Origin of the sequence: Novosphingobium colocasiae (assembly GCF_014652555.1) — a bacterium.
GTDB classification, from domain to species: Bacteria; Pseudomonadota; Alphaproteobacteria; order Sphingomonadales; family Sphingomonadaceae; genus Novosphingobium; species Novosphingobium colocasiae.
In genome coordinates, this window is the sequence record NZ_BMZA01000015.1 from 1 (window position 1) to 57,671 (window position 57,671).

General features: G+C 65.2%; 48 protein-coding genes, 2 tRNA genes and 1 pseudogene (1 of these 51 running past the window's edge). 29 read left to right on the forward strand and 22 right to left on the reverse strand.

Going from position 1 to position 57,671, the window contains the following annotated elements; all coding sequences use genetic code 11:
• The 3 genes and pseudogenes from IE122_RS15180 to IE122_RS15190 form a co-directional block, all read right to left on the reverse strand.
• Positions 1 to 638, reverse strand: a pseudogene (locus IE122_RS15180) (hypothetical protein); the annotation flags it as partial.
• Between the two features lie 347 nt (positions 639 to 985).
• The gene (lepA, locus tag IE122_RS15185) at positions 986 to 2,803 is read right to left on the reverse strand and encodes a translation elongation factor 4 (protein ID WP_189622101.1); all 1,818 of its coding nucleotides are present in this window, start codon (positions 2,801 to 2,803) and stop codon (positions 986 to 988) included.
• A gap of 70 nt (positions 2,804 to 2,873) precedes the next feature.
• Positions 2,874 to 5,585, reverse strand: a complete 2,712-nt coding sequence (locus IE122_RS15190; protein ID WP_189622102.1) for an EAL domain-containing protein — start codon at positions 5,583 to 5,585, stop codon at positions 2,874 to 2,876.
• Positions 5,586 to 5,793: 208 nt separating this feature from the next.
• On the opposite strand from IE122_RS15190, the gene IE122_RS15195 reads away from it, so the two are divergent.
• A complete protein-coding gene (locus tag IE122_RS15195) occupies positions 5,794 to 7,110 on the forward strand; it encodes an FAD-dependent oxidoreductase (RefSeq protein WP_189622103.1) in 1,317 nt (438 codons plus the stop codon).
• 86 nt (positions 7,111 to 7,196) lie between these two features.
• Positions 7,197 to 8,618 carry a glycosyltransferase family protein gene (locus tag IE122_RS15200; protein ID WP_189622104.1) on the forward strand — a complete coding sequence of 474 codons (1,422 nt, stop codon included), beginning with the start codon at positions 7,197 to 7,199 and terminating at the stop codon, positions 8,616 to 8,618.
• Between the two features lie 167 nt (positions 8,619 to 8,785).
• On the opposite strand, the gene dnaN is transcribed toward IE122_RS15200, so the two are convergent.
• The 5 genes from dnaN to IE122_RS15225 all read right to left on the reverse strand — a co-directional run bounded on the left by dnaN (position 8,786) and on the right by IE122_RS15225 (position 13,291).
• A complete protein-coding gene (dnaN, locus tag IE122_RS15205) occupies positions 8,786 to 9,904 on the reverse strand; it encodes a DNA polymerase III subunit beta (RefSeq protein WP_189622105.1) in 1,119 nt (372 codons plus the stop codon).
• Positions 9,905 to 10,147: 243 nt separating this feature from the next.
• Positions 10,148 to 10,912, reverse strand: a complete 765-nt coding sequence (gene fabG, locus IE122_RS15210) for a 3-oxoacyl-[acyl-carrier-protein] reductase (protein ID WP_189622106.1) — start codon at positions 10,910 to 10,912, stop codon at positions 10,148 to 10,150.
• 63 nt (positions 10,913 to 10,975) lie between these two features.
• Positions 10,976 to 11,368: a GxxExxY protein gene (locus IE122_RS15215; protein ID WP_189622107.1), complete on the reverse strand. Its 393-nt coding sequence runs from the start codon at positions 11,366 to 11,368 to the stop codon at positions 10,976 to 10,978.
• Between the two features lie 81 nt (positions 11,369 to 11,449).
• The gene (fabD, locus tag IE122_RS15220; RefSeq protein ID WP_189622108.1) at positions 11,450 to 12,385 is read right to left on the reverse strand and encodes an ACP S-malonyltransferase; all 936 of its coding nucleotides are present in this window, start codon (positions 12,383 to 12,385) and stop codon (positions 11,450 to 11,452) included.
• Between the two features lie 69 nt (positions 12,386 to 12,454).
• A complete protein-coding gene (locus IE122_RS15225) occupies positions 12,455 to 13,291 on the reverse strand; it encodes an LD-carboxypeptidase (protein ID WP_189622109.1) in 837 nt (278 codons plus the stop codon).
• Positions 13,292 to 13,626: 335 nt separating this feature from the next.
• On the opposite strand from IE122_RS15225, the gene IE122_RS15230 reads away from it, so the two are divergent.
• Together IE122_RS15230 and IE122_RS15235 are read left to right on the forward strand one after the other, a co-directional pair.
• Positions 13,627 to 15,039, forward strand: a complete 1,413-nt coding sequence (locus tag IE122_RS15230) for a glutamate ligase domain-containing protein (protein ID WP_189622110.1) — start codon at positions 13,627 to 13,629, stop codon at positions 15,037 to 15,039.
• A gap of 236 nt (positions 15,040 to 15,275) precedes the next feature.
• The gene (locus IE122_RS15235) at positions 15,276 to 16,832 is read left to right on the forward strand and encodes a globin-coupled sensor protein (protein ID WP_189622111.1); all 1,557 of its coding nucleotides are present in this window, start codon (positions 15,276 to 15,278) and stop codon (positions 16,830 to 16,832) included.
• A 161-nt stretch (positions 16,833 to 16,993) separates the two neighbouring features.
• On the opposite strand, the gene IE122_RS15240 is transcribed toward IE122_RS15235, so the two are convergent.
• Positions 16,994 to 17,935: a DUF808 domain-containing protein gene (locus tag IE122_RS15240; RefSeq protein WP_189622112.1), complete on the reverse strand. Its 942-nt coding sequence runs from the start codon at positions 17,933 to 17,935 to the stop codon at positions 16,994 to 16,996.
• 200 nt (positions 17,936 to 18,135) lie between these two features.
• Between IE122_RS15240 and IE122_RS15245 the strand changes: the two genes are divergently transcribed.
• Positions 18,136 to 18,963, forward strand: a complete 828-nt coding sequence (locus IE122_RS15245) for a flagellin N-terminal helical domain-containing protein (RefSeq protein ID WP_189622113.1) — start codon at positions 18,136 to 18,138, stop codon at positions 18,961 to 18,963.
• A gap of 299 nt (positions 18,964 to 19,262) precedes the next feature.
• Here IE122_RS15245 and IE122_RS15250 read toward each other — a convergent pair whose 3' ends face one another.
• Positions 19,263 to 19,931: a glutathione S-transferase gene (locus IE122_RS15250; RefSeq protein ID WP_189622114.1), complete on the reverse strand. Its 669-nt coding sequence runs from the start codon at positions 19,929 to 19,931 to the stop codon at positions 19,263 to 19,265.
• A 125-nt stretch (positions 19,932 to 20,056) separates the two neighbouring features.
• On the opposite strand from IE122_RS15250, the gene IE122_RS15255 reads away from it, so the two are divergent.
• The 6 genes from IE122_RS15255 to IE122_RS15280 all read left to right on the forward strand — a co-directional run bounded on the left by IE122_RS15255 (position 20,057) and on the right by IE122_RS15280 (position 26,764).
• Positions 20,057 to 21,295 (forward strand): polyhydroxyalkanoate depolymerase, encoded by a 1,239-nt coding sequence (locus IE122_RS15255; protein ID WP_189622115.1) that lies wholly within the window; start codon positions 20,057 to 20,059, stop codon positions 21,293 to 21,295.
• Between the two features lie 276 nt (positions 21,296 to 21,571).
• Positions 21,572 to 24,028: a PhoX family protein gene (locus IE122_RS15260; protein ID WP_189622116.1), complete on the forward strand. Its 2,457-nt coding sequence runs from the start codon at positions 21,572 to 21,574 to the stop codon at positions 24,026 to 24,028.
• A gap of 952 nt (positions 24,029 to 24,980) precedes the next feature.
• The gene (gene rpsF, locus IE122_RS15265; RefSeq protein ID WP_189622117.1) at positions 24,981 to 25,343 is read left to right on the forward strand and encodes a 30S ribosomal protein S6; all 363 of its coding nucleotides are present in this window, start codon (positions 24,981 to 24,983) and stop codon (positions 25,341 to 25,343) included.
• Positions 25,344 to 25,348: 5 nt separating this feature from the next.
• The gene (rpsR, locus tag IE122_RS15270) at positions 25,349 to 25,573 is read left to right on the forward strand and encodes a 30S ribosomal protein S18 (RefSeq protein ID WP_189622118.1); all 225 of its coding nucleotides are present in this window, start codon (positions 25,349 to 25,351) and stop codon (positions 25,571 to 25,573) included.
• A 14-nt stretch (positions 25,574 to 25,587) separates the two neighbouring features.
• Complete coding sequence (gene rplI, locus IE122_RS15275; protein ID WP_189622119.1) at positions 25,588 to 26,175, forward strand: 50S ribosomal protein L9; 588 nt, start codon at positions 25,588 to 25,590, stop codon at positions 26,173 to 26,175.
• Positions 26,176 to 26,272: 97 nt separating this feature from the next.
• On the forward strand, positions 26,273 to 26,764 hold the full coding sequence (locus IE122_RS15280; RefSeq protein WP_229814242.1) for a GNAT family N-acetyltransferase: 492 nt from the start codon (positions 26,273 to 26,275) through the stop codon (positions 26,762 to 26,764).
• Between the two features lie 17 nt (positions 26,765 to 26,781).
• Here IE122_RS15280 and IE122_RS15285 read toward each other — a convergent pair whose 3' ends face one another.
• The 7 genes from IE122_RS15285 to exbB form a co-directional block, all read right to left on the reverse strand.
• Positions 26,782 to 27,105 carry a PepSY domain-containing protein gene (locus tag IE122_RS15285; RefSeq protein WP_189622120.1) on the reverse strand — a complete coding sequence of 108 codons (324 nt, stop codon included), beginning with the start codon at positions 27,103 to 27,105 and terminating at the stop codon, positions 26,782 to 26,784.
• A gap of 11 nt (positions 27,106 to 27,116) precedes the next feature.
• A complete protein-coding gene (locus IE122_RS15290) occupies positions 27,117 to 27,740 on the reverse strand; it encodes a ferric reductase-like transmembrane domain-containing protein (RefSeq protein ID WP_189622121.1) in 624 nt (207 codons plus the stop codon).
• The gene (locus tag IE122_RS15295) at positions 27,740 to 28,423 is read right to left on the reverse strand and encodes a Fe2+-dependent dioxygenase (protein ID WP_189622122.1); all 684 of its coding nucleotides are present in this window, start codon (positions 28,421 to 28,423) and stop codon (positions 27,740 to 27,742) included. The genes IE122_RS15290 and IE122_RS15295 overlap by 1 nt, the downstream gene beginning before the upstream one ends.
• Positions 28,424 to 28,480: 57 nt before the next feature.
• On the reverse strand, positions 28,481 to 30,835 hold the full coding sequence (locus IE122_RS15300; protein WP_189622123.1) for a TonB-dependent receptor: 2,355 nt from the start codon (positions 30,833 to 30,835) through the stop codon (positions 28,481 to 28,483).
• 61 nt (positions 30,836 to 30,896) lie between these two features.
• A complete protein-coding gene (locus tag IE122_RS15305) occupies positions 30,897 to 31,715 on the reverse strand; it encodes an energy transducer TonB (protein WP_189622124.1) in 819 nt (272 codons plus the stop codon).
• Positions 31,712 to 32,137 carry a TonB system transport protein ExbD gene (exbD, locus tag IE122_RS15310; RefSeq protein ID WP_189622125.1) on the reverse strand — a complete coding sequence of 142 codons (426 nt, stop codon included), beginning with the start codon at positions 32,135 to 32,137 and terminating at the stop codon, positions 31,712 to 31,714. The genes IE122_RS15305 and exbD overlap by 4 nt, the downstream gene beginning before the upstream one ends.
• A gap of 16 nt (positions 32,138 to 32,153) precedes the next feature.
• The gene (gene exbB, locus IE122_RS15315; RefSeq protein WP_229814244.1) at positions 32,154 to 32,918 is read right to left on the reverse strand and encodes a tonB-system energizer ExbB; all 765 of its coding nucleotides are present in this window, start codon (positions 32,916 to 32,918) and stop codon (positions 32,154 to 32,156) included.
• A gap of 280 nt (positions 32,919 to 33,198) precedes the next feature.
• Between exbB and IE122_RS15320 the strand changes: the two genes are divergently transcribed.
• From IE122_RS15320 to aroQ, 3 genes are all read left to right on the forward strand, one after another.
• On the forward strand, positions 33,199 to 33,612 hold the full coding sequence (locus IE122_RS15320; RefSeq protein WP_189622126.1) for a holin family protein: 414 nt from the start codon (positions 33,199 to 33,201) through the stop codon (positions 33,610 to 33,612).
• A gap of 91 nt (positions 33,613 to 33,703) precedes the next feature.
• A complete protein-coding gene (locus tag IE122_RS15325) occupies positions 33,704 to 34,045 on the forward strand; it encodes a hypothetical protein (protein WP_189622127.1) in 342 nt (113 codons plus the stop codon).
• An 84-nt stretch (positions 34,046 to 34,129) separates the two neighbouring features.
• The gene (gene aroQ / locus IE122_RS15330; protein WP_189622128.1) at positions 34,130 to 34,567 is read left to right on the forward strand and encodes a type II 3-dehydroquinate dehydratase; all 438 of its coding nucleotides are present in this window, start codon (positions 34,130 to 34,132) and stop codon (positions 34,565 to 34,567) included.
• A 3-nt stretch (positions 34,568 to 34,570) separates the two neighbouring features.
• On the opposite strand, the gene IE122_RS15335 is transcribed toward aroQ, so the two are convergent.
• Entirely contained in the window at positions 34,571 to 35,038 is a 468-nt protein-coding gene (locus tag IE122_RS15335; RefSeq protein WP_189622129.1) for an Lrp/AsnC family transcriptional regulator, read from the reverse strand.
• 345 nt (positions 35,039 to 35,383) lie between these two features.
• Between IE122_RS15335 and IE122_RS15340 the strand changes: the two genes are divergently transcribed.
• From IE122_RS15340 to IE122_RS15355, 4 genes are all read left to right on the forward strand, one after another.
• Positions 35,384 to 37,219, forward strand: a complete 1,836-nt coding sequence (locus tag IE122_RS15340) for an ATP-binding protein (RefSeq protein ID WP_189622130.1) — start codon at positions 35,384 to 35,386, stop codon at positions 37,217 to 37,219.
• A 49-nt stretch (positions 37,220 to 37,268) separates the two neighbouring features.
• On the forward strand, positions 37,269 to 38,273 hold the full coding sequence (locus tag IE122_RS15345; RefSeq protein ID WP_189622131.1) for a polysaccharide deacetylase family protein: 1,005 nt from the start codon (positions 37,269 to 37,271) through the stop codon (positions 38,271 to 38,273).
• 63 nt (positions 38,274 to 38,336) lie between these two features.
• Positions 38,337 to 38,412 (forward strand) — tRNA-Ile (locus tag IE122_RS15350).
• Between the two features lie 59 nt (positions 38,413 to 38,471).
• Positions 38,472 to 38,548, forward strand: a tRNA-Pro gene (locus IE122_RS15355).
• Positions 38,549 to 38,613: 65 nt separating this feature from the next.
• Here the strand turns inward: IE122_RS15355 and fghA are convergent.
• Both fghA and IE122_RS15365 read right to left on the reverse strand, forming a co-directional pair.
• The gene (gene fghA, locus IE122_RS15360) at positions 38,614 to 39,447 is read right to left on the reverse strand and encodes an S-formylglutathione hydrolase (RefSeq protein WP_189622132.1); all 834 of its coding nucleotides are present in this window, start codon (positions 39,445 to 39,447) and stop codon (positions 38,614 to 38,616) included.
• Positions 39,448 to 39,455: 8 nt separating this feature from the next.
• Positions 39,456 to 40,568 carry an S-(hydroxymethyl)glutathione dehydrogenase/class III alcohol dehydrogenase gene (locus IE122_RS15365; protein WP_189622133.1) on the reverse strand — a complete coding sequence of 371 codons (1,113 nt, stop codon included), beginning with the start codon at positions 40,566 to 40,568 and terminating at the stop codon, positions 39,456 to 39,458.
• A 107-nt stretch (positions 40,569 to 40,675) separates the two neighbouring features.
• On the opposite strand from IE122_RS15365, the gene IE122_RS15370 reads away from it, so the two are divergent.
• The 3 genes from IE122_RS15370 to IE122_RS15380 all read left to right on the forward strand — a co-directional run bounded on the left by IE122_RS15370 (position 40,676) and on the right by IE122_RS15380 (position 44,776).
• Complete coding sequence (locus IE122_RS15370; protein ID WP_189622134.1) at positions 40,676 to 41,560, forward strand: LysR family transcriptional regulator; 885 nt, start codon at positions 40,676 to 40,678, stop codon at positions 41,558 to 41,560.
• 308 nt (positions 41,561 to 41,868) lie between these two features.
• Complete coding sequence (locus IE122_RS15375; RefSeq protein ID WP_229814246.1) at positions 41,869 to 43,992, forward strand: PQQ-dependent dehydrogenase, methanol/ethanol family; 2,124 nt, start codon at positions 41,869 to 41,871, stop codon at positions 43,990 to 43,992.
• A 79-nt stretch (positions 43,993 to 44,071) separates the two neighbouring features.
• The gene (locus IE122_RS15380) at positions 44,072 to 44,776 is read left to right on the forward strand and encodes a TetR/AcrR family transcriptional regulator (RefSeq protein WP_189622135.1); all 705 of its coding nucleotides are present in this window, start codon (positions 44,072 to 44,074) and stop codon (positions 44,774 to 44,776) included.
• A gap of 208 nt (positions 44,777 to 44,984) precedes the next feature.
• Here the strand turns inward: IE122_RS15380 and IE122_RS15385 are convergent, their stop codons facing one another.
• Entirely contained in the window at positions 44,985 to 46,337 is a 1,353-nt protein-coding gene (locus IE122_RS15385) for a 2-hydroxyacyl-CoA dehydratase subunit D (RefSeq protein ID WP_189622136.1), read from the reverse strand.
• On the reverse strand, positions 46,315 to 47,523 hold the full coding sequence (locus tag IE122_RS15390) for a 2-hydroxyacyl-CoA dehydratase subunit D (RefSeq protein WP_189622137.1): 1,209 nt from the start codon (positions 47,521 to 47,523) through the stop codon (positions 46,315 to 46,317). The genes IE122_RS15385 and IE122_RS15390 overlap by 23 nt, the downstream gene beginning before the upstream one ends.
• A gap of 417 nt (positions 47,524 to 47,940) precedes the next feature.
• Between IE122_RS15390 and IE122_RS15395 the strand changes: the two genes are divergently transcribed.
• The 8 genes from IE122_RS15395 to IE122_RS15430 form a co-directional block, all read left to right on the forward strand.
• On the forward strand, positions 47,941 to 48,735 hold the full coding sequence (locus IE122_RS15395) for an SDR family NAD(P)-dependent oxidoreductase (protein WP_189622138.1): 795 nt from the start codon (positions 47,941 to 47,943) through the stop codon (positions 48,733 to 48,735).
• Complete coding sequence (locus tag IE122_RS15400) at positions 48,732 to 49,541, forward strand: SDR family NAD(P)-dependent oxidoreductase (RefSeq protein WP_189622139.1); 810 nt, start codon at positions 48,732 to 48,734, stop codon at positions 49,539 to 49,541. The genes IE122_RS15395 and IE122_RS15400 overlap by 4 nt, the downstream gene beginning before the upstream one ends.
• A gap of 39 nt (positions 49,542 to 49,580) precedes the next feature.
• Positions 49,581 to 50,837 carry an acyl-CoA dehydrogenase family protein gene (locus IE122_RS15405; protein WP_189622140.1) on the forward strand — a complete coding sequence of 419 codons (1,257 nt, stop codon included), beginning with the start codon at positions 49,581 to 49,583 and terminating at the stop codon, positions 50,835 to 50,837.
• A complete protein-coding gene (locus IE122_RS15410) occupies positions 50,830 to 51,894 on the forward strand; it encodes a phosphotransferase family protein (protein ID WP_229814248.1) in 1,065 nt (354 codons plus the stop codon). The genes IE122_RS15405 and IE122_RS15410 overlap by 8 nt, the downstream gene beginning before the upstream one ends.
• A gap of 3 nt (positions 51,895 to 51,897) precedes the next feature.
• Positions 51,898 to 52,776, forward strand: a complete 879-nt coding sequence (locus IE122_RS15415) for an SDR family oxidoreductase (RefSeq protein ID WP_189622141.1) — start codon at positions 51,898 to 51,900, stop codon at positions 52,774 to 52,776.
• Positions 52,776 to 54,437, forward strand: a complete 1,662-nt coding sequence (locus tag IE122_RS15420) for a class I adenylate-forming enzyme family protein (RefSeq protein ID WP_229814249.1) — start codon at positions 52,776 to 52,778, stop codon at positions 54,435 to 54,437. The genes IE122_RS15415 and IE122_RS15420 overlap by 1 nt, the downstream gene beginning before the upstream one ends.
• A 66-nt stretch (positions 54,438 to 54,503) precedes the next feature.
• Positions 54,504 to 56,735: a TonB-dependent receptor gene (locus IE122_RS15425; RefSeq protein WP_189622142.1), complete on the forward strand. Its 2,232-nt coding sequence runs from the start codon at positions 54,504 to 54,506 to the stop codon at positions 56,733 to 56,735.
• A 71-nt stretch (positions 56,736 to 56,806) separates the two neighbouring features.
• Positions 56,807 to 57,671, forward strand: partial view of an aldehyde dehydrogenase gene (locus tag IE122_RS15430; RefSeq protein ID WP_189622143.1) — the 5' portion only. The gene runs 608 nt beyond the window's last position; the window shows 865 of its 1,473 coding nt (coding positions 1–865); its start codon is at positions 56,807 to 56,809; its stop codon lies beyond the right edge, outside the window.

Here is a 57,671-nt window from a genome sequence, read left to right on the forward strand (position 1 = left end):
GCAGCGAAGCGCCGGTTGGGCCTGGCCAGCTTCATGGTGGCGAAGCGCACCCCCAGCCTGGCCGTCCGGGCCCGCCGGCCCGGTCCCGCAGGCAGGTCGAGATCGGCCTGTCCCGCCGGTGCCAGCGCATCGAGCGCGGCGAAGAGTTTGCCGCCATCCTCGAGACTACGGTCCTGTGCCGCGCGGATCAGCAGATCGGTCCCCCGAGGGCGTAGCGCGAAGGCCTCGTAAATGTCTCCCTCGCGGTCGGCGACGATCGTGATCCGCCCCGCACCGGCGCACACCGAGGCCGCCTGTTCGGCAGCCTCAAGCCAGCGAAAGCTCTCCTTCTCCTCGATCGGAAGCGCCCGGCGCTCCCCCTTGCGACCCGACGAACGCTTCAGGAAACAGCCATCGACCAGACCCAGTATCGCACCGTCCTCCTCGTCCAGCGCGAGCGCCGCGTGAAGATAGTCGCCTCCGCCGCCCGACGAGCGAACCACCGTCGTATCCTGCAGCACCAGAACATCGCGACCCCGGCAGCGCCCCGAAGTGCGCTGTGCCGCTTGCCACAGCATCTCCTCGATCGTCACCGCCCGGTTGCGCAGAAATCGCGTAATCCGGATTTCCCCAGCCCGGTCGCCGCCAAGCCGACGCACCCGGAGCGAACTGCTCCCAAGCAGGCGACCCAGAAGAAAGGCCCCCCTTTTTCCAGCCGCCGATCACCAAAACCGCCCAGCCTCGCGTCCATCATGCCCTCCTGCCTCAACCACACGGAATCACACCTGCTCCCTCCTTTCAATCACGATGTGTGCATGCAGTAGCCCCTGAAGGGGAGAGGGTTGGGAGAGGGGGATGGTACCGCTTCGCCCCCTCTCTACTCCGGCTAGGCGGGCAAGCCGCCAAGCCTGCGTATCTCTCCCCTGAAGGGGAGAGAGCGACATGAGGCAAAGTTATCGAGAATCGGTATGTTTGTGGTTACTTTTGACCATCCGAGGCAGACCGCCTACTCCTCGCCCATCCGCAGGGCGGCGATGAACGCTTCCTGCGGAATCGAGACATTGCCGTATTCGCGCATGCGCGCCTTGCCCTTCTTCTGCTTTTCGAGCAGCTTTTTCTTGCGGGTGATGTCGCCGCCGTAGCACTTGGCGGTCACGTCCTTGCGCAGCGCGGCGATGGTCTCTCGCGCGATGACCTTGCCGCCGATCGCTGCCTGGATCGGGATCTTGAACAAGTGCCGGGGGATCAGGTCTTTCAGCCGCTCGCACATGCCGCGCCCGCGCTCCTCCGCGACTGAACGGTGAACGATCATCGACAAGGCATCGACCGGCTCGTTGTTGACGAGGAGGTTCATCTTTACCAGATCGCCTTCGCGCAGGCCGATCTGCTCGTAATCGAAGCTCGCATAGCCCCGGCTGATCGACTTTAGCCTGTCGTAGAAATCGAACACCACCTCGTTCAACGGCAGTTCGTAGCTGACCTGCGCGCGCCCGCCGACATAGGTGAGGTCGGTCTGGATGCCGCGGCGGTCCTGGCAGAGCTTGAGGATCGCGCCCAAATATTCGTCCGGCGTATAGATCGTCGCCTTGATCCAGGGTTCCTCGATCATTTCGATCCGGTTGGGATCGGGATAGTCGGCCGGGTTGTGCAGTTCGATCGTTGCCGCATCCTCGTTCTTCGAATGTGAAAGCTGGATGCGATAGACCACCGAAGGCGCGGTGGTGATAAGGTCCAGATCGTATTCGCGGCTCAGCCGTTCCTGGATGATCTCCAGGTGCAGCAGCCCCAGGAACCCGCAGCGAAACCCGAAGCCGAGCGCGGCGCTCGTTTCCATCTCGAAGCTGAAAGAGGCATCGTTGAGCCGCAGTTTGCCGATAGAATCGCGCAGCTTCTCGAAGTCCGCCGCATCGACCGGAAACAGCCCGCAGAACACCACCGGCTGCACTTCCTTGTAGCCGGGCAGCGCCTGGGTGGCACCGTTCTTCACGGTGGTGATGGTATCGCCGACCTTGGCCTGTTCCACTTCCTTGATCTGCGCGGTGATGAAACCGATCTCGCCGGGGCCCAGTTCGGGCAGGTCGATGCGCTTGGGGGTAAAGCAGCCGACGCGATCGATCAGGTGTTCGGTCCCGCCCTGCATGAACTTGACCGACAGACCCTTACGGATGACCCCGTCCATCACCCGCACCAGAATGACGACGCCGAGATAGGGATCGTACCACGAATCGACCAGCATCGCCTTGAGTGGTGCTTCGCGATCCCCCTTGGGCGGCGGGATCTTGGCGACCACCGCCTCCAGCACTTCGGCGATGCCGATGCCCGACTTGGCGCTGGCCAGCACCGCCTCTGACGCATCGATGCCGATGATGTCCTCGATCTCGGCCCGCACTTTTTCCGGCTCGGCGGCGGGCAGGTCGATCTTGTTGATGACAGGCACGATCTCGTGGTCGTGCTCGATCGACTGGTAGACGTTGGCAAGCGTCTGCGCTTCGACGCCCTGCGCCGCGTCCACCACCAGCAGCGCGCCCTCGCAGGCGGCAAGGCTGCGGCTCACCTCATAGGCGAAGTCCACGTGCCCCGGCGTGTCCATGAGGTTGAGCTCATACGTCAGGCCATCGGAAGCGGTATAGTTCAGGCGCACGGTCTGCGCCTTGATGGTGATGCCGCGCTCCTTCTCGATGTCCATGTTGTCGAGCACTTGCGCGCTCATCTCGCGGTCGGTCAGGCCGCCGGTGCGCTGGATCAGGCGGTCGGCAAGGGTGGACTTGCCGTGATCGATATGGGCGATGATCGAGAAATTGCGGATCTGGGCGAGTTCGGTCATGGCAGCGCCGTTAGCAGTGCTTGAACGCCGTGTCAGCCTGCGCCGTTACAGTTGGCGTTTGCGCGGGGGTTCAGCCGGCGCGGCGCAGCAGCGGGCCGTCGCTGCGGTCCCGCCGGGCACGCGGCGGGGTGAACTGTACCGCGCCGGTTGCGTCCAGTTCCAGCGGCCGCGCGAACTGCACCCCCATGCGGTCTTCCTTGCACCAGCGCGATTCGGCTTCGACGCGGTAGTCTTCGGCCAGATGGACGGCGAACGGCGTGCCCACCGGCACGTTCCACAGGCCTTCGATCATCGCCCCGGTCTGCGAGATGTTGCGGATCGTGCCTTCATAGACGTGGCCGCTGTGTTCCAGCACCACCTTGCGCAGCATCGTCTGGCGCGGCGCACGGGCCGAGCGAGGGCCGTTCGCCACCGCCTGCAGACCCTGGGCCAGCCGTTCCAGTGCGGCTTCGGCGCTGAGCGGGCGGGCATAGATATAGCCCTGGATGTGACTGCATCCCAGCACCCGCACGAGGTCCAGCTCGTCCAGCGTCTCCACCCCTTCGGCGGTCGTTTCCATGCCCAGCGCTTCGGCCAGGCTGACGATGGAGGAGATGATCGCGCCGTTGCGGCTTTCCGGAATGGTCGCACCGCGCACGAAGCTCTGGTCGATCTTGATCTTGTCGAACGGCGCTTTCTTAAGATAGCCGAGCGAGGAATAACCGGTGCCGAAATCGTCAAGCGCAAGCCGAACGCCCACGCCCTTGAGCGCGGCGAACATGGCTTCGGTGTTCCTGTCATCACCCAGGAACACGCTTTCGGTGATCTCCAGCTCCAGCCGCGCCGGATTGACCCCGGCCGAAGCGATGGCGTTAGTGACGATGGCCGGCAGCGCCGGGTTGGCGAATTGCAACGGCGATACGTTGACCGCCACGCGCACCGATTCCGGCCAGGTCGCCAGATCGCGGCAGGCGGTGCGCAGCGCCCATTCGCCCATCTGCGCCACCAGCCCGGCCTCTTCGGCGATCGGCACGAACTTGGCGGGTGAAAGATACCCGTGGACCGGGTGCTTCCAGCGGATCAGCGCCTCGAAGCCGGTGATCGTCTCGGTCGTGGTGCGCACTTGCGGCTGATAGTGCAGTTCGAAACCGCCGCTGGAGATCGCATCGCGCATGTCCTGCTCAAGCTGCTGGCGCTCCTTGGCGTCGCTGTGCAGGTCCTCGTCATAGAAATGATGGCGACCACGCCCGCCGCCCTTGGCCGCGTAAAGCGCGAGATCGGCGTTGCGGATCAGCGCTTCGGATGTGGTGCCGTCATCCGGGCAGATCGATATGCCGACCGAGGCCCCGATCGTCACCCGTGCCCCGTCGAGCGAGTATGGCTGCGAGAGGTTCTCGATAATCCGGCGCGCCAACTGGCCCAGCCCTTCGCGCTGGTGATGACCGGGCAGGATAACCTGGAACTCGTCGCCACCCAGCCGCCCGACCCGTCCCATTGCCCCCACGGTGCTGGTCAGCCGCTCGGCCACCTGCTTGAGCAGAGCGTCGCCCGCGGGATGGCCCATGGTGTCGTTGACCTGCTTGAAGCGGTCGAGATCGAGCAGGAACACGGCACAGGCGCGGTTTTCCACGCGCGGCGCGGCGAGGATCTTTTCCAGCCATTCGGACATCTGGAACCGGTTGGCGAGCTTGGTCAGCGAATCGAAGCGCGCCAGTTGCGTAACGTGCTGCTGCGATTTGCGGGTTTCGGTGAGATCGGTGCCCGATCCGCGGAAGCCCATGAAGTTGTTGAACTGGTCCATCACCGGCCGCCCGGTGATGGACCACCAGCGCTGCTCGGCCTCGCCGGTGGCGGCGCGGACGGGCAGTTCCTGGAACGAGGAGCGCGTGGTCAAGTGGAACACCAGCGAACGCTCGCTCTCGCGCTCGTGCGCTTCCAGCATGAACAGGCTGGTGAACGCCCTGCCCTCGATCTCTTCGGGACTGCCGCCCAGCAGGCGAGCGATATGGGGCGAAACGTAAGTCACCTGACCGCGACGGTCGGTTTCCCAGAACCAGCCGAGGCCGTTCTGTTCGTATTCGCTCAGCAGTTCATGGCCGCGCCGCTGCCGGCGTTCGGTGGTTTCGCGCACATCCGCTTCGGCCGCCGCGCCACGTGCCTGGCGCAGCGCGACATAGACGCCGATCGCGCTGCCCAGCCCGAGCATCGCGGTAGTCGCCAGCGAACCGCTATGGATCGAAGCGCCGAGCCACAGCGCCATCGACGCGAAGATGATCGCGGTCAGCCGGTTGGCCAGCAGCGCGGTCGCCACCAGCACGATCACCGCGTTGCAGGCCACCGCAAGATCCCAGCCCAGCCCCCGCGATCCGACCCAGCGCGCTTCGGCCAGTCCGAACAGCATCATCGGCAGCGCCACGGCGAAGGCCATCAGCGGATAGCGTTCCCAGCCGTGGCGATCGAGCCCCTGCTCGAACCGGCCGAGGATCGGCGCGGCCAGGCAGATCGCCATGGCCGCCAGCAGCATCACATCCGACAGGGCATCAGGCAGGCTGCGTGAAATGGCCGCCAGCAGTAACAGCACGCCCAGCAGGAACGGTGCCATCAGCCCCCACTGGGCGACGATAAAGAAGTGCAGCGGATCGCTCTGCTCGGCTGCGATCCTGAACCGCGCGACATTGGGCGGCGCTGCGCGCGGAGCGGTCCGCTGCCGGCGATCGACGGTGGCGCGATTCGTCAGGACAGGGCTTTGCCCTGCTGCGGGATCACGTCCTTGCCTGTTGCCGATAGACTGCTGCTGCGTCATCCTCCTTCCTTGCCCCACCGGCCATTGCGAAACGGTTAAGTCCGCCCGCGATTGTCCGCCGTTGCGGCAGGCCGAACAGCCGTGTGCCCCCTGCCGCGCGAGTTATGCGACGAAAATGTGCCGGACCACGGGCGAAAACCCTTGCCCGACCGGTCATCGGCATGCTTGCATCCGTTATCGAGAGGGAAAAAGAGCCAGGAAGCCAAGCATGCGTCACATCGCCATCGTCGGGTCCGGCCCGGCGGGATATTATACCGCCGAAGCTGCGATCAAGCAGTGGGGCGATCAGGTTCACATCGACGTGTTCGACCGTTTGCCCGTCCCTTTCGGCCTGATCCGCACCGGCGTCGCCCCCGATCACCAGTCGATCAAGGGCGTCTCCAAGCGTTACGAAGCGACCGCCGGGACTGACAATGTCCGCTTCGTCGGCAATGTCACCATCGGCAAGGACGTGACGATCGCCGAATTGCAGGACCTTTACGACGCCGTGATCCTGGCGACCGGCGCACCGAACGATCGTCCGCTGGGGCTGCCGGGTGAACAGCTCGCCAACGTCTTCGGCAGCGCCGCCTTCGTCGGGTGGTACAATGGCCATCCGATGTTCGCCGATCTCGATCCGGCGCTGTCGCACGATACCGCCGTGATCATCGGCAACGGCAACGTGGCGCTCGACGTGGCGCGCATCCTGGCCAAGGCGCAGTCCGAATTCCACGGCAGCGACATCGTCTCGCACGCGCTATCCGCGCTCGACGGCTCGCGCATCCGCCGGATCGTCATCCTCGGCCGGCGGGGCCCGCACCAGATCGCGATGACGCCCAAGGAACTGGGCGAACTGGCCCACCTCACCCGCGCCCGCCCGCAGGTCGATCCGGCCGACCTCCCCGACGCCGCGCTGGATGACGCGCTCGAACCGGGATTGCGCAAGTCGGTCAACCACTTGCGGGCCTTTGCCGCCGGCACCGGCGGCGCGGATACGGACGATCCCATCGATATCGAGTTCGATTTCTTCGCCGCCCCGCGCGCGATCATCGGCGAGGAGCGGGTGGAGGAGATCGAGGTGGAACGCACCCGGCTGGAAGACGGCAAGGCGGTCGGCACTGGGGAGACCTATCGCATCCCCGCCGGCCTCGTGGTCGCCTGCATCGGCTATCAGACCTCGCGCATCCCCGACGTGCCGTTCGATGATCGCAACGGCCGCTTCGCCAACGAGGACGGCAGGATTGCGCCGGGTCTCTATTGCGTCGGCTGGGCCCGTCGCGGGCCGACCGGGACGATCGGCACCAACCGTCCCGACGGTTTCTCCATCATCGAGAAGATCGCCGAAGACATGCCCGAACCGGCCGGAAAACCGGGCCGCGCCGGCTTCGAAGCGCTGGCGCAGGCGCGCGCGATCGACTACGTGAAATTCACCGATTGGAAGAAGATCGAGCAAGCCGAAATCGCCAACGCGCGCGACGGTTCCCCGCGCGAGAAGTTCGTGGCGGTGGATCGCATGATCGAGGCAGCAGGCAAGGATATCTCCTGAGCATAGGCAAGGCCGGACCCCGCCCGCCCGTCACCCCGGCCCTGTGGCCGGCGCTGGCGCTGTGCCTTGCCGCGTGCCTCATCGCCATGATCGCCGCCGCATTCGCGCGCGGGCCCTGGTACGACGAATTCTTCACCCTGTACGTCAGCGCGCCCCGGTTCGGCTGGGGCGAGGCGCTGCGCGATCACTGGCTGGCCGATAACCACCCGCCACTGTTCTACGCGCTGGCCCGGGCCAGCGCCTGGCTGGGCGATAGCGTGCCGCCGCGCCGGCTGGTCAATGTGCTCATCACCCTGCCCGCTGCGGCCGCCTTCGTACTGATCGGACGCCGGCGACCGGCGTGGCGCGGGGTGCTGATCCTGTTCGCCATCGCCCTCGCTTCATCGCCGGTGGCGGTGTTCTATGGCGCGGAGTTCCGGTCGAACTATCTGGCGTTCCTGTCCTCGGCGCTGGCGGTGGCGGCGCTGGTCACCCTCGCCGGGCCCGATTGTCCGCCCCTGTCACGCCGGGGCGGGGCGCTGCTGTGCGGAGTGCTGGCAGTCGCCTTCGCCACCCACCTTGCCGCGACGATCCTGACCGGCGGCATCGCCCTCGCCTTCGTCGCCGCGCGGGTGGTCCGCCGCGACTGGGGCGGAGCGATCCGGTTGGCGCTGCTCTGCGCACTGGCGAGCCTGCCGCTGCTGGTATCGCTGGCGCTGCAACTCGGCCGGATCGAGGCCAACACCCGGGTGTTCTGGATTCCGGCTGGGCTGACCGCCGCGCGCTGGGCGATCCAGCAGCAGGTGGAAATGAACCTGACCGCCAACCTCACCGTCACCGCATGCGGGGTGATCGGGCTGGGCCTGCTGGCCCTGTCGCGGCAGAACCCGGCCGATCAGGCCCGCTGGAACGCGGCGATCATCGTGCTGGCCGGGCTGGCATTCGGCACCGCCGTGCTGATGGCGCTGCACATCTGGCGGCCGATCGTCATCAACCGCTACCTGGTGGCAATGGGGCCACCCCTGCTGCTGGCCTTCGCGATCGGCGCGCAGACCCTGCTGGAACGGCTGCGCGCGGCCCCGGTCCGATCAGTACTGGTAGCCGCAATGGCCGCATCGGCGCTGTGGTCGATCTGGACGACATGGCGGCATGCTCTGGTCGAGCCCAGCTTCATGGGCACCGGCCACGCGATCGCCGCGCTGGTCCGCGCCTGCCCGACCACTGTGGTCCATGCCGACATGCAGTGGAACGAGCCGGTCATGGCCCTGCCCCCGCCGGACAACCGCGCGGTGATGCCGATGGCCTATGCGATGACCGCCCGCACCCTCGATTTCACGCTGGAGCCGCCCGCCTCGCGTCGGGTGAGTCCAACCTGCCCCACCGTGTTCTGGACCGAGCATGTCGCCGACGTGCAAGTTACCGCCGAAGCGCTCGCCCGTTCACTGCGCCAGCGCGGGTTCGATGTCCGCGCCCTGGAGCTGAAAAGAATCGGCCGGGGCTGGATCGCAGTGTCCCGCCCCGGCCGCTGAAGCCCCACACGCATGGACAGTGCTACCTGCTCCTCCACCCTTCAGGGGGGAGGTTGGGAGGGGGGTGTACCACGATAGCTTTGACGCGCTGCCTCGAGGCAGCCCTCCCCCACCCCCGACCCCTCCCCGCCGGGGAGGGGAGGTTTAGCGCCATCCTAGGCTGATCGTCAGACCCGCATCGGCATCAGCACGTAAAGCGCCGGGCTGGCCTCGCTCTGGCGGATCAGCGTCGGCGCGCCGGCGTCTGCCAAGTGCAGTTCCACCGAATCGCCATCGATCTGACCGAGGATGTCCTTGAGATAGGTCGCGTTGAAGCCGATCTCGAAGCCGTCCGACGAATAGTTCGCCGGCACTTCCTCGGCTGCCGTGCCGTTATCGGGCGAGGTGACCGACAGCGTGATGCGATCGTTTTCCAGCGCCATCTTCACCGCGCGGGTTTTTTCGGTGGCGATCGTCGCCACGCGGTCCACGCCTTCCCAGAAAGACTTGGGATCGAGCTTGAGCAGCTTGTCATTCCCGGTCGGGATCACGCGGGTGTAATCGGGGAAGGTGCCGTCGATCAGCTTGCTGGTCAGCACCACGCCGCTCGACCCGCCCAAGGTAAAGCGGATCTTGCTGGCGGACAGATCGACCAGAACCTTGGAATCCAGCGATTCTTCCAGCAGCTTGCGCAGTTCGGCGACGCATTTGCGCGGCACGATCACGTCCGGCATGCCTTCCGCGCCATCCGGCCGCGCCAGCGTGAAGCGGGCAAGCCGGTGGCCGTCAGTGGCGGCGGCCTTCAGTTCATCGTCCGACACATGCAGGAAGATGCCGTTGAGATAGTACCGCGTTTCCTCGGTCGAGATCGCGAAGCGGGTGCGATCGATCAACTGGGCGAGCGTGGCCGCCGGAATCTCGAACGAGGTCGGCAGTTCGCCCTCGGCGATCATCGGGAAATCATCACGCGGCAGGGTGGGCAACTGGAACCGGCTGCGCCCGGCCTTGACGACCATGCGATTATCCGCCGCGTCCAGGCTGACCTGGCTGCCATCGGGCAGCTTGCGGGCGATATCGAACAGCAGGTGTGCCGAAACGGTGACCGCGCCGGGCGAATCGACCGCCACCGCACCCAGCGTTTCGACGACCTGCAGATCAAGGTCGGTCGCCATGATGCGCAGGGTACCGGCAGAAGATGCGTCGATCAGCACGTTCGACAGGATCGGAATGGTGTTGCGCCGTTCAACCACCGACTGCACGTGGGACAGGCAGCGCAGCAGCGTGGAACGTTCGATTGTGGCCTTCATGACAGCCTCAGGTCCCCCTTGGTCGGCCCGGGGTGGTGAAATTCCCCGCAATAAGGACAAATATCTCTAGCGCGCCACGCCCCTGCGGCAAGCGCCATCTGGATGCGCATCCGCGAATCTGGGGATAAAAGCCCGATGGCAAGTGCCTGATCCCCCCACGCCGTTCGTGTCGAGCGAAGTCGAGACACGCCCGCGCCCCGTATCTCGACTTCGCTCGACACGAACGGAACACGAAAGCGTGCCTCAGACCATCACCATCCCGCCGTTCACATGCAGCGTCTGGCCGGTGACGTAACCCGCTTCCTTGCTCGCCAGGAACACGGCGGCGGCGGCGATGTCCTCGCCCTCGCCCATGCGTCCGGCGGGGATCCTGGTGTTCAGCGCGTCCTTCTGCGCGTCGGGCAGTCCGTCGGTCATCGCGGTGCGGATGAAGCCGGGGGCGATGCAGTTGACGGTGACGTTGCGGGTGGCCAGTTCCTGCGCCAGGCTCTTGCTCATCGCCGTGATACCGCCCTTTGCCGCGCAGTAGTTCATCTGCCCCGGATTGCCGGTGGTGCCGACGATCGAGGTCACGTTGATGATCCGGCCGAAGCGCGCCTTCATCATCGGCTTCGTCGCCGCGCGCATCAGGCGGAAGGTCGATTCCAGGTTGATGCGGATCACCGCATCCCATTCCTCGTCCTTCATCCGCATCGCCAGATTGTCGCGGGTGATGCCGGCGTTGTTGATGAGGATATCGATCTTGCCCAGCGATTCGAGCGCGGCCGGGACCAGCTTCTCGACCTGTTCGGCATCGCCCAGGTTGCAGGCGATGGCGACGTGATCGACTTCCTGCAGATGCTGCGGGCTGTGTTCGTCCAGCTCATCGCGAAAGGCGCGCAACTTTTCCGCGTTGGACCCCGAAATCGCCAGCCGCGCCCCCTGCAAAGCCAGCGCCCGCGCAATCGCCGACCCGATCCCGCCCGAAGCGCCAGTCACCAGCGCAGTCATTCCGTTGAGGTTGAACATCTATCTTACTCCGCCGTTCGTCCGAAAAAGGGGTTCGCGCAAAGGCGCAAAGGCGCAAAGGCCTTAGCGGTTCGGGCGATGATTGTTCACCAATCGGCGAATGCCTTCCCTCATCGTGTCACCAGAAAAATTGAGAAGCAGCCCTAAGGGTTGATCGAGTAAACGCAAGTAGGTGAGGAGCTGCTTGGCATGGGCCCTGCTGAGTTTCTCGACAGACTTGATCTCTATCACCAGGCTGTCCTCAACCATCAGGTCGACCCGGAAAGCCCCCTCGAAACGCATGCCGTCGAACTGGATATTGACCGGCTTTTGCCGGTCGATCTTGTATCCGCGACGCGCGAGAGCGCCCGCAAGGACTGTCTCGTAGACACTTTCAAGCAGTCCCGGGCCGAGCTCGCGATGAATTCGGATGGCCGCATCGACGACATCTGCGCTGATCGCATCCACATCGGCCACGCGCCACCCCTTTGCGCCTTCGCGCCTTTGCGCGAACCATTTCCTGCTTCTGGGGCCTGCGCGTCTCTGCGTGCAATCGTCCTACAAAACTTTAACCAGTTCCTCGATTTCAGCCATCGTCGTGGCGGCGGTCACATCGACTTCGCCGGCGGAGCGCTTGATCATCGGGCCGACGACTTTGCCGCCCAGCTCCACGTACCGTTCGACGCCGGCGTCCTTCATCGCGATCGCGCTTTCGCGCCAGCGGACGCGGCCGGTGACCTGTTCGACCAATAGGCGCTGGACTTCGGCAGGATCGGTGACCACGGCAGCCGTCACATTGGCGAACAGGGCAACGCGCAACGCGCCGGGGCGTGTCTTGTCCAGCGCTTCGGCCATCGCATCGGCGGCCGGCTGCATCAGCGGGCAGTGGAACGGCGCCGAGACCGGCAGGGCGATGCCGCGCTTGATGCCGTGGTCCTTGACCAGCGCGATGGCACGCTCGATCGCGCCCTTGTGGCCGGACAGGACAACCTGGGTCGGATCGTTGTCATTGGCGACGGTGCAGACTTCGCCTTCGGCCGCCGCGGCCGCGAGCGCAGTGGCCTTTTCGATGTCGGCCCCCAGCAGCGCCGCCATCGCGCCGATGCCGACCGGCACCGCCGCCTGCATCGACTGGCCGCGCAGCTTGAGCAGGCGCGCCGTGTCGGCAAGGCTGAAGGCGCTCGAAGCGCACAGCGCGGTATATTCGCCAAGGCTGTGGCCGGCGACGAAATCGGCCTTGTCGGCCAGCGCGATGCCGCCTTCCTTCTCCAGCACGCGCAGCACCGCGATGGCATTGGCCATGATCGCGGGCTGGGCGTTTTCGGTAAGGGTCAGGACGTCTTCGGGGCCTTCGGTCATGATCCGGAAGAGGTGCTGGCCCAGCGCATCGTCCACCTCCTGGAAGACCTCGCGCGCGACCGCGCTGGCTTCGGCCAGCTCTGCGCCCATGCCAACCTTCTGGCTGCCCTGTCCCGGAAAAACGAATGCGCGCATGTCTGGCCACTCCCGCCCTTGGTCGCGCCGATGACGGTTGCGCGACACTGATGTGTGTGGCGGCGCGCGTTATTGACCTTGGCCGCGCTCCGCAAGTCCGAAAGGCACGATGCGGTTGCCGCCGTCATGCCCGATATCCGCCGTGCCGAGGAATGGGATGGCGTGCCGGTCGCACCATTGCCGCGCGATCTCTTGCGCGTCCATGCCGAACGGGCGGTCGTTTGCGGGCACGTCGCTGACCCGGCCGAGCCGCAACCCGGCAACCCCGCCAAGGTGCGCGGTCAGATGAAAGAACAGCCGATCCACTGCATAGAGATACTCCGAAACCTCCTCCACCATCACCACATGCCCGGCGAGGCCCGGCATCAGCGGCGTCCCGCACAGCATGGCAAGGGTCATGAGGTTGAAAGCCACCACCGGGTGGCGCTCCGCCGCGAGCGAGGGTTCTTCGTGGCCCGCCCCCTGCCCGCACAGCCAGCCCAGCGCCCGCCGCACCGCGGCCTCGCCGCCTTCACGGCGCAGGTCCACCGGCATCGGTGCGTGGACCGGCCGGCCGATCCGCTGCCGGTAAAGCCCGCCCAGCAGATATCCCGCGTCCGAATAACCGGCGTAAACCTTGTCCTGCGCCGTCCGGTCGAACTTGGCTATTGCGGCCTCAGCAATCCGGCACGCGCCGTAACCACCGCGTGCGAACCACACCGCATCGATGGACGGATCGTTCGCACACTCGACCAGCGCATCCAGCCGCTGCGCATCGCTCCCGGCGAAATGGCCTTCGACGGCGAAGCACTGGTCATGGATGACAAGCCGCGCCTCGGGAAACTCGGCCGCAGCCAGGGCGGTCAGCCGGGCGGCATCCTCACGGGTCAGCGGGGTGGACGGGGCGCAGACGGCGATGCGGGTCATCCATGCTTGCTAGCGGGGTTTGCTTCGGGGGCGAAGCGGAGAATGCGGGCACGCGGAGGCGCGGAGACGCGGAGTGATTGACAGATGATTTCGCGCAAAGGCGCAAAGGCGCGAAGAAGGACCGGCGAAGCCGCTGAAAATTTCGTCGCTGCGCGTTACGCCATCGGGGCGTGGTGCAATGCGCCTGCGGCGCAAAGCAACCCCTTCGCGCCTTCGCGCCTTTGCGCGAACTCTTCTTCTCCGCGCCTCCGCGCCTCCGCGTGAACCCGTTCTTCCACCACCCCGTCGCCATTACCGGTTGCTCCCGCCGCGCCCGGCCCGTAACTCTCGCGGCCATGACGAACGCCGCCGATCTTACCGCCCATCCCTGGTTCTTTTGCGGCATCGGCGGATCAGGGATGCTGCCGCTGGCGCTGATCCTGAAGGGTGCGGGCGCGCAGGTTGCCGGGTCCGATCGCAGCCGCGATCAGGGGCGCACCCCCGAAAAGTTCGCCTGGCTCGAATCGCTGGGGTTCACCCTTTACCCGCAGGACGGCAGCGGCATTACCTCGGCCGCGCAGACGCTGGTAGCCTCGGCAGCGGTGGAAGATACCGTGCCCGAAGTGGTGCGCGCCACGGCGCTCGGTTGCCCGCGCATGAGCCGGGCGCAGCTTCTGGCACGGCTGTTCAACGCCGCGCCCGCGGGCATCGCCATCGGCGGCACTTCGGGCAAGTCCACGGTCACGGGCATGACCGGCTGGATACTGACCGCCACCGGCGGCGATCCGACGATCATGAACGGGGCGGTGATGAAGAACTTCGTCGCCCCCGATGCCCCGTTCGCCAGCGCCCGCGTCGGCAGCGGCCCGGCCTTCGTGTCCGAGGTCGATGAAAGCGACGGATCGATCGCGCTCTACCGCCCGCAGGTGGCGGTGCTGCTCAACGTCAGCCTCGATCACAAGAGCATGGAGGAATTGCGCCAGCTCTTCGGCGATTTCCTGGCCACCGCCGATGTCGGCGCGGTCAATCTCGACGATCCCGAAGCCGCCCTGCTGGCCCCATGCGCGCGCAGCCTCATCAGCTTCGGCATCGCCAGCCCGGATGCGATGATCGGATCGGAGGACCTGCGCGAAGGGCCGACCAGCCTGACCGCCACCGTGATCGACCGGCGCGACGACAGCCACCATCCCCTCACGCTGAACGTTCCCGGCCGGCACAACTTGGCCAACGCCCTCGCCGCGATCGCCGCGGCCAGCGCGGCCGGCGTATCGGTTGCCGATGCGGTGGCGGCGCTGGGTTCCTACGCCGGGCTCGCCCGCCGCTTCGATGTCATCGGCACCAGCGCTTCGGGCGTGACGGTGATCGACGATTTCGGCCACAACCCGGACAAGGTGTCCGCCACCCTGGCCACGCTCAAGGCCCATCCCGGCCGGGTGATCGCGTTCTTCCAGCCGCACGGCTATGGCCCGCTGCGACAAATGGGCCATGAACTGGCGGAAGTGCTGGCAACCCGGCTGGGGGCGGAAGACCGCACGATCCTGTGCGATCCGGTTTATTTCGGCGGCACGGTGGACCGCACGCAAGGCTCGCAGCGCATCGTCGATCTGATCGTCGAGGGCGGCGGCCAGGCCGAGTACCTGCCCGAGCGCAGCGCCTGTGCGGACCGCATCACCGCCATCGCGCGACCGGGGGATCGCGTCGTCGTGATGGGCGCGCGCGACGATACGCTGACGGTTTTCGCCAGAGACCTTCTCGCCCGCCTGCCCTGACCTTACGCACGGCAGGCCATCCGGCGCAGGGCTTGCCGCGCCATGACCTGCGCCCTCCGCACAAGTCCGTAGGCCGCAACCAACCACGAATTAGCCCACCCCGGCTAATCGTGGCCTCCACATTCAACATGTGGAGTTACCATGCCCCTCCCATCCGCCAGTTCTCCGGCCAACATCGATGCCCCCGTCCATGAATTTGCGCGGATTTCGGGCGCATACATCCAAGGGGGCCAGGCGTGAAACACGATCCGCAGGCTTTCGATCTCGACAGGACACTTGAAGTGTTCACCATAAACGAGGCCGATATCCGCCGCTTCCCCGAGATCGCCCGCATCCTTGCACGGTCGGCACCGGGCATCCTTGACGGTTTCTACGATGCCGTGCGCAAGGATGCCGAACGCTCGGCCATGTTCTCCTCGCCCGATGCGATGAACCGCGCGCGCCAGCGCCAGCTTGACCACTGGATGGACCTGTTCGGCGGCACGATAGACAAAACGTACCTCGCAAGGGCCAAGCGGATCGGCCACATTCATTCCGAGATCGGCTTGCGCCCGACGCTGTATATCGGGGCATACGCCTCTATCCTGGCCAAGGTCATCGAGTTCGAGCTCGGGCGGATGCCGGCATCGCTGGTGTCACCGGGCCTCGGCAAGCGGTTGGCGTCGCTGGTCAAGATGGCGCTGCTCGACATGGATCTGGCGCTGTCCTCATACCTCGATGCGCAGAACAGCAAGCGCGAGGCAGTGCTTTCAGGCCTGTCCACCGTGCTCTCCCAGGTGGCGCAGGGCGACCTGGCGGGGAGGCTGGAGAACCTGCCCAAGGAGTTCGAGCAGATCGAGTTCGATTTCGCGGCGATGTGTGATTGCGTCAGCCAGGCATTCGGCGCGGTGGCAGTGGCATCAGAGCAGATTCGCGTCGGAGCCTCGGAAATCCGCGCTGCCAGCGATGATCTGTCCAACCGCACCGAAAGCCAGGCTGCCGCACTGGAGGAATCGGCTGCCGCGCTTGACCAGCTTACCGAAGGCGTCGGCCGCGCCGCTAATGGGGCCGCAGAAGTGAATCGGTCGGTCAAAGAGGCCGAAGCCGAAGCGCGCGATGGCGGCAAGGTGGTCGAACAGGCCGTGGTGGCAATGGACGGCATCCACAAATCGACCCTGGAAATCGGCTCGTTCGTCAACGTGATCGATTCGATCGCCTTCCAGACCAATCTGCTCGCGCTGAACGCCGGGGTGGAGGCAGCCCGCGCCGGCGATGCCGGCAAGGGCTTTGCCGTGGTCGCGACCGAAGTGCGCGCCCTCGCCCAGCGTTCGGCAGACGCAGCGCAGAACATCAAAGGCCTCATCGAAGGATCGGTACAGCAGGTCGAACAGGGCGTGACCCTGGTCGGCCGATCGGGCGAAGTGTTCCGCCGCATCGTCGAGAAAGTCAGCGGCATCACCACCCTCGCCTCGTCGATCTCGGAACTGTCGCAGACGCAGGCGGGGCAGCTCACCCAGGTCAACTCGGCAGTCGGCGATATGGACCGGATGACCCAGCAGAACGCGGCCATGGTCGAAGAGACGACGGCAGCGGCGCGCAATCTTGCGGATCAGGCCGAGGAGCTGGCAAAGCTGGTGCGCATGTTCCGGCTGGCGGGGGACTATGCCAACACCGGCACCACCGCGCCTGAACTGCCCCCGGCGCGCCCGCAGCCACGCAGCGCCGCCTCTGCCCCGCAGCCCCGCTCGGTCGGCGCACTGGCGCTGAAGCCCGATCCCGCTGCCGACATCGACAGCGACTGGACCGAGTTCTGATCCTGACCCTGCCGGCCATCGCCAAGCGCGTGGAATCTGAATCGTTCTCCGTTCGTGTCGAGCGAAGTCGAGACACGGAAAGCACAGTGTTAGCGTGTCTCGACTTCGCTCGACACCAACGGATTGTGATGCTGATTAACGGGTCGATGCTCTAGCAGCGATCAATGCGCCTTCGAGCGGGTCACGAGATGAACGACCACGGCGATGATCGCGCCGAGCACCAGCCCGACCAGCGCCGCGCCGACGGCATAGGCCAGCCAGCCCAGCACCGCGCCCAGCGGCCCGGTGGCAGCCGCCACTGCATGCGATAGCGCCTCTAGAGCGTGCTCGGGGGCGGCCAGGCCCAGTTCTGCGAGGCCGTGCAGGATGATCCCGCCGCCGACCCACAGCATCGCCAGCGTGCCGATCGAGCCGAGCAATTGCAGCACGATCGGCATAGCCCGCAACAGCCCGCGCCCGAGCGCCCGCGCGCCGGCGCTCTTGCTTTCCTTGACCAGGTGCAGGCCGGCATCGTCCATCTTCACGATCAGCGCCACCGCGCCATAGACGGCGGCGGTGATGACGATGCCCACCGCCGCCAGCGCCGCGGCCTGAACCCAGATCGGGTTGTGCTCTACCTGCGCCAGCGAAATCGCCATGATTTCCGCCGACAGGATCAGATCGGTGCGGATCGCCCCCGCTACCCGCGCCTTTTCGAAGGCGGCGGCATCGATTATCTCGTCTGCCAGCGTTTCGCCATGGTGGGCACCGCCCAGCTTCTCGATGATCTTCTCCGCCCCTTCGAACGAAAGGTAGAGACCGCCCAGCATCAGGATCGGCGTCACCGCTACCGGCAGGAAGGCGCTGAGCAAGAGCGCGATCGGCAGCAGGACAAGCAACTTGTTGCGGATCGACCCCTTGGCGATCTTCCAGATGATCGGCAATTCACGATCGGGGGTGAAATCGGTGACATAGCTGGGCGTCACCGCCGCATCATCGACCACCACGCCCGCCGCCTTGGTGCCGGCCTTGGCAACGCCTGCCGCGACATCGTCCAGCGAGGCGGCAGCGGCGCGGGCGATGACCGCCACGTCATCAAGCAAGGCAACCAGACCGGAAGACATCGACGCATTCTCCTGCCACGCGCGGGGTTCCGCGAAGCAACGCGCTCTGTGCAGGAAAGATCGCGCCGATCAAGAAAAACCCGCGCATTGGCGATCGTGATGATCGCCCGGCTTAAATCCCGCGCGCCGCAACCGTTCTTCATCTTGTCCGGGAGACGCGCCAAGCGCTCTCGCAACACTTTGTAAACTGGGGAATTATCATGGCCGTTATCAACACCAACATCAGCGCTATCCGTGCCTCGAACGCTTCCATCGCCGCGAACAAGATGCTCGGCGTTTCAATGGAGCGGCTGTCCACCGGCAAGCGCATCAACTCCGCCAAGGACGATGCCGCCGGCCTCGCCATCACCACCTCGATGACCGCGCAGGTTCGGGGCATGAGCCAGGGCATCCGCAACGCCAATGACGGCATCAGCCTGGCGCAGACCGCGGAAGGCGGGCTGTCGGAAGTGTCGAACATGCTCCAGCGCGTCCGCGAACTGGCGGTCCAAGGGGCCTCGGCTACGTACCAGGGCTCTGACCGCACTGCGATGCAGCAGGAAGTGACGGCGCTGACCAGCCAGATCAGCGATGTGCTCGCGCAGACCAAATTCAACGGCAACACGCTGTTTTCCACCACGGCGGGTACGGACGTGACCTTTGACATCCAGGTCGGTGCCAACAGCGGCGAGACGATCACCCTGACCTCGACCGCCATCGACGGCACCAACATCGATGCGACAGCTCTCGACGTCACCACGGCCACCGCCGCTTCGACGACGATCGACAACGTCGATCTGGCGCTCAACGATCTCAACGCCACCCGCGCCTCGCTCGGTGCGGGCCAGAACCGCCTCGAATCGGCGATCAACAACCTCACCAGCAACACCACCAACCTGTCCGACGCCCGCTCGCGGATCGAGGACGCGGACTATTCGCTGGAAACGACTTCGATGGCCAAGGCGCAGATCCTCAGCCAGGCGTCCACAGCGATGATCGCACAAGCCAACCAGGCCCAGCAGAACGTGATGACCCTGCTGCGCGGCTGATCCGCCGCGCCGGATCAACGCCAAGGTCCCAAGCCGCCCGGCGGGTCTTCACGGCCCGCCGGGTTAGCGCATTGCTGCGCAAGAGGTTCACGCGGAGCCGCGAAGACGCGGAGGAGGAAAGGGCTCGCGCAAAGGCGCAAAGGCGCAAAGCGAATTATCGGCGAAGCCGCTTCTTCGCACCGTGTGGTTTGGTCGCCGGTGAAAATCATGAAATGCGCCTGCGGCGCAACGCTACAACTTTGCGCCTTCGCGCCTTTGCGCGATCTCTTTTCCCGGCCCCCGCGTGCAATCCTTCCTTCTCAGAACTCGACCTCAAGCTCCTCCATCTCTTCCGGCTCCGCGCGCGCCGCCGCCAGCCATTGCTGCATCGGTTCCCAGCCGTCGATCGCGTCGCAATAGGCCCTGGAAACAGGCGACACCGCGACCGCGTAGCTGATGAAGCGGCGGGTTACCGGGGCGTACATCGCATCGGCGACAGTGGGCCGGTCGCCGAACAGGAACGGGCCGCCGAAGCGTTCGAGGCAGTCTTCCCAGATCGCCTCGATGCGTTCGATATCGGGCCGCGCGCCGGAGAACACCGGAAACTTGTCGTGCACCACCTTGAGGTTCATCGGCAGCGCCGAGCGTAAGTTGGTGAAGCCGGAATGGATTTCGCCGGAGATCGAGCGGCACAGTGCCCGCGCGATCGGATCGGCGGGGAACATGCCGGCTTCGGGGAACGTCTCGTTCAGGAACTCGGCAATCGCCAGGGTATCCCACACGCTGGCCTCGCCGTAGTTCAGCCGCGGCACCAGCACCGATGGCGACAACAGCAGCAGTTCGGCGCGGTTGGCGGCGTCATTTTCCACCAGTTTCTCGGCCACATCCAGCCCGGCCAGCTTGCACAGCAGCCAGCCGCGCAGCGACCAGGCGGAGTAGGTCTTGCTCGACAGGGTGAGCGTCGCGGTCGTGGCGGCAGCGTGAGCCATTATCGGTCCTGCACATTGTTAGCTTGCATCAGGGATTGATGCAGCGCAGCATGAAACCATAGCGGCTGGCGATTGGGAAGGTGAATCGTCGCGAGGTTCTGGCATTCGGGGGAAATTCGGAAAACATGCTGTATCAGGCCTACCAGGCTTACTGCGACCTCATGGCCCCCGCCCGGGCGACGGCGGATGCGCTGGTCAATCTGCGGGACAAGGGATTTGGCGAGCTTGGCCGCGCCGACCCCAACCTGCGCCGTTTCTTTGCCCTGCCCGAAGTGTTCCGCGCCTCGCGGGTGACGCACAAGCGCCCGCCCTATCGCATCCATCAGGTGCCGGTGGGCAACCGCACGGTGGCGGTGCGCGAGGAAGTGGCGATGTCGCTCCCCTTCGGCGATCTGCTGCATTTCGCCAAGGACGATGTGCTGACGCCGCAGCCCAAGATGCTGGTCGTCGCGCCTATTTCCGGCCACTTCGCCACGCTGCTGCGCAACACCATCGAAGTGCTGCTGCGCGACCACGATGTCTACGTGACCGACTGGAAAAACGCCCGCGACGTGCCGCTCAGCGCAGGAGACTTCGGGCTCGACGACTACATCGACTACGTCATCCGCTTCATCCAGGAACTGGGGGACAAGGAGACGGGGCGGCCCGCCAATGTCCTGTCGGTCTGCCAGCCCTGCCCCAACGTGCTGGCGGCGGTGGCGATCATGGCGCGCGACCACGATCCGTTCCAGCCGCGCACGCTGACCTTGCTGGGCGGCCCGATCGACGTGCGCGAGGCACCGACATCGGTCAACGAACTGGCCTATGCCCATCCCTATGACTGGTTCGAACGCAACATGATCCACACCGTCCCCGGCCGCTACAAAGGGGCCGGGCGCAAGGTCTATCCGGGGTTCATGCAGCTATCGGCGTTCATGGCGATGAACGTGGGCCGGCACCTCGGCCAGTTCCGCAAGCTCTACCAGGCACTGGCCGACCGGCAGACCGAGGAAGCCGGGAAAATCACCGAATTCTATGACGAATACCTCGCCGTCGCCGATCTGCCCGGCACGTTCTATCTCGAAACGATCGACCGCATCTTCCAGCGCTCGCTGCTGCCGCGCGGAGAATTCATGCATCGCGGCCAGAAAGTGGATTGCGGCGCGATCCGCAAGACCGCGCTGCTGACGGTGGAGGGCGAAAAGGACGATATCTGCGCCGTCGGCCAGACCGCTGCCGCCCACCTCCTGTGCACCAGCCTGCGCCCCCACCTCAAACGCCACCATCTGCAACTGGGGGTCGGCCATTACGGCGTCTTCTCAGGTTCGAAGTGGGAAACGCAGGTCTACCCACAGGTGAAAAGCATGGTCCTGGCGATGGCGTGAGCATCCTCCCCCTTGGGGGCGGGGGACCACCCGCAGGGTGGTGGAGGGGCACGGGCAGCGGGGCGCTTCCTCTTGATGTTCAGCAAACCTCGGGTGCCCCTCCACCATGCTTCGCATGGTCCCCCTTCCCCGTATCGGGGAGGATGTCACCGTATCGTCGCTAAACCTTCACCGAACCGCCGCCTGACGGTCATTTCCCGGCCACCAAACCCCAACAATCGCGTCACAAAACGCCACTACCCCTCCGGCATCCAAACAAGAGCAGGGGCAGTTACCGTGACCGATCTCCATTCCACCAACTACAGCGACGGCGACGTCGATACCAACGCCAGCGTCCTGCCGACGCTCAACGAACTCGCCAATGCGCGCTTTTCGCGGCGGCAGACGATGATGCGCACCGCCGGCGCGACGGCGATGGCATTTTTCGGCACCAGCCTGCTCGCCGCCTGCGGTGATGACGATAACGAAGCCCCGACCGTCACCGCCGGTGCCGATGGCTCGACCTCTTCCGGCCGCCTCGTCACCCTCACTGCGACCGCCTCGGACGACAACGCGGTGTCCACCGCGGCCTGGACGCAGACCGCCGGTGAAACCGTCAAGCTGGTGGCCGGCGCGGACAACGCCGTCAGCTTCATCGCCCCCAGCGTCGCCGCCAGCACCGTGCTGACCTTCGAATTCAAGGCGACTGACGACGATGGCAAATCGTCCACCGCCACCACCAACATCACGGTGGCCCCGGCGCAGCTCGGCTTCACCGCCGTCGCCAAGAACCGTAACGACATCGTCACCGTCCCCGAAGGCTACACCGTCACCGTAATGACCCGGCTGGGCGATCCGCTGGCGACCGGGGTTTCGGCCTATGCCAACGACGGCACCGACAGCGGCTTCGACCAGCGCATCGGCGATCATGGCGACGCGCTGGCATGGTTCGGCCTCGACGCCAGCGGCAGCCGCGCCGACGGCAGCTCGACGCGCGGCCTGCTGGTCCAGAACCACGAAAACATCACCCAGGCCTATCTCCACGCTGCCGGTGCCTCGCTCAGCGCCCCGCGCGCGCTGGCCGATGCGCTGAAGGAAATCGAGTGCCACGGCCTGTCCGTCAGCGAGTACAAGGACGCCGGCAACCGCGCCTGGAGCTATGTCCAGGGCAGCACCTTCAACCGCCGCATCACCCCCAACACCGACATGGTGTTTCACGGCCCGGCCGCCGGCACCGCCTACCTCGCCACGCCCTATTCCACCAATGGCAGCCACGGGCGCGGCACGATCAACAACTGCGCCAACGGCCACACCGGCTGGGCCAGCGTGCTGACCTGCGAGGAAAACTGGGCAGGCTACTTCCTGCGTTCGGGCGACGACGCCCAGCGCAGCGCCCGCGAACTGACCGCGCTCAGCCGCTATGGCGTCACCAGCTCGACCGGCAACTATAGCTGGTCCACCGCCTCCACCACCGACAACCGCTTCACCCGCTGGGACGCGCGCGCCACCGTCGGCGGGACGGCCACCACCGATTTCCGCAACGAACCCAACCAGTTCGGCTGGGTGGTCGAGATCGATCCTTACGATCCCGCCTCCGCGCCGCGCAAGCGCACGGCGCTCGGCCGCTTCGGCCACGAAGGCGCGTGGCTGGGCAAGCTGACCGCCGGCAAGAAGGTCGCGGTCTACATGGGCGACGATTCGCGCCGCGAATACCTCTACAAGTTCGTGTCGACCGCCGCCTGGGACGCAGCGGATGCCACCGCCGCCAACCGGCTGGCAGTGGGCGACAAGTACCTCGACGCCGGAACGCTCTATGTCGCGGTGTTCAACGCCGACGGCACCGGCACCTGGAAGCCGCTGGTGTTCGGCAGCGTGCCTGACCGTCCGGCGGTGGGCAGCTTCCCCGCCTATACCTTTGCCGATCAGGCCGACATCCTCGTCAACACCCGCCTCGCCGCCGATGCGGTGGGCGCGACGCCGATGGACCGCCCGGAATGGACCGCCGTCAACCCGGTGACCGGCGAGGTCTACCTCACCCTCACCAACAACGACGCCTCGAACCGCCCCCTCGGCGGCACCGATGCCGCCAACCCGCGCCACTACGGCGATCCCAAACTCGATGGCTCGATCAGCTACGGCAACCCGAACGGCCACATCATCCGCCTGCGCGAAGACGGCGACGATACCGCTGCCGCGACCTTCAAGTGGGACATCTACCTGTTCGGGGCGGACTCGGCGGACTCGAGCCCGATGAACGTCAACATCTCGGGCCTGACGGCGGACAACGACTTCTCCAGCCCGGACGGCTGCTGGTTCTCGCGCCCGAGCAACGCGGCGGGCAAGGTCAAGCCGCTGCTGTGGATCCAGACCGATGATGGTGCCTTCACCGATCGCACCAACTGCATGATGCTCGCCGCGCTGCCCGGCACCGTGAGCGATGGCGGCACCAAGACGATCACCAACGTCGGCACCTCCGGTTCGGCAACACAGGCCACGATCGTCGGCACCGCCGCCACCGCCGCCAACCTGCGCCGGTTCCTCACCGGCCCGGTCCAGTGCGAAATCACCGGGGTGGACAGCACACCGGACGGGCGCACCCTGTTCGTCGGCATCCAGCACCCCGGCGAAGAAGGCAACCCCGCTGCCATCACCAGCCACTGGCCCGAAAGCCAGACCAGCACCACCGCCACCTCGCGCCCCCGCTCGGCCGTGGTCGCGATCACCAAGAACGACGGCGGCGTTGTCGCGTTGTAAGCGACGCCTGATGTAACAGAAGGCCCCGCCGGAGCGATCCGGCGGGGCTTTTCGTGTGATTTGCGCGGCGTTCCGCATTGCCCACCCCGCTGCGATTAACGTGCTGCGCACGCAAGTCTCGCTCCCCTCCCGCAAGCTGGCGGGGATATTCGAGCATGCCTTCCCGCTTGCGGGAGGGCCGGGAGGCTTGGCGATTTTATCGCCTAGCCGGACGGGGTGGGCCCGAGCGGCGATAAGAAAACGGGTTCACGCAGAGGCGCAAAGGCGCAGAGATGTCCCGCTCGCCGCAGCGCGGCCGTCCTTTTCAACGATGCGTGTGCCTCGCCGTTGAACAGCGAGAATGGCTGCGCCCTCCCGCAACACCTCTGCGCCTCCGCGCCTCCGCGTGAACCATTTTTCCATCGGGCCGATCGGACGGCTATCCCGAGCGCAACGCGGCCTCACTGCTTTCCTACATCGGCCACCTGCGGCATAATCCGCAACGGGCCCCTCACGCCCTGCTCTTTCCCATCGTCAGAACGCGACACATCGCGCCATTCCCGAAAGTGTAACTTTCATGATTTCCCGTATAATATATTGATTTAGATATGAAAATATCCAACTTCGAAAGTTACACAGTGTAACCTTTGTCACCTTCGCAAGCAAACAACGGGGGTGCGCCAGGCCCACCCCGCTGCGACTAACGTGCTGCGCACGCAAGTCTCGCTCCCCTCCCGCAAGCGGGCGGGGATACTCGATCATGCCTTCCCGCTTGCGGGAGGGCCGGGAGGCTTGGCGGTGTACCGCCTGGCCGGACGGGGTGGGCCGTCTCGACGTTAGCGGCCCTTGCATTTCCCCCGGAATCGCGTAAGGCGCGCCCTTTCCCCGAACCGGGGATATCAAGAAAGCCGGAGGGGCCCCGCAATGGTGCGGACAAGCCAGCGATCGGTTAGATAGAGAAAAGGAAGCTGCCGTGGCTCTATATGAGCACGTGTTCCTGGCACGCCAGGACCTGAGCCAAGCGCAAGTCGATGCGCTGGCCGCCACCGCTACCGAGATCGTCGAGAGCATGCAGGGCAAGGTCACCAAGACCGAGACCTGGGGCCTCAAGAACCTCGCCTACAAGATCAAGCGCAACCGCAAGGCGCACTTCGTGATGCTCAACATCGAAGCTCCGGGCGATGTCGTCGCCGAGCTCGAGCGTCAGACCCAGATCAACGAAGACGTGATCCGTTACGTCACGATCCGCGTCGACGAGCACGAAGGCGGCCCTTCGGTCATGATGCGCAAGAGCGACCGCGAGCGCACGCGCCGTCGCGAACGTGAAGGGAACTGATCGCCATGGCACGCGCTTTCTTCCGCCGCCGCAAGTCCTGCCCGTTCTCGGGCAAGAACGCGCCCAAGATCGATTACAAGGACATCCGTCTGCTCCAGGGCTTCATGTCCGAGCGTGGCAAGATCGTCCCCAGCCGCATCACCGCGGTTTCCGCCAAGAAGCAGCGTGAGCTGAGCCAGGCCATCAAGCGCGCCCGGCACATCGGCCTGCTGCCCTACATCGTCAAGTAAGGAGGGCGAACCCCATGGACATCATCCTCCTCGAACGTGTCGAGAAGCTGGGCAACATCGGCGACGTCGTTTCCGTCAAGGACGGTTTCGCACGCAACTACCTGCTGCCCAACAAGAAGGCGCTGCGCGCCAACGACGCCAACAAAAAAGTCTTCGACGCCAACCGCGCGAAGATCGAGGCCGACAACGCCGCCCGCCGCACCGACGCCGAACAGCATTCGGCCGATGTGGAAGGCAAGCAGGTCGTCCTGATCCGCGCCTCGTCGAACTCGGGCCAGCTTTACGGTTCGGTTTCGGTGCGTGACATCGTCGATGCGCTGAACGCCGATGGCGCCGGGCTGTCGAAGCAGATGATCGTGCTCGAACGCCCGATCAAGACGCTCGGCATCTTCGACGTCACCGTCAACCTGCACCCCGAAGTCTCGGTCAAGGTGAAGGTCAACGTCGCCCGGTCGCCCGACGAAGCCGAACTGCAGTCGCAGGGCGTGGACGTCATGGCCGCGATGTTCGAAGCCGACACTACCGGCTTCACCGAAGCCTACGACCCGAACGCCGAACCCGGCGAAATCGCGGTCGAAGAGCCGGAAGCCGAAGCGGAGTAATCCGTTTCCGCCGGTCGCCCCTGCGCGATCGCCAATTCGAGAGACCCCGCTTCCCGCCCGGAAGCGGGGTCTCTTGCTTTCGGCAGGAAAAATTTGCGTGCCCGATCGACTGACAGCCGCCAACCTTGCCGCCAGGCCCGCGCTCGCGAACGCGCTGCTGGCGCTGAACAACGCCCATGCGCAAGAGCTGTCCTTGCTGGATGAGCATCGCTTGCGCGGCATGATCGCCATGGCCTTCCATGCCGCAGCCACCAGCGACGGCAGCGCCCTGCTCATCGCGTTCAATCAATCAGCGGATTACGACAGCCCCAACTTCATGTGGCTGCGCGAACGCCTGGAACGCTTCGTCTACGTCGATCGCGTAGTCGTCGCCGCATCGGCGCGCGGCCGCGGCCTTGCCCGCGCGTTTTATGCCGATCTGTTCGAGCAGGCCCGTGCCGCGGGGCACGATCGCGTGGTCTGCGAGGTCAACCTCGATCCGCCGAACCCGGCATCCGACGCATTCCACGCCAGCCTCGGTTTCGCCGAGATCGGCAGCGCCACGCTGCCGAACGCCAAGACCGTGCGCTATCTCGAGCGGTTGCTGTAACGGCAGCCCCGCCCGGATCAGAAGCCCTTGGCGCGGAAGATTTCCTGCCCGCGCCGGAACACCACCAGTTTCTTGAGCGTGACCGGGTGGAAGAACGCTTCGAGCACCTGCCCTTCGCCGTTGCGGGCGTAGACCTCGTAGCAATCGCCCTCGACCTGGGTCTTGATGATTTCCCAGCCTTCGAGCCAGACCTGCTTCTTCAGCTTGTCGATCGGCTTCCAGTTTTCCTTCGGTCCAGACTTGCACTGGACGTTGCCATCGGCCTGCGCCGGAACGGCCGCGAAGATGGCGAGCGGTGCGAACAGCAGGGCAATGGTGCGGCCGGGGTGAGAACGGATCATGCGGGAAATCCTCAGGTTCGGGAAAGAGAGCGGCGACGCGCCAGCCGCAGGGTCCAGATCAGCGCCAGCGGGGCCAGATGCAGCGCCGCGCCCAGCCAGTGCCAGTCGAGCAGCAGCCAGTGTGCCAGCGCGATGATGAATGCCGGATAGACGAGGTATTGCAACTGCTTCCACCGGCGGCGCAGTGCCTTGACGGCGGCATCGAAGCTGATCGCGGCGGGTATCGCCAGCAGCGCCAGCGCCAGCCAGCCGGTCCAGATCGCCGGGATCGGGAGCTCGTCCAGCATCGCCGCCACACTCATGTCGGCGGCGTAGAATACGAGGTGAAGCGCGGCATAGCCGAACGCCGCGACGCCAAGGTTGCGGCGGATCGTCAGCCAGCCGCGCAGGACGCGGCCCAGCGGATGCGCTGTTCCGAACAGCTCGACGAGCGGCCCCGCCAGCATCGCCAGGATCATCAGCCGGACCGACAGTTCACCGGTCGGGTGCAGCAGGTCCATCGCCAGCGCGCGGCCCTGCCACCAATCGGCCAGCATCAGCACGCCGGGCACCGCCAGCGCGATGCTGACCGCGAGCTTGACCCGGCCGCGACGGCGCATGCCCCTGAGCGGCCGCTTGCCCGAACCGCGGACCATCACACCACCGCCCAGTGCCGCACAAGGTTGTGATAGACGTGGATCAGCCGATCGATATCGGGATCGTCCACCGTGCGGCCGAAGCTCAACGCCTGGATCGACTGATCGAGCTCGAACAGCATTTCGCGCCGGGTGGTATCCGCCACCGCGCTTTGCAGCCACAGGATCGCGCAGATGCGCTGGCCGGAGGTGACCGGGGTTACCTGATGGAGGCTGCTGGAAGGGTAAAGCACCATGTCGCCCGCCGCCAGCTTCACCGCCTGCGCGCCGTACTGCCCTTCGACCAGCAGCTCGCCGCCCTCGTACTCGTCCGGGTCCGAGAGGAAAATGGTCGCCGACATGTCGCTGCGCAGCGTCAGGTTCGCCTCGGGCCAGCGCATCAGCGCGCTGTCCACGTGGGTGCCGTAGTGGCCGCCATCCTGATAGAGGTTGAACACCGGCGGCCAGATCTTCTCGGCCAGCGCGGCCGAAGCGAAGGTCGGGCTATCGCCCAGCCGCCGCAGGATGGTGTTGCCAAGTTCGACGCCGACCGGGCAGTTGCGCTCGACCTGCAGGTTCTGCTTCACCGCCACCGACCGCGAACCGGCACTTTGCGCGCCATCGACCCATTCCGCCTGCCCCAGCCGCTCGCGGAAGGCATCGACGTCGTTGCGGGTCAGCAGGTTTTCGATGACGATGAGCATGAAAAATCTCCAGTCCGGTGGCGCTGCCGGGAACGGCCGCACCACCGGAGCATGGCGTCAGAACTTGGCGTTCAACGTCCCCACGACTTGCCGCGCGTCACCCCTGTAGAGGAACGAACCGCTGCGGTAGACCGCGATATAGTACCGTTCGTTCGTGACATTGTTCACGTTGAGGCGGAAATCCAGATTCTTGTTGAACTTGTACTCGGCGAAGAAATCTCCGACCGTGTAGGCGGGGACGGGCTGGCCATAGACATAGCTGTTGTCCGGCAGCGTGGTGAACGCCGGCGCGGTGTCCGGCTGTCCGCCGTAGCGCTTGCCCTTGTGCTTGATCGCAAAGCCCATCGCGAAATCATCGGTGAACTGATAGCGCGACTGGAACTGTGCCTGGAAGTTGGCGAAGTTCGAGAGCGTCTTGCCTTCGTTCAAAGGATTGGCAACCGACTTCAGGATCTTCGCCTTGAGCACGGTGATGGCACCCTGCATGGACCAGGCCGGGGTCAGGTTGCCGGCCACGCCGATTTCGAAGCCACGCACGCGGTTCTTGCCGGTATTGCCGGTCCCGTCCGGCACGTAGCCGCTGCCGGCCGCCTCGAACACGTCATCCTTGGTGATCTGGAACACAGCGGCGGTCAGCAGCAGCCGATCCTCGAACAGGTTGAATTTGGTCCCCGTCTCAAGGTTGACCGAACGCTCGGGCTTGGTTCCGCTGATCTGGCCGTCAAGGACCAGACAGCCGCCATAACCGGCGCTGGTGCCGACATCCGATTCACCGCAGTTCACATCGGCCGAAGTCGCCGCCGAAGCGTAGATCATCCCGACATCGCCAATCTTGTAGGTCGCGCCCAGATGGCCGTTCCAGAAGCTGTCGCTGAAGTCGTAACGCGTGACGGTTAAGTCAGCGGCCTGGAGCCCGAGATCGAACATGAAGTGATCGAGGCGGATGCCGCCGAACACGGTCAGTCGGCTCGTCAGGTCGATAGTGTCCATGATGTAGGCGGACACGGTCTTCATGTGCCAGTCCTGGTCCCAACGGTCCTTCGTGATTTCCCGGCCGAGGAGTGTGTTCAGGTTATCGACCGCCTGACCATCGGGCCCGAGGCCGCAAAAGGCGTTGAAGGCAGTGCCGGCACCCGTGCCCGTGCGGCAGTTGAACGCGCCGGTATTGACGTTGGCATAGAGGCCGTTGCGGACCTTGTGATCGGTAAACTCGGCCCCGATGATGAGATCGTTCTCGCCACCCAGCATTTCGCTTTCGATGTGGAGATTAGCCTGGTTGGCGAAGTATTTCACATCCTGCCAGCCCTGGTGAGTCGATAGCGAGAAACTGTCGTATGCACCATTGGGGTCATTCACCGAAGTGGTCACACCCCGCGCACCCGTGACGACGTAGCCGTTGTCCGACATGCCATAACGCATCCGGTTGGTCAGCCGGATATTGTCGGAAAGCTGCCAGTTCAGACGGCCGGTGAAAACATCGACGTCCGACTTCTGGAAATCCTGCTTCTGCGCATAGACCGGAGTTTTCACCGGCTTGCGTTCACCCACGGTGGCATCGCCCAGCAGGTAATCGCCCAGATCGGGATTATCCTTCGCCCGCAGCCCGTAGTAATCCAGCGTCAGGCTGAACGTGTCCACCGGCTTGAACGTGGCGGAAACCGCAAGGCCCTTGCGCTTGCGGTCCGCCGGTTCGCGGTTGGGGATTTCGGTGTAGGCATAAAGCGCGTTGGCGCGCACTGCCAGAGTGTCGCTGACCGGCATGTTGACGTCGGCGGTCGCCCGCACGAAGCCGTCTGTGCCCACGCCAACCGAAGCCTTGGTGAAGCTGTAGTCGGTCGATGCCTGCTTGGTGATCAGGTTGACCGCACCACCAGCCGTGCCACGACCGGCGAAGGTCGAGTTCGGGCCTTTGGCGATTTCGATCTGGTCCACCGCGAAGCTTTCGCGCGTCGTCATCCCCGGGTCGCGCAGGCCATCGACGAACACGTCGCTGCGCGCTTCCTGGCCGCGAATGATGTAGCGATCGCCGAAGGCATTGCCGTTTTCGCCGGTGCCGACGGTGATGCCGGGCTGCGCGTCGAGAATGCGGGCCAGATCGGTGTAGCCCGATTCCTTGATCTGCGTTTCGGTGAGGACGCTCAGCGTCTGCGGCAGTTCGGCGATCGGCCGGGTCAGGCGATCGTCCGCCGAAACCCGCGCCTTATACGGTGCCCCCTTCGAGGTGTAGGGGTTCGAATCCGCCGTATAGTCCTTGTACTCGGCCACGCCGAGATCCTCGGCGCTGTCCGTGTCCTTCGCTGCTTCCTGAGCGAGCGCACCGCTGCTGGCGAGCGCGGCGCTCACTCCGACGGCGACGGTCAGGACCGGCCGGCGCAGGCTGCGCGGGCGCAGGACTGCCTTGTTGGTTGCCATGATACTTCCCCTTTCGATTGTATTCGCCCTGCAAGAGCAGCATGCGCCTGACGTCCGGCGGCTACTTGCTCTCGACGGCGAACTTGAGCGTGATGGTGAGCGGAATTTCGGATTTGCGCAGATCGCGCGGGAATGACGGGACCGGCGTCAGCGAGCGCAGGAACTGCACCGCCTCGCCGTCAAGCAGCGTCGAGCCGCTGCTGGTGGCTACGCCGACATCGGTGATCGCACCGCTGCGCTGGACCACGAAGCGGACCTTCACATCGCCGCTGATCCCGGCCTTGCGGGCTTGGGGCGGCGAGAAGCGGTTGCGGCGGATATAGCTGCCGACCAGCGACTTGTAGTCCGATTCCAGCTTCTGGGCGCGGGAATCGTTGCTGGCATCGGCCCGGGTGTTGGAACCGTTGCCGGCGAGCGGGTTCGTGACTGGTGGCGCGGGCGCGGCGACTGCCGGCTGTACCGGTGCCTGAGCGGCGCGGGCGGGCTGCGCCGGCGCGGGCGGCGGCAACGACACGGCATCGCGCGGCAGCGGCGCTTTCACCACCGGCGCGTCCAACGGCAGCGGAGGCTGCACGACTTGCGGGGTCAGCGGCGAAACCGGCGATTGCGAGACCGGCTGCGCGGCGCTTTGCGGCACCGGCGCGGGGGCGGCTTCGGCGGCAAGTTCGACCAGCACCACCGGCTCTTCGACCGGCGGCGGCGTCTCGCGCGACCACACCAGCACCGCCGCCAGCGCGCCGCCATGCAAGGCCAGCGCGATCGCTCCGGCCGTGCTCCACAGCCGGCGATCGGGCGCACCGTCCAGCCGGGCCGGAACCCGCTGCCCGGCCGCCTGGGCGGCTGCTTCGAGCGCCTCTATGCCGGGAACGGGAGCTGTCACCGGACCTCGCCCTGATCCTGGCCGACCAGCGCGACATGGACATAGCCGGCGCTGCGCAGTCCGTTCATCGCCTGCATCACGGTATCGTAAGTGACCGTCTTGTCAGCCCTCAGGAACACCCGCTGTTCGCGGTCACCGCCGGTGGCGGCGGCAATGGCGGCACCGAGCGCGGCGGCATCGACCGGTTTTTCGCCGACGAGGAACTGGCCATCGGCGCGGATCGAGAGGAATACCGGCTGTTCGGGCTTGGGCGCGGGGGCGGCGTTCGACACCGGCAGGTCCACCTTGACATCGACGGTGGCCAGCGGCGCTGCGACCATGAAGATGATCAACAGCACCAGCATGACGTCGATGAACGGGGTCACGTTGATTTCGTGGTTCAGCGCCATATCATCGCTGTGGTCGGTGAACTGGATCGCCATGGCCCGCGCCCTTCCCTCAGACGATGCGTTCGCCGCGCGACAGATCGCGCGAGACGAGGCGCAGAATCGCTGCGGCGGTGTCCGAAACCAGCGCGCGGTAGGCGGCGATCTGGCGGGCGAAATGATTGTAGATCACCACCGCCGGGATCGCCGCGACGAGGCCGCACGCGGTCGCCAGCAGCGCCTCGGCGATGCCGGGAGCGACGACAGCGAGGTTAGTGGTCTGCTTTTCGGCGATGCCGACGAAGCTGTTCATGATACCCCAGACAGTGCCGAACAGGCCGACAAACGGTGCCGTGGCACCGATCGTGGCGAGGATGCTGACACCCCGGGTCATATCGCGCGCGACCGCCGCTTCATGCCGCGAGAAGCGCGAGAGGACGCGCTCCTTGACGCCCTCGGCATCGTTCAGGGCATCGCTGGACAGGCGCAGTTCCGAGATCGCCTCGCGCACCAGTGGCGTTTCCAGCAGCGCGGCATCGCGGGTCGCTTCGACCAGCGAGCGCATGCCGCTCACGGTTTCAAGGACGTGGCGGGCGGCGGCGGTGGCACGGCGCAATTCCATCAGCTTGGCGAAGAACACCGTCCAGGTGACCAGCGATGCGGCGATCAGGCCGATCATCACCAGCTTCACGATCCAGTCGGCGTTGACGAACATCGCGCCCACCGAAAGGTTGGCAGGGACGACCGGCTCGGCAGCGGCGATGGCAGGCATGGCCACCAGCCCGGCGCAGGTCAGCGCCGGTACCAGAGCAGCGCGGAATATCTTGGCGTTCGTCACGAGTCCCCCTCATAATGCGAATGAATCGCATCACTGCTGCGAGCCATTCGCAGAGATGGCGGATTAATGCAACTGGTTCTCAATAAAAATTGACCGCCGTCAATTTGCGGCAGAATTTTCTGCTGCGGGACAGTGCATCATCCGTCCGTCTCCCGCGCAGTCATGGATGGGGACATCGCCGTAGAAGCGCGAGCGGCGGGCGGCCCTGCAGCTTCCGTTTTCCTACACGAACCATATCGGTTATTTCCGCAGCCCTCCCTCACATCAGGAGCCGCTCAACATGCCGCTGTTCGAAAATCTGCTCGAGCCGCTGTCCCGTATTCTCGACAAGGCGATCCCTGATCCCGAGGCGCGTGATCGGGCGAAGCTGGAGTTACTCCGGATGAATGGATCGCAGGATGTCCGGATGCTGGAGACGAGCCTTTCGGCGATCGTGGCCGATGCGACATCTGCCGATCCCTGGACCAGCCGGGCGCGGCCGGGGTTTCTCTATGTCATCTATGCGATGATCCTGTGGGCCATACCGGTGGGCGTGATCGCCGCGTTCAGCCCGCGCGCCGCCACGGCCATCGCCGCCGGCATGACCGGCTATCTGCAAGGGTTGCCCGAACCGCTCTATGCCCTGTTCGGGACCGGGTACCTTGGCTATTCGGCGATGCGCCAGTGGGGCAAGGTCAGGGGCGCGGAGCGCTGAGAACGTCGCGCTAACCTCGTGCTAACCCTTAGCGGCTAGGTTAACCGGCATCCGATCATAACGAAAAAGCCGCACCCCGATGTTCCCGTTTATGCCCCCCATCCCGCGCAAGGCGATCCTGTTGATACTGGCATTGTCGGGCTCGGCGGCGCTGGCGGGGTGCGGCTCCGACAAGGAAGCGGATCTGCAACGCCAGCTTGACGAGGCGCGCCAGCAGCTCGCCGATGCGCAAGCCTCGTGCAATCAGGCGCAGGCCGCCAAGGCTCGGGCAACCAGCAACAACGCCGCGCTCGCCTCGTTCTATGGCAGCGGCGGCGATGAACAGGACGAAGCGCCGCCGGCCGATCAGCCCGATCAGGGCGGCATGGGCGGTGGCATGGCAGGCGGTGGGCCTGACAGCGACCAGCCGCCACCACCGCCGCCAGCGGGCTGACCGTCCGCCGGCCACAGCGGCACGACGCTTGCGCGGCGCGCGCGCGGCGCTACATGTCGGCCGATCCTTACGAAGGCACGGACCATGGCCGCCAAGCTTGTTTACGTTCTGAACGGACCCAACCTCAATCTGCTCGGCACGCGCGAGCCCGATATCTATGGGTCGCAGACGCTCGACGATATCGGCGCGCTGCTGGTGGAGCGCGGGGAAGAGCTGGATATCGCCATCGACATGCGCCAGTCGAACCACGAAGGCCATCTGGTCGACTGGCTGCACGAAGCGCGGGCCGAAGGGGCCAGCGCGGTCCTGCTCAATGCCGGTGCCTATACCCACACCTCGGTCGCGCTGCTGGACGCCATTCGGGCGATCGGCGTGCCGGTGATCGAGGTACACCTGTCCAACCCGCACACGCGCGAGAGTTTTCGCCATACCTCATGGGTGGGCATGGCAGCCAAGGGGACGATCGCGGGGTTCGGTGCGGACAGCTATCTGCTGGCGCTGGAAGCCGCCGCCCGGCTCTGACGATCAGATTTCGAGCGGTACGCCCGGCAGGCTCTTGGCGGTGCGGATCGTCAGCGAGGTCTTCACGCTGTCCACGTTCGGCGCGGAGGTCAGCTTGCCGGTCAGGAATTCCTGGAAGCTTTGCAGATCGCGCGAGACGATCTTGAGGATGAAGTCGATCTCGCCGTTCAGCATGTGGCATTCACGCACTTCGGGCAGGGTGTTCATGTGCCCTTCGAATTCGCGCAGCGCCTCTTCCGCCTGGCTCTTGAGGCTGACCAGCGCGAACACGGTGATGGTGAATCCCAGCTTCGAAGGGTTGAGATCGGCGTGATAGCCGCGAATGATCCCTTCTTCCTCCAAGCTGCGCACCCGGCGCAGGCACGGCGGCGCGGTCAGCCCGACGCGGTTCGCCAGCTCGACGTTAGTGATCCGGCCTTCATCCTGAAGTTCGGCCAGAAGCTTGCGATCGATGGCGTCGAGATTGATCATGCGGTCCTGTCCTGGCGCGAAAACACGGCAACGGGTACGACTGCGACCGGACGATTCCGGCGCGGCTTGCGCAGCCAATGCAATTTCCACATCATAAATTCCAGATGCTCTGTAATTTTATTGTTCCTTAGCGTAATTGTCCCGCTTTGCAACGCCCCGAACCAATCGCTTTTCCTATCGAAGGTTACCGCTACCATTCCCTTGCCGACCCGCGACGCGCCCTTAGGGGGAATTTAAAGGTCAGCTTGCATGACGATGCGCGCTTCCGGATAGCTGGGCCCCCGGAACCGCACAGTGAGCCCCGGTTCTCGGCCGGACGGGGCACACCGGGCTCGCGGAGCAGGAATGCATTTCGACGATCGTCTTGCCACCGTGCTGGCCCTGCCCGTTTCGGGCACGGCTTTGGCGCGGATCCAGTACCGGCAGCTCGTCGACATCCTCGGCCGCGCGCGCCCGGCGGCGGACTTCGGTCCGCTGCACGAAGAGGGGCTGATCCGGCTACTGCAACTGGCCGAGCAGATCCCGGCGAGCGAGCGCGCCCGCATGGTCGGCGATGCGGATCGCCCGATCGCCAACCCGCGCCTGCTGGCGCTGCTGGCCGAAGCCGAACCGCAAGTCGCCACATCCGCCATCGCCGCCGCCCGGCTTGACGAAGAGGCGTGGCTGGCGCTGATCCCCGCCCTCCCCGTGCGCGCGCGCGGTATTGTACGTCACCGCCGCGACCTGGGCCCGCGCGTGGATGCGCTGCTGGAACGGCTGGGCGTGCGCGACCGGGCGCTGCCCCCGGTTGTGGAGGCCACCGCCGCGCAGCACTCTGCGCCGGTGGACGATATCGACGCCTTCCTGCTCGATTGCGTGGCGCGCGAAGACGCGCTTGACCAGGCCAAGGCGCAGGCGGCGGCGCAGGAAATCACCCGACCACTGGCTCCTGCGCCGGTGGTCCCCTTGCGCGGCAAAAACGGCAGCAACGACAACCGTCGCACCGCCGATGCCGGCATCGGCGCCATTGTCCGCCGGATCGAGGAATTCCGCCGCGCCCGCGAAAGCGGCAACCACGCGGCGCACAGTGCGGACGCGCCGTTCCTGCCGCTGGGCGATCTGGTTCACGAGGTGCCGCGCGGCGCGGTATCGGTCGATTTCGCCACCGATGCCGAAGGGCGCATCACCTGGGTCGACGGCCCGCTGGCCTCGGCGCTGGTCGGGTTCAGCCTGTCCGGCGCAGCGGACCGCGATGGCGAGGAGGCAGATGCCGCCGCGCCGCCCCCGCTGGTCAGCCAGTTGCGCGCGCGCCAGCCGCTGCGCGCTGCGCCGCTGGCCTTCGAAGGCGCGCCGGCGATCAGTGGCGAATGGCTGGCCGACGCGGTCGCCCGCTTCGATCCGGTCAGCGGGCGCTTCACCGGCTATTGCGGCCGTTTGCGGCGGCCGCTGCGGATCGCCCCCGTCGCCGCCCAGCCCTCTGCCGATCAGGCTGCCGCCGACAACATGCGGCAGATCCTGCACGAGCTGAAGAATCCCGCCAACGCAATCCAGGTGGCGGCCGAGATCATCCAGCAGCAGCTTTACGGCCCTGCCCCGCACGAATACCGGGCGCTGGCCGCCGCTATCGCAGGCGATGTCGCGCAGATCCTGGCGGGGTTCGACGAGCTGGACCGGCTGGTCAAACTGGAATCCGGCGTGATGGCCCCCGGCGCGGGCGAATGCGACCTGGCGCTGATCCTGACCCAGACCGTCAGCCGCCTGCAGGCGTGGACCGCGCCGCGCCGCAGCGGCTTCGTCCAGCAGGCCCAGGCCGCATCGCTGCCGATCCGGCTCGATTGCCAGGAAGCAGAACGGATGATCTGGCGGCTTCTGGCCGCGCTGGCGGGATCGACCGCGCCGGATGAGCAACTGGCGCTGCGCTGGTGGGCTGATAGCGCGCAGGTGCGGGTCGAGATGGAACTGCCCGCCGCGCTGGCGGGTTATGTCGGGGATGATCTGTTCGCCATCCCCGCAGGCGAGCGCGGCAGCGCGCTGTCCGCCGGCAGCTTCGGCATCGGCTTCACCCTGCGCCTGGCCGCAGCCGAAGCCCGTGCCGCAGGCGGCACGCTGATGCACGAAGGTGGCGTCCTGCGGCTGGACCTGCCCGGGTTGACCGGACCGGCATCAAGCCATAGCAACAACCTACAGAGCCGCGTCGGCTGACGGACCCCCCAGTCGGTACAGGACGCGCCTATGAAAGCAGTGTGTTTTTTTGAACCGGCCCAATATTCTCAGCGTTCCCGACAAAAGCAACCGCGCGCGCTTTCGCGACGGGTTCGGCCAGCGGTTCATCGTGACGGTGGATACCGAGGAGGAGTTCGACTGGAACGCCCCGCTCGACCGCGAACGCCACACCATCGTTACTGTCCCGGCGCTGCGCAAGTTCCAGCAGTTCTGCGAGGGCTTCGGCGTGGTGCCGTCCTATCTGGTCGATTTTCCCATCGCCAGTTCCAGCTTTGCGCGCGAGGCGATCGGCGCGGCGGTGCTGGCCGGGCGGGCCGAGATCGGGGTCCAGTTGCATCCCTGGGTCAGCCCGCCGTTCGAAGAGGACGTGACCGAATTCAACAGCTTTGCCGGTAACCTTCCCTACGAGCTTGAACGCGAGAAATTCCGCCGCCTGCGCGACCGGATCGAACAGACGTTCGAAACCGCACCGCTGATCTATCGCGCCGGGCGCTATGGCCTTGGCCCCAACACGGCCGCCATTCTTTCCGAATTCGGCATCGCGGTGGATACTTCGGTCCGGGCCCGGTTCGATTACAGCAGCACCGGCGGCCCGAACTACCGCGAACATCCGCTCGAACCCTATTGGGTCGGGCCGGACCAGCGGCTGCTCGAACTGCCGCTGACCTCGGTCTACTGGGGGCCGCTACGGCGGATCGGCAATGTCATCTATCCGCTGCTGTGGCGGGCCCCGGCGCTGCGCGGCGTGCTGGCCCGCGCCGGCCTGCTCGAACGCATTCCGCTGACCCCTGAGGGCGTCACCTCGGCAGAGGCGCTGCGCGGCGTCGATATCGCCGTGGACGATGGCCTGCCGATCCTCGTGTTCTCGTTCCACAGTCCGTCGCTCGCCCCCGGCCACACGCCATACGTTCGCAACGACGACGATCTCGACGCGCTGTACGACTGGTGGCGCGCGCTGTTCACGCACCTGGCGGCGCGCGGTGTACGGCCTACCAGCGTATCCGATATCATGGCCAGCGTGGAGCTTGCCTAGTCGGCTTCGGCAAGCTAGGGGCGACGTGTTCTGTCCGGGCGGACCGGCAGGGCGCGGTATCGTGGGCCTGTAGCTCAGCGGTTAGAGCTGGCCGCTCATAACGGCTAGGTCGCGGGTTCAAATCCTGCCGGGCCCACCACTGCCGCCGCCGTCGAACGGCAACCGACACGCACCGGACCCGTCCGGTGCCCAAAGGGTCGGGGAGTAGCGCAGCCCGGTAGCGCGCCTGCTTTGGGAGCAGGATGTCGCAGGTTCGAATCCTGTCTCCCCGACCATTTTTCAGGAAATCGAGAATTCGCGGCTGAGCGGACATCGGTCCGCCGGAACAACAGCCGACGGCTCAGGCTTTCAGCCGCCCGGCATGCCATACGACATGCTCGGCCATGAAGGTGGAGATGAAATAGTAGGAGTGGTCATAGCCGTCCTGCATGCGGATCGTGGCCGGCTGGCCGGCGCGGGAGCAGGCATCCTGCAGCAGCGGCGTTTTCAACTGTTCCTCCAGGAACGTGTCGGCCGTGCCCTGATCCACCAGCAGATCGGGCAGGCGCGCGCCGTCCTCGATCAGCGCGCAGGCATCGTATTCGCGCCAGGCGGCGCGATCGGGGCCGATGTAGCCGGTCAGCGCCTTGGCGCCCCAGGGGCAGTTCAGCGGCGAGACGATCGGCGAAAAGGCACTGACCGAGCGGAAGCGGCCGGGGTTGCGCAACGCGATCGTCAGCGCACCGTGCCCGCCCATCGAATGCCCGGTGATGCCCTGCCGCGCCATATCGGCAGGAAATTGCTGCGCGACCAATGCCGACAGTTCAGTCTCGATGTAGCTGCGCATGCGGTAGTTGGCCGCCCAGGGTTGCTGCGTCGCATCGACATAGAACCCTGCCCCCTTGCCGAAATCATACCCTTCGTCGTCCGGCACATCATCACCGCGCGGGCTGGTGTCCGGCGCGACAAAGATGACGCCATGCTCCGCGCAGGCCGCGCGGAATTCGCCCTTCTCGGTGACGTTGGCATGCGTGCAGGTCAGCCCCGAGAGGTACCACAGGACCGGCAGCTTCGCTCCCGGCGCGTGATCCGGCACGAAGACCGAAAAGGTCATGGGCGTGCCGGTCTCGGCCGATTGGTGCGTGTAGACGCCCTGGGTGCCGCCGTGGCTGCGGTTGGTCGATACGATTTCCATGGTACCGCTCAGAAAACCACCACGCTGCGGATCGACTTGCCCGCGTGCATCAGGTCAAATGCGGTGTTGATCTCTTCCAGCCCCATCACATGCGTGATCATCGGGTCGATCTCGATCTTGCCGGTCATGTACATATCGACGATCTTGGGCACGTCGGTGCGGCCCTTGGCCCCGCCGAACGCGGTGCCGCGCCAGTTGCGCCCGGTGACGAGCTGGAACGGCCGGGTGGAGATTTCCTTGCCCGCTTCGGCAACGCCGATGATGATCGAGGTGCCCCAGCCACGATGACACGCTTCGAGCGCGGTGCGCATGACTTCGGTGTTGCCGGTGGCGTCAAAGGTGTAGTCGGCCCCGCCGTCAGTCATCTGGACGATCTTCGCGACGGTGTCCTCGCGGCTCATGCCCTTGCTGTTGAGGAATTCGGTCATGCCGAACTTGCGGCCCCATTCCTCACGATCGGGATTGAGATCGACGCCGATGATCTTGCCCGCCCCCGCCAGCCGCGCACCCTGGATCACGTTGAGACCGATCCCGCCGAGGCCGAACACGACCACGTTGTCACCCACCTGCACCTTGGCAGTGTTGATCACCGCGCCGACGCCGGTGGTGACCCCACAACCGATGTAGCACGAGGACTGGAACGGCGCGTCCTCGCGGATCTTCGCCACGGCGATTTCGGGCAGGACGGTGAAGTTCGAGAAGGTCGAGCAGCCCATGTAGTGGAAGATCGTCTCGCCCTTGTAGCTGAACCGGCTGGTGCCGTCGGGCATCAGCCCCTGGCCTTGCGTCGCGCGGATCGCGGTGCACAGGTTGGTCTTGCCCGAGAGGCAGCTTTTGCACTGGCGGCATTCCGGGGTGTAGAGCGGGATCACGTGATCGCCCGGCTTGACGCTGGTGACCCCGGGGCCGACCTCGCGCACGATCCCGGCACCTTCGTGGCCCAGCACGCTGGGGAAGATGCCCTCGCTGTCGAACCCGTCGAGCGTATAGGCGTCGGTGTGGCACACGCCGGTCGCCATAATCTCAACCAGCACCTCGCCCGCCTTGGGGCCTTCAAGGTCCAACTCAACGATTTCCAGGGGTTGCTTAGGAGCAAAGGCTACGGCGGCGCGGGTCTTCATGGCACTTCCTTCGTCGGCAGACACAAAATTAGCCTCCGTTACCGGTAAACCAATGGGTGGATAAAGCGGCTATTGCAGAACGCTTTGTTTCCAAATAGGGATAATCGATGCATCCGTGGGAGGGTCTCGAAGAAGCGGTCGCCATTGCCGATGCCGGCTCGTTCGTTGGCGCGGCACGATTGCTCGGCGTTTCGACATCGCACGTATCGCGAAGTGTTCTGCGCCTGGAAGAGCGGCTGAACCTGATCCTGTTCAACCGCACCACCCGGACCGTCAGCCAGACCGAAGCCGGCCGTGGCTTTATCGATCAGGCGCGAAGGCTGATCCAGGAACGCGACGAACTGCTTGCATTCGCGGTGGGCGACGGCGAGCCGCGCGGCGAACTGCGCGTGACCTGCTCGATCGCCATGGGAGAACGCTTTGTCGCGCCGATCCTCGGTGAATTTGCCGATCGGCATCCCGGCCTGTCGGTCGTGCTCGATCTGACCAATCGCGTCGTCGACATCATCGCCGAAGGGTACGACCTTGCGATACGCACCAGCCAGACCGGCGACCCGCGGCTCGCCAGCCAAGCCATTGCCAGCCGGGCGCTGATAACCGCTGCTTCCCCTGCTTACCTTACCGCACGCGCCGCGCCGCGCCGTGTAGACGATCTGGCCGGGCATGAATGCCTGGCCGGAACCACTCCCAACTGGCACTTTCTCGAACGCGGGATGCCACGCGTCGTCACACCGCGTGGCCGCTGGCGATGCAATAGCGGAACGGCTGTGCTGGACGCTGCACTGGCCGGACGGGGCATCTGCCAACTCCCGGAATTCTACCTGCGTGCGCCAATCGCGGAAGGGCGATTGCAGGCCTTGCTTGAAGATTGCCGCGCCGAGCCCGAGCCGATCTGGCTGGTATCGCCCCTGCGGCGTCAACTCCAGCCCAAGGTGCTCCGCCTGTCGCTGCTGCTTGGCGAACGGCTGCAACCCGCCCTTTCCGGGGCCTGAAATCGCGGCGCTCATAAGTTTTACTCATGCGTTCGATATCGATGGCAGATAGCCTCAATATCCGGTGTTTCACCCTGATTTTCGGCACGAAGAAAAGGGTTGATCGTGCGGCATAATAAGCCTTACTCATCTTACCACGGACACCGATTCATCGGGCAGTGCCGCAACACCGGGCCGAAACGCGGCTTGATAATCTGGCCTTCCGGCCAGCGGGATGATGGTGCCGAATGCCCTTCTAGGGGAGGCTCCTTCTTGTGCACGCTGCGGTGCGTGCCCGCGTCGGCAGGCTCGCAAGGGGGACGACAACGGTGAACAGCAGCGCTCGCGCTTACCGGAAATATCACGCGCTCGGCATGCCGCTGCTGGTCGCGGTGTTGGCGGTCGCTCTTGCCGGATGCCAGAAATCGCCGGGCGCGGCCAATGCCGAAAGCGTGGCTCCGATGGACGGCGCGTTGTTTGCGCAGGACCCGGCGAACTGGACGGTCCATGGCGGCAACCATGCCGAGCAGCGCTTTTCTCCGCTGACCGAGATCAACGGCGATACCGTCGCGGATCTAGGCCTTGCTTGGACCGTCGAGCTCGATACCGCGCGCGGGCAGGAAACGACGCCACTGGTGATCGACGGGATCATCTATCTCTCCACCGCCTGGTCCAAGGTCGTCGCGATCGACGGAGCCAGCGGAAAGGTGCTGTGGCAGTTCGACCCGCAGGTTGCAGGAGCGAAGGGGCGCGACGGCTGCTGCGACGTGGTCAATCGCGGGATCGCCTACCGTGACGGGCGGCTATTCCTTGGCGCGTTCGACGGCCGGCTGATCGCGATCGACGCCAAGTCCGGCTCCAAGGTCTGGGAGGTGCAAACAACCGACACCAGCAAACCCTATACGATCACCGGTGCCCCGCGCCTTGCCGGCAACCTTGTGCTGATCGGCAACGGCGGCGCGGAACTGGGCGTGCGCGGCTACGTGTCGGCTTACGATGCCGGCACGGGCAAGCTGGCATGGCGGTTCTACACCGTGCCGCGGCCTGACGGGAAACCCGATGGCGCGGCATCGGATGCGGTGCTGGCCGCGAAAGCGAATGCGACCTGGTTTGACGGCGCATGGAAGCAGACCGGCGGCGGCGGCACGGTGTGGGATGCCATCGTCTATGACCCGGAGCTGGATCAGGTGCTGATCGGGGTGGGCAACGGCACGCCATGGAACCATACGCTGCGATCGGGCGGCAGGGGCGACAACCTGTTCCTCTCATCGATCGTCGCGCTGGATGCAAAGACCGGCGCGTACCGCTGGCACTATCAGGTCAATCCCGGCGAAAGCTGGGATTACACCGCCACCCAGCCGATCATGCTTGCGAACCTCAGGATCGGCGGCAAGGTCCGCAAGGTCGCGATGCAGGCCCCCAAGAACGGGTTCTTCTATGTGGTGGACCGGAGCAACGGCCGGCTGATTTCGGCGCGCAATTTCGTGCCGGTGAACTGGGCGACGGGGATCGATCTCAAGTCCGGCCGCCCGATCGAGACCAGGGCCGCACGCTATGGCCCGGAAGGTTCGCTGCTGCTCCCTTCCGCCTTTGGCGCGCACAACTGGTATCCGATGGCGTTCAGCCCGGCGACCGGCCTCGTCTATTTCCCGGCGCAGGAAGTGCCGATGATCTATGCGCAAGAGCACGGCTTTGTAGCGCGCCCGCATGCCTTTAACCTGGGCACATATTCGGAAAAGAACATCCTGCCCGCCGATCCGGCGGCGATGGCCAGGCTGCGCGCGGGCCTCAAGGGGGCGCTGATCGCCTGGGACCCGGTGCAGCAAAAGCAGGTGTGGCGCGCCGAGCAGCCGGGGCCGGCCTCGGGCGGAGCGCTGGCGACGGCGGGCGGGCTGGTCTTCGAGGGCAATATCACCGGCACCTTCAAGGCGTTCGACGCGCGGTCGGGCCAGACCCGCTGGCAATTCAAGGCGCAGACCGCCGTCCAGGGCAGCCCGGTTTCCTATGCGGTGGGCGGGCACCAGTACGTGCTTGTCGTCAGCGGCTATGGCGGCGGCTACGGGCTTTCGACGCCGCTGGGTGACGGCACCCGGCATCGACCCAACGGCCGCGTGCTGGCCTTTCGGCTGGACGGCAAGGAAACCCTCCCGGCCCTGCCCGAGGAAGCGCTGGCCCCGTTCACCCCGGTGGCCGACGCCTTCACCCCGGCGCAGGCGGAAGCCGGCCGTCGCGGTTTCGAGACCACCTGCGCCTGGTGTCATGGATCGGGTGCGCAATCGAGCGGGGTGGCCCCGGACCTGCGCCGATCGCCGCTGCTGGCAGACAGCCAGGCGTGGCGCGCGGTGGTGATCGACGGCGCGCTGGCCGACCAGGGCATGGCGGGCTTTCCCGACCTGTTCTCTCCCGCCGATGCCGAGGCGCTGCGCGCCTATGTAGCCAGCCGGACGCGGTGAACTGGTCAGCGCGCCCCCGGTTCGCTAGGAGGAGGCTGGCATGCTCCGGCATGGGCCTTTGAAGATCCGGGGAAACCGCATGAATACAGAGAAAAAGCCGCGCCGGCGCAAGTCTACCCGCCTGTCTCAGGACCAGCGCGTCTCTGACATTCTTGCCGCTGCCAACGACCTGATCGACACCAAGGGCTACGAAAACGTGACGATGGTGGAGATCGCCGAGCGATCCCACATCGTCGAAGGCACGGTGTACCGCTACTTCAAGAACAAGGACGAGCTGATGCTGCGCGTGGCCGAGGACTGGCTGCGCCTGAAACTGGCCGATCTGCTGGATGTCAGCGCGCTGAACGGCACTTACAACAAGCTGCGCTACCTTATCTGGCATTCGCTCAAGGTTATTGTCAGCAAGCCGGCGGTCACCCGCTATATCATGCTCGAGGTGCGTCCGCGCGAAAGCTACAAGACCACCGAACTGTTCTCCATCAACCGCGCCTACACCAATCAGTTGCGCAAGCTGTTCGCCGATGCGATTTCCAGCGGCGAGATGAAGCGCGGTGTCCCTGAACGACTGCTGCGCGACATGGTGTTCGGCACGATCGAACACAGCACCTGGCGCTATCTGCGCGGCGAAGGCGATCTCGATGTCGATGAACTGGCCGATGAAATCGCCATGGTGGTGTTCCACGGCATGAGCGACCGCCAGCCTGTCACCAACCCGCTGGAAGCATCGCTGGCGCGGATCGAAGCGGTGGCGGAGCGGCTGGAGAAGGCTGTTCCGGCCGGATAGGATCGGAGCGAGGCGAAAGAGCGACTTGGCCGTCGCTGCAAACTCGTTCCCCGGCTCCGATGCGGACCGTCAGCTTTCTGATGGCGGCGCAACGTGCAGAGTCATCAGATGGGTCCCCGCGAATCTGGGGGACCCATCTTCTGGCACCGCGCCCTAAAACGCTAGAAGACAGGCCACCGCCTTAACGGACACGACGAGGCTATAGGGCTCAGGCCACCATCGCGCGGCGTGAATCGAGCGATTCGATCATCGCTTCGAGGCGCGTGTTCAGCAGTTCGTCCTTGTAGAACGATTCATCCGCCACATCGCCTTCAAAGAACAGTGCCGCGCGGCCATGTTTGCGGGCGGAATCGACGATCAGGTGCTGCGAGTTGGTCATGCCCCGGCACGTGCGCGAGACGTGCATGACCATTCCGTCGATCTTGAACTTGTCGCACAGCCGGTCGATCTCGCCGATCATGTACGGCGCGCCGGAATTGTTCGGGCACGCCAGGTAATTGTGCGCCATGCCCGGCACCGGATCGGCCAGGTTCACCGCCTGCGGCTCCTGCCAGAACGACATGTGCGTGTACCGTCCGGCGACGACGCAGGCGTTGTTGGCCGCGAACTTCTCCGCCAGCCAGCCGACCTTGTTCCAGTTCATCATGCCGTCGAAGAAGAAGCGGTACTTCTCATCAGGCACCGCGCCCTCGCCATCGGCGACGCGCTGGGCGATCTCGGCCTTGAGCACTTCGAAGAAATCGACGAGCCGCTGCGTGCCCGGCATGAAGTTGACGTGCGCGATCGTGACGATCCAGTCGAAGAAACTGGCCGGCGAAGGCGTTGCGGTGCACAGGTCCATCGCCTCCAGCCGCAGCTCGGCCGATTTCTTGATGTACGACATGACCTCGCTCAGCCGGTCCCAGTCATACTTGCGGCCGGTATTTTCGGACAGGAACTCGGTCATCGCGCGCAACTGGCGCGAGACGTAAGCGACCTTGTCGTCCATCTCGCTGCCGGCAAGGTACTGCGCATCCTTGCGTCCGCCCCACAGCATCGGCACGTTGACGTGGAAGATCGGCACCCGCTTGTCGAACAGGCGATAGATCATCTCGTCCCACTGCTGGCCCGAACTGCAATAGGGATAGGCGTTCACGATCATGTCCGGCATCGGCAACTGGCTGATCGCCATGCCGCGCGGACTTTCGGGATCGATCTTCCCGTCCTGCAGGTCCTTCTTGTCCATCAGCGCCTGGCCGATGTGAGTGCGCGCATAGGAACACAGTTCCCGATCGTAGCCCCGCGATTCGCCCGCGCTCTGCGCATCGCCTTCGACATGGCGGGCCGCGAGATAGGCGGACCACGCCTCGCCGTGGACCCAGGCCACGTCATGCGCCTGGAAGAACGGCGGGATATAGGTGCCGTTGTACCAGACGACCTTCTTGCCGCTGTCCTTGGCCGCGAACAGGTCCGACCAGTAATCATGGACGATGCCGCTGCCGATCCGGGTGCTTTTCAGGCGGTTGGATTTGAGGGTGGGCGAATGGACGCCGCGGGCATCACTGATATTGCTGTTCTGCATCGCTTCTCTCCACTTGCACGTGCGCGGCGGGCGGGGTGGCCGCAAGGCGACGGCGCGCCACTTCCACGAAAGTTTCCAGCCGGGTCTTGAAGGCTTCCATCGGCATGGAATCGTGTTCGGTTTCCAGCTTGAGCATCAGGATGCCTTCACGATCGCAGGCTTCCATGATTTCCGGGAAATAGTACATGTGCGGTTCGCAGAACTTGGCGACCAGCACGATCAGCCCTTTGGCTCCGGTCCGGCGAATGTCGCGAATGAGGAAGTCGTCCCAGTCGGCATCGCCATCGGCGCGGGTCGGGCACGGGACGTTGGCGTTGCGGCCGATGTACCAGTGCGCCAGCGCCGCCAGCGGTTCCTCGTCCTCGGGCACGTCGGTCGAGATGTAGCGGTAGCCGTGGTAGAGATCGTCACCGACGACGACCATCCCGGTCTGCTCCACCGCATCCAGCAGCTCCAGCTTGGGGGCCTGGCACAAGTGCCCCGAAAGGTAGACCGGCAGGCCCTGCGGTGCCGGGGGCGGGCTGGCTTCGATCTCTGCCAGCAGCGCTTCGAGCAGCGCGGTATGTTCGGCGCGGTCCATCACCATGCTCGACTTGACGACGTGCTGCATTTCGCGCGCGGTCAGCCCGGCCCGCCCTTCGATCCGCAAGGCGTAAAGCCGGCGGATGAGCTGGCGGTTGCGGTTGAACAGGGAGATGCTGGCGCGCAGGGCATCGTCGGTGATGACGACCCCCAGCAGTTCCTCGATCTCCTGCTTAAGGTGGGCATAGACCTGCCGGGTTTCGGCAAAGGCCCAGGCCATGTCGAGCGAGGATACCGGCTGCTCGAAGATGATCGGCATGTCGGGATCGTTCCAGCGGATGACATCGGCGGTGCCGAGCAATTGCACGCAGTGATCGCCGAACATGATGCCGTCCAGCACCTTGAACCGGCCCTTGAGCGCCTGATCGGCGACGCTGCGATTGAAGCCGCAATAGAATGAGAAGACCGCGCCTTCACCATCGGTGATCGGGTCTTCGGCCTCCTGAATGATGATCGGCAGCGCACCGGCGGCGTGCGCGAGCTCCAGCGGGAAGTGCATCGGGAAAGAGCCGATCACGGGCCGCCCATGTTCCGCCTTCCAACGCGCCGCATAGCCCAGACTGTCCGCCCCGGCCGCCGCGAACGATTCGAGAATAGCACGCATTTGCGCTGATTTTCCTCATTCAACAGAATTCGCAGTTGGCATTGAACCATTCCCACCGCATAAGTCAAGCCCATTTAAGTTTGATAAATTCCCTGCACTAACCCCTCGAATCGTAATCTATATATATGATTTATATATCTTTTTATATACCGAGTATTGAATGAATGACCCTCATCATTGATGATAACCACGCATACCAAGCGCACCCGCAACACCACCGGCCGCAGCGCCAGCCGGAACGAGACTCGCGAATTGATGAGGTTGGTTCATAAGAAAGCACATAAATCGCGCTCATCAACCTGTGTGAAAAATCTATCACATTGATTTTAAATGGTTTAAAATAATTTGCGTCTCACTCATAAAATTTCTAGAAAATGGATCAACGAGGAAGGCTTAAAGCCCAGAGAGAGGAACGTCGTGAGCCCCGCCAGTCCGTCTGCATTCGCGTTTTCAGAAGCCGTCGCCGTGATCGTCGGTGGCACGGCCGGAGTTGGCCTGGCTGCGGCGCGCAAGTTCATCGAAGCAGGCGTGCGCCGGATCGCCATCGTCGGGCGCAATGCCGAACGCGGCGAAGCGGCTGCGGCATCGCTGCGCGAACTGCCGGGCGGTGCGCAGGTGCTGTTCATTGCCGCCGATGCCAACCGCGCTGGCGAAGCGCAGCGCATCGTCGCGGGCACGGTCGACCGTTTCGGCACGATCGACATCCTGCTCAATTCCACCGTCGGCACCGCAGGACCGCAACTGCTCAAAGACATCCCGGCCAATGAACTGGAAGCGATCCTTGTCCAGCAGGCGATGGGCCCGATCCTGATGAGCCACGCCGTCCTGCCGACAATGATCGACGGCGGACGCGGGGTGATCCTCAACATCGCGTCGGATGCGGCAAAGCTTGCGACCCCCGGTGAATCGGTGATCGGCGCGGCGATGGCGGCGATCGTGATGTTCACCCGTACCCTCGCGATCGAGGCCAAGCGCAACAATATCCGCGCCAACGCCCTCACCCCGTCGCTGATCCAGGGCACGCTCACACATGCACGCATGCAGGAAAACGAGTTTTCCCAGAAGCTGTTCGCGAAAGCCGCCAAGATGGCGCACCTGGGCGTTGCCGAAGCGGACGACCTGGCCGATCTCGCCGTCTTCCTGGCCAGCCCGCAGGCCGCCAAGATTACCGGTCAGGCGATCAGCGCCAATGGCGGGATCTCTGCGGCATGAGCGCGGGCAACACCGGCTGCCGCCGTCTCGAAGGGCGCAAGGCCGTCGTCACCGGCGGCGGTAGCGGAATCGGTCGCGCCTCGGCGCTGCGCTTCGCGTCGGAAGGTGCCGAAGTGTTCGTCACCGGGCGCACGCAGGACAATATCGCCGAAACCGCCGAAATGATCCGCGCGGCCGGCGGCGTCGCCCACTTCCACGTCTGCGACGTGACGGTGGAGGATGATGTTGCGGCGATGAGCGTGAAGGCGCGCGAAACGCTGGGCACCTACGAAATCCTGTTCGCCAACGCCGGCAACACCGATTCCATGGCCTCCCTGTTCGACCAGACGGTGGAACAATGGGATCACTCTTGGCGCGGCAACGTGATCTCGGCCTTCCTGACCCTGAAGCATTGCGGCCCGGTGCTGCGCGATGCCGGCAAGGGTTCGATCATCCTGATGAGTTCGGCCGGATCGCTGCGCGCCAACGCCGGGACCATCGCCTATGGCTGCGCCAAGGCGGCGGTGAACATGCTGGCGATGGGCGCCGCCAACGCCTTTCGCGGCACCCAGGTGCGCGTGAATGCGATCGCTTCGGGACTGGTCGAGACCAAGCTTACCAAATCCGCCTTCGACTATGCCCGCAACAAGGGCGTCGAACACAAGATGGGCGGCATCACTCCGCTTCGCCGCACCGGAATGCTGGAGGAGGCCGCCGGCGTGGCCGCGTTCCTCGCCAGCGACGACAGCGGCTTCATCACCGGCCAGGTCATCGCCGCTGACGGCGGCCTGAGCAGCACCCACCCCTTCGGCAAGGTAGACCTCTGAAACCGGGGCGTCGCCACAGGAAGGCAAAGAGAGTTAGACATGGATTTTGAACTGCCCGCCGAAATCACCGCCAAGCTGGCCGAGATCGATGCGTTCAACGAACGCGAGATCAAGCCGCTCGAGCGCGAGAATATCCAGTTCTTCGACCACCGCCGCGAACATGCCCGCACCGACTGGGATCGCGATGGCCAGCCGCGCGAGGAATGGAACGATCTTATCGCCGAAATGGAACGCCGCGCCGATGCCGCCGGCTTCCTGCGGCTTGGCCTGTCGAAGGACATTCCCGGCGGCGGTGGTGCCTCCAACCTGATGATCGCCGCGATCCGCGAGCACATGGCGGGCCAGGGCCTGCAGCTTGCGAACGACCTGCAGGACGAAAGCTCGGTTGTCGGCAACTTCCCGATCGTGCCGGTGCTTCACGAATACGGAACGCCCGAGCAGAAGCAGTACATCGAAGGCATCATCGGGCGGAAGAACCACCTCGCCTTCGCGCTGACCGAGCCCGACCATGGCAGCGACGCGACCCATATCGAGACGACCGCCGTTCGCGAGGGCGACCAGTGGGTCATCAACGGCCAGAAGCGCTACAACAGCCAGGTCTATCGCGCCAAGGCCGACCTGATCTTCGCGCGCACCTCGGGCAAGGCCGGCGATGCCGATGGCATCACCGCGTTCATCGTCCCGATGAGCACGCCGGGGATCGACATCCTCTACAATCACTGGACCTTCAACATGCCCAGCGACCACCCCGAGGTGGGCCTGAAGGGCGTGCGCGTGGGTGACGAGGCGATCTTGGGCGGGCTTGGCAAGGGGCTCTACATCGCCCAGCGCTTCGTCCACGAGAACCGCATCCGCCAGGCGGCCGCCAGCACCGGCGCGGCGCGCTACTGCATCCAGCAGGCGGTGAAGTACGCCAACGAGCGCAAGGTGTTCGGACAATCTTTGTCGAAGAACCAGATCATCCAGTTCCAGCTCGCCGAGCTCTATGCCGAGGTCGAGATGCTGCGCAACTTCGTGTTCCGCACCGCCTGGGAGATGGATCGCCGTTCGCCGCTGGAAATCAGCGACAAGGTTTCGATCTGCAACTTCAAGGCCAACCGCCTCGTCTGCCAGGCGGCCGACCGGGCGATCCAGGTCCACGGCGGCATGGGCTACACCCGCGCCTATCCGTTCGAGCACATCTATCGCCACCACCGCCGCTACAGGATCACCGAAGGCTCGGAAGAGATCCAGATCCGCCGGGTCGCGCAGTACCTGTTCGGCTTCGGCAAGGCCAAGGGGACCGCGCGTGGCTGATGCGGCGGCCATCGCTGTCGAGGAAGCGGGGCGCTCCGGCGTGCCCGGCCTTGACGGCGTGGCCCTTGCCAACTGGCTGGCGGCGCGGCTGCCCGAAGCGACGGGCGGGGTGGAGATCGCCCCGGCCGCCGGCGGCATGTCCAACCCGACGTTCTTCATCACTTGCGGCGAACGCCGGCTGGTGCTGCGCAAGAAGCCACCGGTCGTGCTGTCGCCCGCCGCGCACCGGATCGACCGCGAATACCGCCTGCTCGTGGCCTTTGCCGGCTCGGACGTGCGGGCCCCGGCCCCGGTGCTCTACTGCGATGATGCCTCCGTGATCGGCACCGAGTTCTACCTGATGGAGCGGCTCGAGGGCGTCGTCAGCCATGACTATGCCTTACCCGGCCTCGATGCTGCAGCGCGCCGGGCTGCTTATCCGGCGATGGCCGGTGCGCTCGCGGCGATCCACCGGTTCGACTGGCAGGCCGCCGGGCTCGGCGATTTCGGCAAGCCCGGCAACTACTTCGCGCGCCAGATCGATGGCTGGTCGCGCCAGTGGCAGCAGTTCGCGATTACGGACAATCCGGCAGTCGATCGGCTGGAAGCATGGCTGCGCGCCGAACTGCCCGAGGATGATGGCTGCGCCACGATCGCCCATGGCGATTTTCGCGCCGCCAACGTGATGTTCCGGCCTGACGGTTCGGTTTCCGGCGTTTTCGACTGGGAACTGTCCACCATCGGCCACCCCCTGGCAGACCTTGGGTTCTGCCTGCAGGGATGGTTCCTTGCGCCGGACGAGAACGGCGGCGTTGCCGGGCTCGACCTGCCGGCGCTCGGCATTCCGACGGCGTCCGAATTCGTGGCCGCATACTATGCCGCCGCACCGGAAATGCCGCGGCTGACCGCCTTCCACGTCGCTTTCGCCATGTACCGCGCCGCAGTCGGCGTTTCGGGCGTGGCAGTGCGCGCCCGCAGCGGCGCGGTTCCCGATCCCGCCGCCTCGGCCGAGGCCAGCCGTTTCGCGCAGGCCTACGCCCGAGCCGGCCTTCACGCCATCGACAGCGGAGAATTCTGAAGCATGCCGTACAATTCCGTGTTCCGCCCCGATCTGTTCGCCGGCCAGACCATCATGGTGACCGGCGGCGGCAGCGGCATCGGCCGGTGCCTGGCGCACGAGCTGGTCTCGCTGGGGGCGCAAGTGGTGATCCTGGGCCGCAATGCCGAGAAGCTTGACACCGTGGCCGGCGAGATCCGCGAGGATGGCGGCGATGTCGCGACGCAGGTGTGCGACATTCGCGACGAGGAAAGCGTGATCGCCGCGATCGAGGCGACGCTGGCGCGGTTCGGCCGGATCGACGGTCTCGTCAACAATGCCGGCGGGCAATACCGCACGCCGATGAACACCATCTCGACGCGCGGCTTCGAGGCGGTGGTGCGCAACAACCTGACCGGCGGGTTCATCTTCATGCGCGAGGTGTTCAACCGCTGGATGGCCGACAACGGCGGCGCGATCGTCAACATGATCGCCGACATCTGGAACGGATGGCCCGACTTCGCCCACTCCGGCGCGGCGCGTGGCGGTATGTGGACGCTGACGGAAAGCGCCGCGTGCGAATGGGCGGCCAACGGCGTGCGGGTGAACGCGGTGGCACCGGGCGGCATCGCCTCCTCCGGGTTCGATACCTATGCGCCGGAAATTCAGCACAAGCTGTTCGAGTATACCCGTCGCGTGCCCCAGCAACGCTTCGGCACCGAGGCGGAAGTGGCCGCCGCGATCACGTATCTGCTTTCGCCCGCCGCCGCCTACATCACCGGCTCGTGCATCCGCGTCGATGGCGGCGCGCCCAACGCGCGCCAGACCTGGACGCTGGCCGAAAGCGATCGCAACGCGCCTTACGAAGGCTTCCATCGCGCGAAAATGCCGGAAGTGCTCAAGCGCGGGCCGGGAGGCGCGTGATGAGCGGACAGGCCGCCCGGATCGAAGAGGCCACGCGGATGCTGCCCACGCACGCTCACCGCGCCCCGGCCGAATTCGAGCTGGACATTCCAGAGCTGACGCTGGGCGGACTGCTGCGCCATGCGGCGCAGACGGTGCCCGATCGTATCGCGCTGGTTGAAGGCGTGGCCGATCCGGCTGCGCGCCGGCGCTGGACCTATGCCGAATTCCTCGACATTTCCGAGCGGCTCGCCCGCGCCCTGCTCGCCCGGTTCGAACCGGGTGACCGGGTGGTGGTTTATAGCACCAACTCGCCGGAATGGGTGTTCCTGCAGCATGCGATGAGCCTGGCGGGAATCCTGCTGGTGCCGGTCAATCCTGCCTACACGGCGCACGAACTGCACCACATCGTCGCCGACAGCGAAGCCGCCGGGCTGTTCATGGATGACAGCTTTCGGGGGAGGAATCTGGCCGAGACGGTCGCACAGATGAAGGCGATCGGCGGCGATTGCCTGCGTTTCGAGGCGCGCGTTGCCGATATCTGGGACCTTGTCGCCACCGCCGCCCCACTGGTCGCGCTGCCCGAGATCGGGCCGCAGGACCCGCTCCAGATCCAGTACACCTCGGGCACCACCGGCAAGCCCAAGGGCGCGGTGATGAGCCACACCCGCGTGCTGAACACCTCGCGCTCGATCGCACGGCGCGCCGGGTTCCCCGATGGCGGCGTCCACATCAACGCGATGCCGATGTTCCACATCGCCGGCGCGGCGATGGCCGAATTCAGTTGCCTCGCCTATCGCGGCACTTTCGTGCTCATGCCGATCTGGGACGCCGGGCTGATGCTCGAACTGTTCGAGAGCGAGCGCGGCAATGCCACGCTGATCGTGCCGACGATGATCCTCGGCATCCTCAACCACCCGGACCGCCCCAAGCGCGATCTGTCGAGCTGGCAGACGATCTTTTCGGGTGCGGCCAACGTCCCCGCCACCATGGTGCGCCAGGTCCACGCCGACATCGGCTGCAAGGTGTGCATCATCTTCGGCCAGACCGAAAGCAACGGCCCGATAACCCTGACCGCGCCGGACGATGCGATCGCGGATCAGACCGATACCGTCGGCCGGCCGCTGCCGCACGTCGAGGTCAAGATCGTCGATCCGCATAGCCACGAAACGCTCGCGGTGGACGAAGTGGGCGAAGTCTGGGTGCGCAGCTTCCAGGTGATGGAGGGCTATTTCAACGCCCCGGCCAAGACCGCCGAAACCGTGGTAGCCGATGGCTGGCTGCGCACCGGCGACCTCGGCAGCATGGATGCGCGCGGATACGTGCGGATCACCGGGCGGCTCAAGGAAATGATCATCCGGGGCGGGATGAACCTCTACCCCAAGGAGATCGAGGACACGCTGTTCGATCATCCCGCGGTGGACCAAGTGGCTGTGCTTGGCCTGCCCGATGAAAAGTGGGGTGAGACGGTGGCCGCCGTGCTCTCGCTCATCGCGCCCGACGCACCGCCCCCGCACACCGAATTCGACACCTACTGCCGCGCCCGCATGGCCAGCCAGAAGGTGCCGACAAGCTGGTTCTACGTCCGCGAATGGCCGCTGACGCCATCGGGCAAGATCCAGAAACACGTCCTGCTGGACATGATCAGGGCGGGGGAAATCCCGCCATGCAGGGAACCGTAGAAGACTTCGACCAAGATAGAATGGGAGGGAAATACAATGCGTCACAATTCACACTTGCACACATCAATGAGCGCCCTGGCGCTTGCCGCCGCGCTTGGGGTCACGCAGACGGCCCACGCGCAAAGCGCCACGCCGCAAGCCGGCGGCGAAGCGGCCGGCAGTGGCGAGATCATCGTCACCGCACAGCGCAAGGCGGAATCGATCTCCAAGGTTCCGTTGTCGATCACCGCGCTGGGCAATGATGCGCTGGAAACCAAGCAGGTCACCGAGATGAAGGACCTGCAGTTCGCTTCGCCGGGCATTCGCGCCGGCCAACAGCAGGGCGTGACCCGCATCTTCATCCGCGGCATCGGCCTGACGTCGTTCTCGGCGGGTGCCGACCCCAGCGTGGCATTCTATGCCGACGGCGTATACGTCGGCCGTCCCACCGCGCAGGCCTCCTCCTTCTACGATGTCGAACGCATCGAAGTGCTGCGCGGGCCGCAGGGCACGCTCTATGGGCGCAACGCTACCGGCGGCGCGGTCAACGTGATCAGCCGCGCGCCGACCCGCGAACTGTCCGGCTACGCCAACCTCACCTACGGCAACTATGACCTCAAGGAATTCGAAGGCGGCATCAGCGGCCCGCTGACCGAAGGCGGCGACTTGCGGGCGCGCGTTTCGGGCCACGTCATCGATCGTGACGGCTATGGCTACGACTTCGGGATGAACCACGATTTCAACGATGCCAAGTCGCAGTCGGTCCGTACCCAGTTGCAGTACGAAAACGGCAACGGCACCGATATCCGCCTGATTGGTGAATACCACCACGAGAACGACTACAACAACGGCACCACCAGCTTCGGAGCCTATCCGGGCTATGAACTGCAGGGCGTGGTCGGAACCGTCGATCCCGATGGCAACGAGCTCAAAGGGATTGCGGTCACCGGCGGTCAGGACACCGCAACGGCGCTGGTCGGCAAGACCAACGTGCGCGAAGGCTGGGCCGTCACCCTCAACGCCAACTTCGATATCTCGGATCGGCTGCACTTCAACTCGATCACCGGGTTCCGCAAGTGGGACCGGTACAACGGCTCGAACTCGGACGGTACCTCGGCCGGGCTTGGCAACACATACTACAACGAGAAGTCCAAGCAGTTTAGCCAGGAGCTGGTGCTCAACTGGTCAGCCGGCCCGCTCGATCTCGTCGCGGGCACGAGTTTTTATTGGGAAAGGCTGGACAACTACGTCCTGGTTCCGTTCGTCCAGTTCGGAACGAACTACATTCAGGACGGCACGATGGATATCGAGTCCTTCTCGGCTTATGGGCAGGCCACTGTTCACGTGCTTGACAGTCTGCGCCTGACTGCCGGTGGCCGGTATTCGACGGAAACGCGGGACTCCAAGGGAACCTTCACTTTCTTCGGCGTCACCGACGTGAGCGGCCAGAAGACCTGGAGCGACTTCAACCCCAAGTTCGGCATCGAGTTCGATCTCAACCCCGACACTCTGCTTTATGCCACCGCAACCAACGGCTTCAAGAGCGGCACCTTCAACGTCGGCCAGGTCAACCCCGCCATCAACCCGGAAAAGATCTGGTCCTACGAAGCCGGCTTCAAGACCAAGTTGTTCGACAACGCCGTGCAGTTGAGCGGCGCATACTTCCATTATGACTACACCGATCTTCAGGTGAACAAGGTCATCGGGATCGCCACCGTCACCACCAACGCAGCGGCAGCGAAAGTGGATGGGCTTGAACTGGCGGCCACCATCAAGCCGTTCAGCGGCCTGACGCTTGACACGAGCTTCACTTATCTCGATGCGCGGTTCAGCGAGTTCTTCTCCACCAACCCGCTCTATCCCGGCGGCGCGTCCGATCCGGGCTATGCGATCTGGCTTGCTGCGAACCCCGATGCGAAGACCCCCGTCTTCGACGGCGATATTGCTTCGGAACAGAACCTCAAGGGCTACCAGCTCCCCGGCGCGCCGAAGTATGCTGCCACCGCCGGCATCCAGTACGACTATGACATGGATAACGGTGCACGCATCACCTTGCGTGGCGACGCCGCCTATGCGTCGCGCATCCACTTCTCCGAGTTCAACGATGTGCACCTGAGCCAGAAGGCGGTGACCAAGTTCAACGCCTACGTCCGGTACGATTCCGGCAAGCTGTGGACGCTGAGCGTGTGGGGCAAGAACCTCACGAACGAGACGGTCAAGTCCAACGAACTCGTCACCATCGCGCTCTGGGGTTACCCGCGTTACGGTGCAATCGAGCCGCCGCGCACTTACGGTGCCACGGTCGGCCTGAAGTTCTGATGCGCCCCCCGCCGGGGCGGTTCAGGCCGCCCCGGCACCGCTTTATAACAATCAGAGGAGAGACATCGGCCATGGCCACCCTTGCAACCACCAGCCTGCTCAGCCACCCCGACCGGCTGTTCATCGATGGCGAATGGGTCGCGGCCGGCAGTGGCCGGACGATCGACGTCATCAACCCGTCGACCGAGGAAGTTTTCCTCACCGTCGCCGAGGCCGGTGCCGCCGATGTCGAACGCGCCATCGCCGCTGCGCGCAAGGCCTTCGATCACGGCCCCTGGCCGCGCATGACCCATGCTGAGCGCGCGCATTACCTGCGCGCCATCGGCGACGCGATGGACCGCCGGGCCGAGGATATCGCCCAGATCTGGCCGCGCGAGATGGGCATCCTCTACGCCATGGCCCGCCCCTTCGCCGGCACCATCGGCGAAGCCTATCGCTATTATGCCGGTCTTGCCGACAGCTTCGAATGGGAGGAGCGCTTCGAAGCGCCGATGATGGGCGGCGACTATGCACTCATCGTCAACGAACCGGTGGGCGTCGTCGGCGCGATCGTGCCGTGGAACGGCCCGGTCAACATCATGGCCTACAAGCTGGCCCCTGCCCTTATCGCCGGCTGCACGGCGGTGCTCAAGATGTCGCCCGAAGCGCCGGGCACCGGCTATCTGCTGGCCGAAATCTGCGCCGAAGTGGGCCTGCCCGCCGGCGTGCTCAACGTCGTGACCGCAGATCGCGAGGCTTCCGAAGTGCTCGTGCGCGATCCGCGGATCGACAAGATCGGCTTCACCGGATCAAGCGCGGTCGGCAAGCGTATCGCCGGCATCTGTGCCGAACGCCTTGCCCGTTGCACGCTGGAACTGGGCGGCAAGTCGGCTGCACTGATCCTCGACGATTACGATGTCGGCACCGCCGCCCAGTCGCTGGTCGGTTCCGCCTGCG

Excerpts from the sequence above, each read along its gene's own strand:
- IE122_RS15285 (WP_189622120.1), bottom strand. The coding sequence starts at position 27,105 with ATGATCCGTTCTCACCCCGGCCGCACCATTGCCCTGCTGTTCGCACCG.
- IE122_RS15425 (WP_189622142.1), top strand. The coding sequence starts at position 54,504 with ATGAGCGCCCTGGCGCTTGCCGCCGCGCTTGGGGTCACGCAGACGGCC.
- IE122_RS15255 (WP_189622115.1), top strand. The coding sequence starts at position 20,057 with ATGCTGTATCAGGCCTACCAGGCTTACTGCGACCTCATGGCCCCCGCC.
- fabG (WP_189622106.1), bottom strand. The coding sequence starts at position 10,912 with ATGTTCAACCTCAACGGAATGACTGCGCTGGTGACTGGCGCTTCGGGC.
- exbD (WP_189622125.1), bottom strand. The coding sequence starts at position 32,137 with ATGGCGATCCAGTTCACCGACCACAGCGATGATATGGCGCTGAACCAC.
- IE122_RS15225 (WP_189622109.1), bottom strand. The coding sequence starts at position 13,291 with ATGACCCGCATCGCCGTCTGCGCCCCGTCCACCCCGCTGACCCGTGAG.
- rplI (WP_189622119.1), top strand. The coding sequence starts at position 25,588 with ATGGACATCATCCTCCTCGAACGTGTCGAGAAGCTGGGCAACATCGGC.
- IE122_RS15320 (WP_189622126.1), top strand. The coding sequence starts at position 33,199 with ATGCCGCTGTTCGAAAATCTGCTCGAGCCGCTGTCCCGTATTCTCGAC.
- IE122_RS15295 (WP_189622122.1), bottom strand. The coding sequence starts at position 28,423 with ATGCTCATCGTCATCGAAAACCTGCTGACCCGCAACGACGTCGATGCC.
- IE122_RS15300 (WP_189622123.1), bottom strand. The coding sequence starts at position 30,835 with ATGGCAACCAACAAGGCAGTCCTGCGCCCGCGCAGCCTGCGCCGGCCG.
- fabD (WP_189622108.1), bottom strand. The coding sequence starts at position 12,385 with ATGCGCGCATTCGTTTTTCCGGGACAGGGCAGCCAGAAGGTTGGCATG.
- IE122_RS15365 (WP_189622133.1), bottom strand. The coding sequence starts at position 40,568 with ATGAAGACCCGCGCCGCCGTAGCCTTTGCTCCTAAGCAACCCCTGGAA.
- IE122_RS15370 (WP_189622134.1), top strand. The coding sequence starts at position 40,676 with ATGCATCCGTGGGAGGGTCTCGAAGAAGCGGTCGCCATTGCCGATGCC.
- lepA (WP_189622101.1), bottom strand. The coding sequence starts at position 2,803 with ATGACCGAACTCGCCCAGATCCGCAATTTCTCGATCATCGCCCATATC.
- IE122_RS15405 (WP_189622140.1), top strand. The coding sequence starts at position 49,581 with ATGGATTTTGAACTGCCCGCCGAAATCACCGCCAAGCTGGCCGAGATC.
- aroQ (WP_189622128.1), top strand. The coding sequence starts at position 34,130 with ATGGCCGCCAAGCTTGTTTACGTTCTGAACGGACCCAACCTCAATCTG.
- IE122_RS15335 (WP_189622129.1), bottom strand. The coding sequence starts at position 35,038 with ATGATCAATCTCGACGCCATCGATCGCAAGCTTCTGGCCGAACTTCAG.
- IE122_RS15400 (WP_189622139.1), top strand. The coding sequence starts at position 48,732 with ATGAGCGCGGGCAACACCGGCTGCCGCCGTCTCGAAGGGCGCAAGGCC.
- rpsR (WP_189622118.1), top strand. The coding sequence starts at position 25,349 with ATGGCACGCGCTTTCTTCCGCCGCCGCAAGTCCTGCCCGTTCTCGGGC.
- IE122_RS15245 (WP_189622113.1), top strand. The coding sequence starts at position 18,136 with ATGGCCGTTATCAACACCAACATCAGCGCTATCCGTGCCTCGAACGCT.
- IE122_RS15380 (WP_189622135.1), top strand. The coding sequence starts at position 44,072 with ATGAATACAGAGAAAAAGCCGCGCCGGCGCAAGTCTACCCGCCTGTCT.
- IE122_RS15195 (WP_189622103.1), top strand. The coding sequence starts at position 5,794 with ATGCGTCACATCGCCATCGTCGGGTCCGGCCCGGCGGGATATTATACC.
- IE122_RS15200 (WP_189622104.1), top strand. The coding sequence starts at position 7,197 with ATGATCGCCGCCGCATTCGCGCGCGGGCCCTGGTACGACGAATTCTTC.
- dnaN (WP_189622105.1), bottom strand. The coding sequence starts at position 9,904 with ATGAAGGCCACAATCGAACGTTCCACGCTGCTGCGCTGCCTGTCCCAC.
- IE122_RS15190 (WP_189622102.1), bottom strand. The coding sequence starts at position 5,585 with ATGACGCAGCAGCAGTCTATCGGCAACAGGCAAGGACGTGATCCCGCA.
- IE122_RS15340 (WP_189622130.1), top strand. The coding sequence starts at position 35,384 with ATGCATTTCGACGATCGTCTTGCCACCGTGCTGGCCCTGCCCGTTTCG.
- IE122_RS15390 (WP_189622137.1), bottom strand. The coding sequence starts at position 47,523 with ATGCGTGCTATTCTCGAATCGTTCGCGGCGGCCGGGGCGGACAGTCTG.
- IE122_RS15240 (WP_189622112.1), bottom strand. The coding sequence starts at position 17,935 with ATGTCTTCCGGTCTGGTTGCCTTGCTTGATGACGTGGCGGTCATCGCC.
- IE122_RS15420 (WP_229814249.1), top strand. The coding sequence starts at position 52,776 with ATGAGCGGACAGGCCGCCCGGATCGAAGAGGCCACGCGGATGCTGCCC.
- fghA (WP_189622132.1), bottom strand. The coding sequence starts at position 39,447 with ATGGAAATCGTATCGACCAACCGCAGCCACGGCGGCACCCAGGGCGTC.
- IE122_RS15250 (WP_189622114.1), bottom strand. The coding sequence starts at position 19,931 with ATGGCTCACGCTGCCGCCACGACCGCGACGCTCACCCTGTCGAGCAAG.
- IE122_RS15230 (WP_189622110.1), top strand. The coding sequence starts at position 13,627 with ATGACGAACGCCGCCGATCTTACCGCCCATCCCTGGTTCTTTTGCGGC.
- IE122_RS15385 (WP_189622136.1), bottom strand. The coding sequence starts at position 46,337 with ATGCAGAACAGCAATATCAGTGATGCCCGCGGCGTCCATTCGCCCACC.
- IE122_RS15415 (WP_189622141.1), top strand. The coding sequence starts at position 51,898 with ATGCCGTACAATTCCGTGTTCCGCCCCGATCTGTTCGCCGGCCAGACC.
- IE122_RS15325 (WP_189622127.1), top strand. The coding sequence starts at position 33,704 with ATGCCCCCCATCCCGCGCAAGGCGATCCTGTTGATACTGGCATTGTCG.
- IE122_RS15290 (WP_189622121.1), bottom strand. The coding sequence starts at position 27,740 with ATGGTCCGCGGTTCGGGCAAGCGGCCGCTCAGGGGCATGCGCCGTCGC.